The sequence below is a fragment of the Streptomyces populi genome (assembly GCF_002911015.1).
Classification (GTDB): domain Bacteria; phylum Actinomycetota; class Actinomycetes; order Streptomycetales; family Streptomycetaceae; genus Streptomyces; species Streptomyces populi.
Genome location: NZ_KZ626887.1, coordinates 1 through 57,247 on the forward strand (window position 1 = coordinate 1; position 57,247 = coordinate 57,247).

The 57,247-nt window shown below is 71.9% G+C and carries 48 protein-coding genes, 1 tRNA gene and 1 pseudogene (1 of these 50 cut by a window edge); 19 read left to right on the plus strand and 31 right to left on the minus strand.

Annotated features, from left to right (window positions below; all coding sequences use genetic code 11):
* The coding region (gene afsR, locus CW362_RS23550; protein ID WP_103551515.1) for an SARP-family global regulator AfsR at positions 1-2,838 on the minus strand (2,838 nt) is incomplete at its 3' end.
* A 245-nt stretch (positions 2,839-3,083) separates the two neighbouring features.
* Here afsR and CW362_RS23555 point away from each other — a divergent pair.
* The 6 genes from CW362_RS23555 to CW362_RS23580 all read left to right on the plus strand — a co-directional run bounded on the left by CW362_RS23555 (position 3,084) and on the right by CW362_RS23580 (position 10,654).
* Entirely contained in the window at positions 3,084-4,343 is a 1,260-nt protein-coding gene (locus CW362_RS23555; RefSeq protein ID WP_103551516.1) for an amidohydrolase family protein, read from the plus strand.
* A gap of 159 nt (positions 4,344-4,502) precedes the next feature.
* Positions 4,503-5,444 (plus strand): TIGR03619 family F420-dependent LLM class oxidoreductase, encoded by a 942-nt coding sequence (locus CW362_RS23560; protein WP_240657987.1) that lies wholly within the window; start codon positions 4,503-4,505, stop codon positions 5,442-5,444.
* Between the two features lie 11 nt (positions 5,445-5,455).
* A complete protein-coding gene (locus tag CW362_RS23565; protein ID WP_103551517.1) occupies positions 5,456-6,232 on the plus strand; it encodes an SDR family NAD(P)-dependent oxidoreductase in 777 nt (258 codons plus the stop codon).
* A 98-nt stretch (positions 6,233-6,330) separates the two neighbouring features.
* Positions 6,331-7,449: an LLM class flavin-dependent oxidoreductase gene (locus CW362_RS23570; RefSeq protein ID WP_103551518.1), complete on the plus strand. Its 1,119-nt coding sequence runs from the start codon at positions 6,331-6,333 to the stop codon at positions 7,447-7,449.
* Between the two features lie 14 nt (positions 7,450-7,463).
* On the plus strand, positions 7,464-9,194 hold the full coding sequence (locus CW362_RS23575; RefSeq protein ID WP_103551519.1) for an N-acyl-D-amino-acid deacylase family protein: 1,731 nt from the start codon (positions 7,464-7,466) through the stop codon (positions 9,192-9,194).
* 47 nt (positions 9,195-9,241) lie between these two features.
* Positions 9,242-10,654: an aldehyde dehydrogenase family protein gene (locus tag CW362_RS23580; RefSeq protein ID WP_103551555.1), complete on the plus strand. Its 1,413-nt coding sequence runs from the start codon at positions 9,242-9,244 to the stop codon at positions 10,652-10,654.
* Between the two features lie 60 nt (positions 10,655-10,714).
* On the opposite strand, the gene CW362_RS44700 is transcribed toward CW362_RS23580, so the two are convergent.
* Complete coding sequence (locus CW362_RS44700; protein WP_167455635.1) at positions 10,715-11,569, minus strand: DUF4232 domain-containing protein; 855 nt, start codon at positions 11,567-11,569, stop codon at positions 10,715-10,717.
* Between the two features lie 284 nt (positions 11,570-11,853).
* Positions 11,854-12,249, minus strand: a complete 396-nt coding sequence (locus CW362_RS23595; protein WP_103551520.1) for a nitroreductase/quinone reductase family protein — start codon at positions 12,247-12,249, stop codon at positions 11,854-11,856.
* Positions 12,250-12,341: 92 nt separating this feature from the next.
* Here CW362_RS23595 and CW362_RS23600 point away from each other — a divergent pair, with 92 nt between their 5' ends.
* On the plus strand, positions 12,342-13,163 hold the full coding sequence (locus tag CW362_RS23600; RefSeq protein ID WP_103551557.1) for an endonuclease/exonuclease/phosphatase family protein: 822 nt from the start codon (positions 12,342-12,344) through the stop codon (positions 13,161-13,163).
* Positions 13,164-13,176: 13 nt separating this feature from the next.
* Here CW362_RS23600 and CW362_RS23605 read toward each other — a convergent pair whose 3' ends face one another.
* Positions 13,177-14,703 carry a CehA/McbA family metallohydrolase gene (locus CW362_RS23605; RefSeq protein WP_103551521.1) on the minus strand — a complete coding sequence of 509 codons (1,527 nt, stop codon included), beginning with the start codon at positions 14,701-14,703 and terminating at the stop codon, positions 13,177-13,179.
* 193 nt (positions 14,704-14,896) lie between these two features.
* Here CW362_RS23605 and CW362_RS23610 point away from each other — a divergent pair, with 193 nt between their 5' ends.
* Positions 14,897-17,491: a bifunctional FO biosynthesis protein CofGH gene (locus tag CW362_RS23610; RefSeq protein WP_103551522.1), complete on the plus strand. Its 2,595-nt coding sequence runs from the start codon at positions 14,897-14,899 to the stop codon at positions 17,489-17,491.
* 137 nt (positions 17,492-17,628) lie between these two features.
* Positions 17,629-19,719, plus strand: a complete 2,091-nt coding sequence (locus CW362_RS23615; protein ID WP_103551558.1) for a LamG domain-containing protein — start codon at positions 17,629-17,631, stop codon at positions 19,717-19,719.
* On the opposite strand, the gene CW362_RS23620 is transcribed toward CW362_RS23615, so the two are convergent.
* Together CW362_RS23620 and CW362_RS23625 are read right to left on the minus strand one after the other, a co-directional pair.
* A complete protein-coding gene (locus CW362_RS23620; protein WP_103551523.1) occupies positions 19,709-19,948 on the minus strand; it encodes a DUF397 domain-containing protein in 240 nt (79 codons plus the stop codon). The two genes, CW362_RS23615 and CW362_RS23620, sit on opposite strands and share 11 nt — an antisense overlap.
* Positions 19,945-20,763 (minus strand): helix-turn-helix domain-containing protein, encoded by an 819-nt coding sequence (locus CW362_RS23625; protein ID WP_103551524.1) that lies wholly within the window; start codon positions 20,761-20,763, stop codon positions 19,945-19,947. The genes CW362_RS23620 and CW362_RS23625 overlap by 4 nt, the downstream gene beginning before the upstream one ends.
* A 340-nt stretch (positions 20,764-21,103) precedes the next feature.
* On the opposite strand from CW362_RS23625, the gene CW362_RS23630 reads away from it, so the two are divergent.
* A complete protein-coding gene (locus tag CW362_RS23630; RefSeq protein ID WP_103551559.1) occupies positions 21,104-22,219 on the plus strand; it encodes an ADP-ribosylglycohydrolase family protein in 1,116 nt (371 codons plus the stop codon).
* 37 nt (positions 22,220-22,256) lie between these two features.
* On the opposite strand, the gene CW362_RS23635 is transcribed toward CW362_RS23630, so the two are convergent.
* Together CW362_RS23635 and CW362_RS23640 are read right to left on the minus strand one after the other, a co-directional pair.
* Positions 22,257-23,846 (minus strand): sodium:solute symporter family protein, encoded by a 1,590-nt coding sequence (locus tag CW362_RS23635; protein ID WP_103551525.1) that lies wholly within the window; start codon positions 23,844-23,846, stop codon positions 22,257-22,259.
* A gap of 335 nt (positions 23,847-24,181) precedes the next feature.
* Entirely contained in the window at positions 24,182-24,967 is a 786-nt protein-coding gene (locus CW362_RS23640) for an SDR family oxidoreductase (protein WP_103551526.1), read from the minus strand.
* A gap of 158 nt (positions 24,968-25,125) precedes the next feature.
* Here CW362_RS23640 and CW362_RS23645 point away from each other — a divergent pair, with 158 nt between their 5' ends.
* Positions 25,126-25,965: a hypothetical protein gene (locus CW362_RS23645; protein WP_103551527.1), complete on the plus strand. Its 840-nt coding sequence runs from the start codon at positions 25,126-25,128 to the stop codon at positions 25,963-25,965.
* 86 nt (positions 25,966-26,051) lie between these two features.
* On the opposite strand, the gene CW362_RS23650 is transcribed toward CW362_RS23645, so the two are convergent.
* The 4 genes from CW362_RS23650 to CW362_RS44705 form a co-directional block, all read right to left on the minus strand.
* Positions 26,052-26,261 (minus strand): DUF397 domain-containing protein, encoded by a 210-nt coding sequence (locus CW362_RS23650; protein WP_103551528.1) that lies wholly within the window; start codon positions 26,259-26,261, stop codon positions 26,052-26,054.
* A gap of 284 nt (positions 26,262-26,545) precedes the next feature.
* Entirely contained in the window at positions 26,546-27,403 is an 858-nt protein-coding gene (locus tag CW362_RS23655; protein ID WP_103551529.1) for a helix-turn-helix domain-containing protein, read from the minus strand.
* Between the two features lie 461 nt (positions 27,404-27,864).
* Positions 27,865-28,620 (minus strand): GOLPH3/VPS74 family protein, encoded by a 756-nt coding sequence (locus CW362_RS23660; RefSeq protein ID WP_103551530.1) that lies wholly within the window; start codon positions 28,618-28,620, stop codon positions 27,865-27,867.
* Positions 28,621-28,745: 125 nt separating this feature from the next.
* Positions 28,746-29,036, minus strand: coding sequence for a hypothetical protein (locus CW362_RS44705; RefSeq protein WP_240657988.1), 291 nt, complete (start codon positions 29,034-29,036; stop codon positions 28,746-28,748).
* Positions 29,037-29,043: 7 nt separating this feature from the next.
* Between CW362_RS44705 and CW362_RS23665 the strand changes: the two genes are divergently transcribed.
* Together CW362_RS23665 and CW362_RS23670 are read left to right on the plus strand one after the other, a co-directional pair.
* Positions 29,044-31,548, plus strand: a complete 2,505-nt coding sequence (locus CW362_RS23665; protein ID WP_240657989.1) for a D-alanyl-D-alanine carboxypeptidase — start codon at positions 29,044-29,046, stop codon at positions 31,546-31,548.
* 203 nt (positions 31,549-31,751) lie between these two features.
* Positions 31,752-33,647, plus strand: a complete 1,896-nt coding sequence (locus CW362_RS23670; RefSeq protein ID WP_103551531.1) for a hypothetical protein — start codon at positions 31,752-31,754, stop codon at positions 33,645-33,647.
* A 55-nt stretch (positions 33,648-33,702) separates the two neighbouring features.
* Here CW362_RS23670 and CW362_RS23675 read toward each other — a convergent pair whose 3' ends face one another.
* From CW362_RS23675 to CW362_RS23690, 4 genes are all read right to left on the minus strand, one after another.
* A complete protein-coding gene (locus tag CW362_RS23675; protein ID WP_162684190.1) occupies positions 33,703-34,671 on the minus strand; it encodes an alpha/beta fold hydrolase in 969 nt (322 codons plus the stop codon).
* Between the two features lie 281 nt (positions 34,672-34,952).
* A complete protein-coding gene (locus tag CW362_RS23680) occupies positions 34,953-35,819 on the minus strand; it encodes a MerR family transcriptional regulator (RefSeq protein WP_103551533.1) in 867 nt (288 codons plus the stop codon).
* A gap of 70 nt (positions 35,820-35,889) precedes the next feature.
* Positions 35,890-36,396 carry a glutathione peroxidase gene (locus CW362_RS23685; RefSeq protein ID WP_103551534.1) on the minus strand — a complete coding sequence of 169 codons (507 nt, stop codon included), beginning with the start codon at positions 36,394-36,396 and terminating at the stop codon, positions 35,890-35,892.
* 9 nt (positions 36,397-36,405) lie between these two features.
* Positions 36,406-37,404, minus strand: a complete 999-nt coding sequence (locus tag CW362_RS23690) for an ArsR/SmtB family transcription factor (RefSeq protein WP_103551535.1) — start codon at positions 37,402-37,404, stop codon at positions 36,406-36,408.
* An 80-nt stretch (positions 37,405-37,484) separates the two neighbouring features.
* Between CW362_RS23690 and CW362_RS23695 the strand changes: the two genes are divergently transcribed.
* Both CW362_RS23695 and CW362_RS23700 read left to right on the plus strand, forming a co-directional pair.
* The gene (locus tag CW362_RS23695; protein ID WP_103551536.1) at positions 37,485-38,717 is read left to right on the plus strand and encodes an MFS transporter; all 1,233 of its coding nucleotides are present in this window, start codon (positions 37,485-37,487) and stop codon (positions 38,715-38,717) included.
* Positions 38,718-38,861: 144 nt separating this feature from the next.
* Positions 38,862-39,737 (plus strand): calcium-binding protein, encoded by an 876-nt coding sequence (locus CW362_RS23700; RefSeq protein WP_103551537.1) that lies wholly within the window; start codon positions 38,862-38,864, stop codon positions 39,735-39,737.
* A gap of 200 nt (positions 39,738-39,937) precedes the next feature.
* On the opposite strand, the gene CW362_RS43425 is transcribed toward CW362_RS23700, so the two are convergent.
* Positions 39,938-40,129, minus strand: a complete 192-nt coding sequence (locus CW362_RS43425; protein ID WP_162684189.1) for a hypothetical protein — start codon at positions 40,127-40,129, stop codon at positions 39,938-39,940.
* Positions 40,130-40,381: 252 nt separating this feature from the next.
* Between CW362_RS43425 and CW362_RS23710 the strand changes: the two genes are divergently transcribed.
* Positions 40,382-40,735: a hypothetical protein gene (locus CW362_RS23710; protein WP_240657991.1), complete on the plus strand. Its 354-nt coding sequence runs from the start codon at positions 40,382-40,384 to the stop codon at positions 40,733-40,735.
* 180 nt (positions 40,736-40,915) lie between these two features.
* Here CW362_RS23710 and CW362_RS23715 read toward each other — a convergent pair whose 3' ends face one another.
* From CW362_RS23715 to CW362_RS23735, 4 genes are all read right to left on the minus strand, one after another.
* Positions 40,916-42,991, minus strand: a complete 2,076-nt coding sequence (locus CW362_RS23715) for a hypothetical protein (protein ID WP_162684191.1) — start codon at positions 42,989-42,991, stop codon at positions 40,916-40,918.
* A 440-nt stretch (positions 42,992-43,431) separates the two neighbouring features.
* Positions 43,432-43,665, minus strand: coding sequence for a hypothetical protein (locus tag CW362_RS23720; RefSeq protein WP_206301035.1), 234 nt, complete (start codon positions 43,663-43,665; stop codon positions 43,432-43,434).
* Between the two features lie 639 nt (positions 43,666-44,304).
* Positions 44,305-44,691, minus strand: coding sequence for a nuclear transport factor 2 family protein (locus CW362_RS23725; RefSeq protein WP_103551539.1), 387 nt, complete (start codon positions 44,689-44,691; stop codon positions 44,305-44,307).
* 723 nt (positions 44,692-45,414) lie between these two features.
* Positions 45,415-46,614, minus strand: coding sequence for a PP2C family protein-serine/threonine phosphatase (locus CW362_RS23735; RefSeq protein WP_103551541.1), 1,200 nt, complete (start codon positions 46,612-46,614; stop codon positions 45,415-45,417).
* Between the two features lie 160 nt (positions 46,615-46,774).
* Here CW362_RS23735 and CW362_RS23740 point away from each other — a divergent pair, with 160 nt between their 5' ends.
* Entirely contained in the window at positions 46,775-48,043 is a 1,269-nt protein-coding gene (locus CW362_RS23740) for an ATP-binding protein (protein WP_103551542.1), read from the plus strand.
* A gap of 14 nt (positions 48,044-48,057) precedes the next feature.
* On the opposite strand, the gene CW362_RS23745 is transcribed toward CW362_RS23740, so the two are convergent.
* The 5 genes from CW362_RS23745 to CW362_RS23765 all read right to left on the minus strand — a co-directional run bounded on the left by CW362_RS23745 (position 48,058) and on the right by CW362_RS23765 (position 50,291).
* Positions 48,058-48,342: a hypothetical protein gene (locus CW362_RS23745; protein ID WP_103551543.1), complete on the minus strand. Its 285-nt coding sequence runs from the start codon at positions 48,340-48,342 to the stop codon at positions 48,058-48,060.
* A 50-nt stretch (positions 48,343-48,392) separates the two neighbouring features.
* Entirely contained in the window at positions 48,393-48,659 is a 267-nt protein-coding gene (locus tag CW362_RS23750) for a hypothetical protein (RefSeq protein WP_206301036.1), read from the minus strand.
* Positions 48,660-48,754: 95 nt separating this feature from the next.
* Complete coding sequence (locus CW362_RS23755; protein WP_162684192.1) at positions 48,755-48,943, minus strand: hypothetical protein; 189 nt, start codon at positions 48,941-48,943, stop codon at positions 48,755-48,757.
* Between the two features lie 5 nt (positions 48,944-48,948).
* Complete coding sequence (locus tag CW362_RS23760; RefSeq protein WP_103551545.1) at positions 48,949-49,524, minus strand: DUF5994 family protein; 576 nt, start codon at positions 49,522-49,524, stop codon at positions 48,949-48,951.
* A gap of 560 nt (positions 49,525-50,084) precedes the next feature.
* On the minus strand, positions 50,085-50,291 hold the full coding sequence (locus CW362_RS23765; protein ID WP_103551546.1) for a hypothetical protein: 207 nt from the start codon (positions 50,289-50,291) through the stop codon (positions 50,085-50,087).
* Positions 50,292-50,915: 624 nt separating this feature from the next.
* Here CW362_RS23765 and CW362_RS45675 point away from each other — a divergent pair.
* On the plus strand, positions 50,916-51,491 hold the full coding sequence (locus CW362_RS45675; RefSeq protein ID WP_376452555.1) for a hypothetical protein: 576 nt from the start codon (positions 50,916-50,918) through the stop codon (positions 51,489-51,491).
* A pseudogene (locus CW362_RS23770) lies at positions 51,492-52,163 on the plus strand (tyrosine-type recombinase/integrase); the annotation flags it as partial.
* 71 nt (positions 52,164-52,234) lie between these two features.
* Here CW362_RS23770 and CW362_RS23775 read toward each other — a convergent pair.
* The 5 genes from CW362_RS23775 to CW362_RS23795 form a co-directional block, all read right to left on the minus strand.
* Positions 52,235-52,307, minus strand: a tRNA-Arg gene (locus CW362_RS23775).
* Positions 52,308-52,509: 202 nt separating this feature from the next.
* Positions 52,510-53,319, minus strand: coding sequence for an SDR family NAD(P)-dependent oxidoreductase (locus tag CW362_RS23780; RefSeq protein WP_103551547.1), 810 nt, complete (start codon positions 53,317-53,319; stop codon positions 52,510-52,512).
* Positions 53,320-53,357: 38 nt separating this feature from the next.
* Positions 53,358-54,017, minus strand: a complete 660-nt coding sequence (locus CW362_RS45330) for a ScbR family autoregulator-binding transcription factor (RefSeq protein WP_103551548.1) — start codon at positions 54,015-54,017, stop codon at positions 53,358-53,360.
* Positions 54,018-54,226: 209 nt separating this feature from the next.
* On the minus strand, positions 54,227-56,119 hold the full coding sequence (locus CW362_RS23790) for an IclR family transcriptional regulator domain-containing protein (RefSeq protein WP_103551549.1): 1,893 nt from the start codon (positions 56,117-56,119) through the stop codon (positions 54,227-54,229).
* 401 nt (positions 56,120-56,520) lie between these two features.
* Positions 56,521-57,247, minus strand: the 3' portion of a protein-coding gene (locus CW362_RS23795; protein WP_103551550.1) for a M6 family metalloprotease domain-containing protein. The gene runs 548 nt beyond the window's last position; only the last 727 of its 1,275 coding nucleotides appear in the window; its start codon lies beyond the right edge, outside the window; its stop codon occupies positions 56,521-56,523.

The window sequence follows — 57,247 nt, forward strand, 5'->3', positions numbered from 1 at the left end:
TCCGTGCAGCGCCTTGCCCAGCACGGTCAGCACGTTGCCCCGGCGCCATTCGCCGCCGATGCCCCGAAGCACCGTGAGGGCCATCTCGGCGTTGCTCGCGGCACGCGCCGACTTCCGTGCGTCCAGGTCGACTTCCGCCAGACGGCACAGGGCCATGCCCTCCCACAGGCGCTGACGGCTGTCGCGGAACACCCGGAGCGCCTCTTCGAGCTGGGCCGTGGCATCGGTGTGCTGGCCGCACTTGCCGAGGGCCATGCCGAGCGCGTACCGGCCGTTCGCCACGCGGAGGGAGTGGCCCAGGGTCTCGTAGATCTCCGTGCCCTGGCCGGCGAGGGCGACGGCGCTGTCGGCACGCCCCGTCGCGAGGTGCAGACGGGAGAGGTTGCAGAGCGGGCTCGCCGATCCCGCCAGGTCGCCACAGGCGCGGAACTCCTCGATGGCGCGGCTGAAGTAGCCCTCGGCGTCCACGTAGCGCTTCTGGTAGAAGGCGATGCTCCCCAGGATGTTCGCCGCCCAGCAGCACGGAAGCGGGTCCTCGGACCGCTCGGCGAGCTGGAGGGCCTGCTGCGCCTCCCGGTAGGCCTGGTCGAACACCCCGGAGAACAGGCGCGCGTTGCTCAGGACGACGCAGGCCCGGCCCTCCGCGTGGACGTCCGACTCCACCCGTGCGGCGTCACGCAGCGCGGTCGCGGCCGCCTCGTACTCCCGTGAGTTGGCTCCCGATTCGGCCAGGTCGACGGCGGCCCACAGAAGGTCGATCGCGCGGCGCAGTGTCGTGGTCCCCGCCGACTGGCGTACGCAGGCGAGCAGCGGTACGGCTTCGGAGTACAGCCAGTCCCAGGAGGCCTGCCGGTCCTCGAACACCAGCCCCGGATACGCCGTCGGCTCCAGGTGGTCCACCAGGCGGTCGCCGGGGCGCTCGATCGCGTACACCCCCGCCGCCGTCGCCAGATAGAAGTCCAGCAGCCGCGACATGGCCGCAGCCCGTTCGCTCGGGGGCTGTTCGTCGCGTTCGGCGCACGCACGCGCGTAGAGGCGTACGAGGTCGTGGTAGCGGTAGCGGCCGGGGGCCGCCGACTCCAGGAGGGAGGTGTCGACGAGGGACTCCAGGAGGTCCTCGGTGTCCTCGGCCGGGAGGTCGAGCACCGCCGCCGCGGCCGCGAGCGAGATGTCCGGGCCGTCGGCGAGGCCCAGCAGGCGGAAGGCGCGGGCCTGGGCCGGCTCCAGCTGGCCGTAGCCGAGTTCGAAGGTGGCCTTGACGGCCAGGTCGCCGGCCTGGAGCTCGTCCAGCCGGCGCCGCTCGTCGGCGAGCTTCGCCGCGAGCACCGACACCGTCCAGGTGCGGCGGGCGGCGAGCCGGGAGGCGGCGATACGGATGGCCAGCGGCAGGAAGCCGCAGGCCGCGACCACGTCGAGGGCGGCCTCCCGTTCGGAGGCGACCCGCTCCTGTCCCACGATCTTGGTGAAGAGCTGCAACGCCTCCTCGGGCGACATCACGTCGAGGTCGACGAGATGGGCGCCCGCCAGGTCCACCATCCGGATGCGCGAGGTCACCAGGGCGGCGCAGCCCTCGGTGCCGGGCAGCAGCGGCCGTACCTGGGCGGCGTCGCGGGCGTTGTCCAGCAGGACCAGGACGCGGCGGCCGTCGAGGACGGAGCGGTAGAGGGCCGAGCGTTCCTCCAGCGAGTCGGGGATCGCGGAGTCCGCCGTTCCGAGGGCCCGCAGGAAGGCGCCGAGGACGGTCTCCGGTTCGGCCGCCCGGGATCCGGCGCCCTGGAGGTCGACGTACAGCTGCCCGTCGGGGAAGGCCCCGCGGGCCTGGTGGGCCACGTGCACCGCGAGGGTGGTCTTGCCGACGCCCCCGATGCCCGCGAGCGCCGAGACGGCCATGACCCGGCCCTCCTCGGAGGAGGCCGCGGCGAGGACGTCGCTCAGTTCCTGCACGAAGGACGCCCGGCCGGTGAAGTCGGTGACGGTTGCCGGGAGCTGGGCGGGGCGGACGGGGGCGACGACGGGCTCCGCCTTCGGGGCGGAGGGCTCCGCGAGACCCGGGTCCGCCTGGAGGATGCGCTGCTGGAGTTCCTTCAGCCCCGCCCGCGGGTCCACCCCCAGCTCGTCGGCGAGCAGCCGCCGGGTGTCGGCGTACACGGCGAGGGCCTCCGCCTGGCGGCCGGAGCGGTACAGCGCCAGCATCAGCAGTTCCCGCAGGCGTTCGCGCAGCGGGTGCGCCGCGGTGAGCGCGGTGAGTTCGGAGACCGCCTCGGCGTGGAAGCCCTGCTCCAGGTCCATGTCCAGGCAGGACTCGAGGAGTTGCAGCCGCCATTCCTCCAGGCGGGCCCGCTGGGTCTCCGCGTAGGGGCCGGGGATGCTCGCGAGCGGTTCGCCGTCCCACAGGGCGAGGGCGTCCCGGAGCAGGTCGCGGGCGCGGGACAGGTCGCCCGCCGCGCGCGCCTTCTCGGCGTCGGCGGCGAGCTCCTGGGCGTTCACGTGGTCGAGCGCGCCCTCGCGCAGGGAGCGGATGGCGTAGCCGCCGGACTCGCTGACCAGCACCTCGGCGCCGAGCGTCTTGCGCAGGCGCGAGGCGTACGTGCGCAGGGCGGCCAGCGCCTGGGACGGGGGCTCGTCGCCCCACAGGGCGTCGATGAGCTCGGAGGCCGTGGCGGTGCGGCCGTCGCGGAGCAGCAGCGCGGCCAGCAGGGCGCGTTGCTGCGGGGACCCGGCCGGCAGCGGCTCGTCCCCGAGCCAGGCGCGCACCGGGCCGAGCACGCTGAAGCGCAACGCCGCGGGCTCCTCGGGGCCCGGATGCCACTGCTTCGGTACGCGCGGCACACCGTCCATCGCTTCCCCCTGCCGAACCGTCAGTACAACGAGGCCAGTTTGCCTTGTTCATGGCGGATGCGTCAGCCGTGGGAGACGGCGATCACAAGGTGCGGTCCGGGAGCCCACACGGTCCTCACACAGGCTCCTCACACTTCTCCGCCCATTCATCTGCGCGCCGCCGTCGGCCGCGCCCTCCGGCGGGCGTCCGGCGGTCCGCCGACAGGGAGCTGACGGGTCGTCAGATCAGCGCTACCGTGGCCGGTATGGAGACCACGGAAACCGCGCAGAGCCCCTCGGCGGACGATCGGTCCGCCTTCCCGAGGATCATCTCGGTGGACGACCACACGGTCGAGCCGCCCGGCGTCTGGCAGGACCGGCTGCCCGCCAGGTACCAGGACGCAGGGCCCCGCATCGTCCGCGCGCCCCTGAAGGAAATGACCTTCCTGGGCGGGAAGTTCGCCCCCGTGATGGGGGCGCCCGGCGATGACGGTCCCGTCGGGGACTGGTGGGTCTACGAGGACCTGCACCGGCCCCTCACCCGCCTCGACACGGCCGTGGGCTACGACCGTGACGAGATCAGACTCGAGGTCATCACGTACGAGCAGATGCGCCCCGGTTCGTACGACGTGCCGCAGCGGCTGGCCGACATGGACGTCAACCACGTCCAGTCCGCCCTCTGCTTCCCCACCTTCCCCCGCTTCTGCGGGCAGACGTTCGCCGAGGCGGCCGACCGCGAGCTGGGACTCCTCTCGGTGCGGGCCTACAACGACTGGATGGTGGAGGAGTGGTGCGGGCCGAAGGCCCGGGGGCGGCTGATACCGCTGACGCTGGTCCCGCTGTGGGACGCCCGGCTCGCGGCGGACGAGGTGCGGCGCAACGCCGCCCGGGGCGTGCGCGCGGTGGCCTTCTCCGAGATCCCGCCGCACCTCGGGCTCCCGTCCGTGCACACCGACGACTGGGACCCCTTCCTCGCCGCCTGCGACGAGACGGGCACCGTCATCGCCATGCACATCGGCTCCAGCAGCCGGATGCCGTCGACCTCGGCCGACGCGCCGCCCGCGGTCGGCTCCACGATCACCTTCGCCAACTGCTGCTTCTCGATGGTCGACTGGCTGATGAGCGGCAAGTTCGAGCGCTTCCCGAACCTGAAGGTGATGTACGCGGAGGGCCAGATCGGCTGGATCCCGTACATCCTGGAACGCGCGGACGTGGTGTGGGAGGAGAACCGCGCCTGGGGCGGCGTGGCCGACAAGGTCCACCGGCCGCCGTCCGAGCTGTTCGCCGACCACGTGTACGGCTGCTTCTTCGACGACGCGTTCGGGCTGCGGAACCTCGACGCGATCGGCGTCGGCAACGTCCTCTACGAGACCGACTACCCGCACTCCGACTCGACCTGGCCGAAGTCCCGGGAGGTCGGCGAGGCCCAGATGGGCCACCTGGACGCCGACGTGGTCGAGCGGATCGTGCGGCGCAACGCGATCGACCTGCTGGGGCTGACGGAGGACGGCCTCTGGGCGGGCTGAGGCCCCGCCCGCCCGTGCGCGCCCCGGCGCCCCGGCGCCCCGGAGGGCCGGAGGGCCGGGCGACCGGCACCCGACCGCCTCTTGCCTGACGGAGCGTCAGAGATGAGTATGGCGGCGCAGCCCGATAAATGACGGACCGTCAGATAAGAGGTGCGGGTCATGCGGATACTGCCCGAAGGGCGGCTGGCGTACGGGATGCAGCTCCCGGTCCAGTCGCAGAGCACCATCTACGCGGAGCCGTGGGAGGCGGACGCGGGTCCCGACGACCTCGCCGGGATCGCCCGCGCCGCCGACCGCGCCGGATTCGCCTACGTCGCGAGCTGCGACCACGTCGCGATCCCGCGCCGGCTCGCGGACGCCATGAGCACCGTCTGGTACGACCCCGTCGCCACGCTCGCCTTCCTCGCCGCCGTCACCGAGCGCGTCCTGCTGCTCAGCCACGTCGCGGTCGTCGGGCTGCGGCACCCGCTCGTCACCGCCAAGCAGTACGCGACCCTCGACCACCTCTCGGGCGGGCGGCTGGTCCTCGGGGTCGGCGCCGGTCACGTGCGGGAGGAGTTCGACGCGGTCGGGGCCGACTTCGAGCGCCGGGGAGAGGTCCTCGACGAGACGATCGACGCCCTGCGCGCCACCCTCGGGCCGGAGGAGTTCCCCGTCCACCACGGCAAACGGTACGACTTCGAGGGTCTCGGCCAGCGGCCCAGGCCCGCCCGGGAGCGGGTGCCCGTGTGGGTGGGCGGCTCCTCGCCCGCCGCCGTGCGCCGGGCCGCGCTGCGCGGCGACGGCTGGCTGCCGCAGGGTGATCCGCGCGACCGGCTGCCGGGGCAGATCGCCCGGATCACGGCCCTGCGCGCCGAGGCGGGCATCACGGAACCCCTGACGATCGGCGCCATCACCGAGCCGCTGTACGTCGGTGCCCCCGGCTGGGACGTCGGCCGGCGGACGCTGAGCGGGCCGCCCGAGGCCCTGGCCGCGTCGCTGCGGGAGTACGGCGCGATGGGCGTGCACCAGGTGCAGGTGCGGTTCCGCAGCCGCGGCCTCGATGAACTCCTCGATCAGATCAGCACGTTCGGCGCGGACGTCGCGCCCCACCTCACTTAGGGAGTCAGGGCATGGGCAAGCTGGACGGGCGGGTCGTCCTCATCACCGGCGCGGCGCGCGGGCAGGGCGAACAGGAGGCGCGGCTCTTCGCGGCGGAGGGCGCGCGCGTGGTCGTCGCGGACGTGCTCGACGACCAGGGGGAGGAGCTGGCCAAGGAGATCGGCGCGGCCTACGTCCATCTGGACGTGAGCCGGGAGGAGGACTGGGCGGCGGCCGTCGCCTCCGCGAAGGCCGCGTACGGGCGGATCGACGGGCTGGTCAACAACGCCGGCATCCTGCGCTTCAACGCGCTCGTCGACACCCCGCTGGCCGAGTTCCTACAGATCGTGCAGGTCAACCAGGTCGGGGTGTTCCTCGGGATCAAGACCCTCGCGCCCGAGATCGCCGAGGCCGGCGGCGGGACGATCGTGAACACGGCGTCCTTCACCGGGCTCACGGGGATGGCGTACGTCGGCGCGTACGCGGCGACCAAGCACGCCATCGTCGGTCTGACCCGGGTGGCGGCGCTGGAACTCGCGGAGAAGGGGATCCGGGTCAACGCGGTCTGCCCCGGCGCCGTCGACACGGCCATGAGCAACCCGGCACAGCTCTCCCCGGGCCAGGACGCCGAGGAGGCCTCGCGGGCGCTCGACGCGTTCTACGCCAAGCTCGTGCCGCTCGGCCGGATCGGCCGTCCCGAGGACGTGGCCCGCCTCGCCCTGTTCCTGACCGGCGAGGACTCCTCGTACATCACCGGGCAGCCCTTCGTGATCGACGGCGGCTGGCTCGCGGGCGTGAGCGTTCTCTGACGGTGTATCAGCTATTGACGGTCCATGCGCACGGTGGAACAGTCGGCTCAAACAATCTGACGGTATGTCAGATATCTGGATGGGGACGGTGAACCTCCTTGGAATTCGGGCTCTTTGTACAGGGATACGTGGGCAAGCGGGCCGAGACCGACCCGCTCGCGGAGCACAAGGCGCTGATGGAGGAGACCGAGTACGTCATCCAGGCTGACAGGTCCGGCTTCAAGTACGCCTGGGCGTCCGAGCACCACTTCCTGGAGGAGTACTCGCACCTGTCGGCCAACGACGTCTACCTCGGCTACCTCGCGCACGCCACCGACCGCATCCACCTCGGCTCCGGCATCTTCAACCCGCTCGCCCAGGTCAACCACCCGGTCAAGGTCGCCGAGAAGGTCGCCATGCTCGACCACCTCACCGGCAACCGCTTCGAGTTCGGCTCCGGACGCGGCGCCGGCTCGCACGAGATCCTCGGCTTCCTCCCCGGCATCACCGACATGAACCACACCAAGGAGATCTGGGAGGAGACCATCGCCGAGTTCCCGAAGATGTGGCTCCAGGACGAGTACGTGGGCTTCCAGGGCAAGCACTGGTCGCTGCCGCCGCGCAAGATCCTGCCCAAGCCGTACGGGAAGTCGCACCCGGCGATGTGGTACGCCGCCGGATCGCCGCCCTCGTACGCCATGGCCGCCCGCAAGGGACTCGGCGTGCTCGGCTTCAGCGTGCAGAAGGTCGCCGACATGGAATGGGTCCTGGAGCAGTACAAGACCGCCGTCGTGGACGCCGAGCCCATCGGCGACTTCGTCAACGACAACGTGATGGTGACGACCACCGCGATCTGCGCGCCCACCCACGACGAGGCCATCTCGATCGCGGTCGGCGGCGGGCTGCACTACCTGCCCTCCCTCGTCTTCCGCTACCACGACACCTTCCCGCGCCCCGAGGGCTTCCCCGTCTGGCCCGAGACCCTCCCCGAGTACAACGCGGAGTTCGTCGAGCTGCTCATCGAGGAGGAGTTGCTGATCTGCGGCGACCCGGACGAGGTGCTCACCCAGTGCAAGCGCTGGGAGCAGGCCGGGGCCGACCAGCTCAGCTTCGGGCTGCCCGTCGGCGTCCCCAAGGAGGAGACCCTCCAGACGATCCGGCTCATCGGCGAGCACGTGATCCCGAAGATCGACACGGACCCGGTGCACCGCACCACCCGCTTCCGCCAAGCCGTCTAGGGGGTACTCCCGCGATGCTCGACCACGTGATCAGGGGCGCGACCGTCGTGGACGGGACGGGAGCGCCCGGGTACACCGCGGACGTGGGGATCCGGGACGGCCGCGTCGCCGTGACCGGCACGGTCACCGAGCCGTCCCGGACGAGCGAGGACGCGCACGGACTCGTCCTCGCCCCCGGCTTCGTGGACCCGCACACCCACTACGACGCCCAGCTCTTCTGGGACCCGTACGCGACCCCGTCCCTCAACCACGGCGTCACCACGGTCGCGGGCGGCAACTGCGGGTTCACCCTCGCCCCGCTGAACCCCGACCGGCCCGGGGACGCCGACTACACGCGCCGCATGATGTCCAAGGTCGAGGGCATGTCCCTGGTCGCCCTGGAAGAGGGCGCGCCCTGGAACTGGCACGGCTTCGGGGAGTACCTGGACGCCCTGGAGGGCCGGATCGCGGTCAACGCCGGCTTCATGGTGGGCCACTGCGCGCTGCGCCGGTACGTCATGGGCCCCGACGCGGTGGGCGGGCAGCCGACGCCGGAGCAGCTCGACGCCATGCTGCGGCTGTTCCACGAGGCCATGGACGCCGGTGCCTGGGGCTTCTCCACCACCCAGTCCTCCACCCACTCCGACGGGGACGGCCGGCCGGTCGCCTCCCGGCACGCCGGACCCGCCGAACTCCTCGCCCTGGCCCGCGCCGTGGGGGAGCACGAGGGCACCCAGATCGAGGCGATCACCGCCGGCTGCCTGGACCGGTTCAGCGACGCCGAGATCGATCTGTTCGTGGAGATGAGCGCGGCCGCGGGCCGCCCGCTCAACTGGAACGTCCTGACGATCGACTCCGCCGTCCCCGAGCGCGTCCCGCGCCAGCTCGAGGCGAGCGAACGCGCCCGCAAGGCCGGCGGCCGGGTCGTCGCGCTCACCATGCCGATCCTCACCCCGATGAACATGTCGCTCGGAACCTTCTGCGCGCTGAACCTGATCCCCGGCTGGGGACCGGTCCTCGCGCTGCCCGTCCCCGAGCGCATCGCGAAACTCCGCGACCCCGCGGTCCGCGCCGAGATGCTCAGGCACGCGCGGAGCGAGGAGGCGGGCGTCTTCCGGCGCCTCGCCGACTTCGGCCGGTACGTCATCGGCGACACCTACAGCGACGCGAACGAGGGCCTGACCGGGCGCGTGGTGCGCGACATCGCCGCCGAACGCGGCCAGGAGCCCTTCGCCTGCCTGGTGGAGATCTGCGCCGCCGACGGGCTGCGTACGGTGCTGTGGCCCATGCCCACCGACAACGACCCGGACTCCTGGGCCCTGCGCGCCGAGACCTGGCGGCACGAGGACGTCCTGCTCGGCGGCTCCGACGCGGGCGCCCACCTGGACCGCATGTGCGGGGCCCCGTACACCACCCGGTTCCTCGGCGACTGTCTGCGCGGACGCGGGCTCACCTCCCTGGAAGCGGCCGTGAAGATGCTCACGGACGATCCCGCGCGGCTGTTCGGCCTGCGCGACCGCGGACGGATCGAGGCGGGATTCCATGCGGACCTGGTGCTCTTCGACCCGGAACGGATCGACGCCGGAAAGGCCACGCTGGTGCACGACCTGCCGGGAGACAGTCCGCGGCTGGACTCCCGGGCGATCGGGGTGAACGCCGTGTGGGTCAACGGGACCGAGGTGATCCGCGACGACGTGGTGACGGGCGCGGTGCCGGGCCGGGTCCTGCGGTCGGGCCGCGACACCCGCACGGTGAGCACCCGGTGACCGCCCCGGAGAGCACCGGGCAGCGCCTGTTCGTCGGCGGGGCGTGGATGGCGCCCGACCACGGGTTCTACGAGGTGCGGAACCCGGCGACCGAGCAGGTGGTCGGGCTCGCCCCCGAGGCCTCCCGGGCCCAGGTGCACGCGGCCGCGGCGGCGGCCCGCGAGGCCTTCGGCCCCTGGTCGCGCACCCCCGCCGAGGAACGGGCCGCCGTCCTCGCCCGCGCGGCCGACGTCGTCCGGCGCAACCTCGTGCCGTACGCCGGCCTCGCGCAGGCGGAGAGCGGCGCCACCACCGGGACGGCGCGCGGGATGCAGGTCGGGGTCGGGATGGCCCGCTTCCGGCGCTACGCCCGGCCCGAGCCCGTCGAGACGGCGCTGCCGCCGCAGATCAACGAGGCGGGACCGTTCGGCCCGGCCGCCGTGATGGGCGCGCTGGCCGTACGCCGGCCCGTCGGCGTGGTCACCTGCATCACCTCGTACAACAACCCGTGGGCCAACCCGGCCGGCAAGATCGCCCCCGCGCTCGCGATGGGCAACACCGTGGTGGTCAAACCCGCCCCGCAGGACCCGCTCTCCGTCTACCGGATGGCCGAGGCCCTGGAGGCCGCGGGCGTGCCGCCGGGCGTGGTGAACGTGGTCGGCGGCTCGACACCGGAGTCCGGTGAGGCCGCGGTCGACTCGCCCGACGTCGACATGGTCAGCTTCACCGGCTCGACGGCGGTCGGGCAGCGGATCGCCGAGGTGTGCGGGCGCGGGATGAAGCGCCAGCTGATGGAACTGGGCGGCAAGGGCGCGGCGATCGTCTTCGACGACGCGGACCTGGCCTCGGCCGTGTCGGGCATCGGCACGACCTTCTCCTTCTACAGCGGACAGATCTGCACCGCGCCGACACGGGTGCTGGTGCAGCGGGGCGTCCACGACGAGTTGGTGCGACAACTCGCCGCCTACGCAGGCCACTTGAAGGTGGGGGATCCGCGGGAGCCGGGCACGGTGGTCGGCCCGGTCATCTCCGCGGCCCACCGCGACCGCGTCGAGTCCTACGTCGAACTCGGCCGCAAGGAGGGCGCGCGGATCGTGACGGGCGGCGAACGCCCGCCCCTCCCCACCGGGTTCTACGTCGCCCCCACCCTCCTCGCCGACTGCACGCCGGACATGAGGGTCGTCAGGGAGGAGATCTTCGGCCCGGTCGTCGTCGTGCTGCCCTTCGACGACGAGGAGGAGGCGATCGCCCTCGCCGACGACTCCGACTACGGCCTGATCGACTACGTCTGGTCCGGGGACGTGGCCCGCGCCTTCCGCGTGGCCCGCCGGCTGCGCGCGGGCGGCGTCGGCGTCAACACCGTCGGCCGCAACATGGAGGCCCCCTTCGGCGGCTTCAAGAAGAGCGGCGTGGGCCGCGACGTGGGCTCCTACGCCCTGCACGCGTACAGCGAGACGCAGGCGATCGTGTGGCCGGGGTGAGAGCCGCGGTGCGGGACGGACGCGGCCGGGGCCAGGGGCTCCGGCCGCGTCCTCGGTCCGTCACTTCGACATGATGAAGCGCAGGGCGAAGCCGGAGGCGGTGGTCCAGTAGGTGACGCGCTGATCGTTGTCCGCGTACAGCGCGTCGGCGGGCATGGGGACGTCGATCGGCTTGCCCACGGTGCTGTCGGCCTTGCTGCCCTGGAGGGTGAGGGTGATGCTCCTCGCCTCGTGCTCGCCCGTGTTGCCGCTGCTCACGAGCAGAGCGGCGTACGCCTCCCGGCCCGGGTCGAGGGTGACGGGCTCACCCGGGGTCCCGTTGCTGTCCTTGATCACCGGGGTCGTGAACTGGGCGTCGGCACCCAGCTTCACGATGGGGTAGCCGTAGAGGTTGCACTTCTTGTCGCTCGCGTTCTGGACGGTGAGGGCGAGGTGCCGGAGGTCCCGCTCCTTCACGGCGGACACCGCGAGCTCCTTCTGGGTGCAGGCGGCGATCGCCCCCGTGCCGCCGCCGCTGCCGCCGGCGCTCGCCTTGCCACCACTGCCGCCGGTGCCCGTGCCGCCCGTCTTGCCGGTGCCACCGGTGCCGCTGGTGCCCCCGCCGGCCGTCTTGCCGGTGCCGCCGGTGCCGCCGCCCGTCTTGCCCGTGCTGCTCGTGCCGCCGGTGCCGCCCGCGCTGCTCGTACCACCCGTGCCGCCCGCGTCGCTCGTGCCGCCCGCGTCGCCCGAAGTCCCGCCCGGCTTCGCCGAAGCCGTTCCGCTCGGCCGTGCCGAGGACTTGGAGCCGCCCGAACCCTCGGCGGCGCCCGGGTCGCACGCCGTGGTCGTGAGCAGCGCCGCGGCCGCCACGGCCCCGAGGGCGTAGGACTTCCAGTTGCCGGGGTTCTTGCGGTTCCTGCGGGCAGGCGTGTTCATGGTGTCCCGTTTCCTTTTCGGTCAGTACGGAGATCGCACTCGCCGACGGTCCCGGGTGCACGAGGACACGGGTGTCCCCTGTGGACGGGTGGGCCGGGGTGCTGTGCCGCCGCCGAGTGGACGACCCGCTCGGCCGGTGCGACACCCACAGCATGGGATTCCTCGTGGGACCGGGACAACAGCCGCCCGCCGACTCGGGACGGTGAAACCATCCCACCCCCGGTGACCTGCGGAGAACGCGCACACCTGGGATGCCCGCCTGGGACGCGAGGACCCCGGCGGCCTCACCCCCGCAGGTCCACCCGCACCGTCAGCAGCCCCGTCCCGATCAGCCGTACCGCCGCGCTGTTGCCCCGGGGCAGGGTGCGCAGCCGGGCCACCGGGTCGTCGTCCGGGAGGAGGTGCGCCGTGCCCTCGTGCCAGCGGCCGCGGAGCCGCACCCGCACCCTCGGGTCCGCCTGGATGTTGCGTACGTACTGCGACCGCTCCCCGAACTCCGAGACCAGCCAGAAGGCGTCACCGACGCGGCGGCCGCCGAGCGGGGTGCGCCGGGGCAGGCCGGAGACGCGGCCGGTGGTCTCCAGGAGCGTCTGGAACGGTATCCGGCGCGCGAGCGGGTTGACGACGTGCCGCTGGAAGGCTGTCGTGGCGCGGAACCTGAGGTCGGCGGGACGGGTCATGGTCCGTGGGTCTCCTGTCCGGACTGGTGTGTGGTGCAAGGAAGTTGCTTCAATGGTCCCCGATGTCGCGCGACGGGAGCAGGTGGCTGCGGATGCGGGTCGTGACCTGGAACCTCTGGTGGCGGTTCGGGCCCTGGGAGGAGCGGCAGAAAGCCATTCTGGCCGTGCTGCGCGAACTGCGGCCCGACGTGGTCGGGTTGCAGGAGGTGTGGGAGTGCGGCGGCCAGAACCTCGCCGGATGGCTCGCGGACGAGCTGGGGATGCACTGGACCTGGGCCGCCTCCGACGCCTCGGACCGCTGGCAGCGGCGGATCGGGGACCCCACGGTCGACGTCGGCAACGCCGTGCTGAGCCGCTGGCCGGTGGTGGCGCAGGAGGTGCTGCGGCTGCCCGCCCCCGAGGAGCTGTACGACGGACGGCTCGCCCTGCACGCCCGTCTGGCCACGCCCGCCCACGAGGTGCCCTTCTTCACCACCCACCTCACCTCGGCGATCCACGCCTCGGGCGTGCGCCGCGAACAGGTCACCGCGCTCGCGGAGTTCGTCGCCGCGCACCGGGGCGGCACCGACTTCCCCCCGGTCGTCACGGGCGACTTCAACGCCTGGCCGGACTCCGACGAGATCCGCCTGTTCGGGGGGTATAAGACGTCCCCCGCGGTTCCCGGACAGGTCTTCCTCGACGCCTGGGAGTACGCCGACCCGACGGCGCCCCGGGCCACCTGGGACCCGGAGAACGCCCACGTCGGCCCGTACAGCCCCGCCGCACGCATCGACTACGTCCACGTCGGCCCGCCCGGCCCCGGCGGCCTCGGACACGTCCGGTCCGTACGGCGGGCCGGCGACGCCCCGGTCGGCGGCGTCTGGCCCTCGGACCACGCGGCCGTCGTGGCCGACCTGTCCCTCCCCCCGGCCTGATCCGCCGGGGACCCTAAGGCGTTTTCGCGGCCCCCAGGAAGATCGGATTCGTGAACGCCGCCAGGGCGCCCGGTACCGGGCCCGCCGCCGTCTCGTGGCGCAGTTCCGCGCGGACGTACGCCGCGTAGGACGCCGTCGTACGCCATTCCACCGTGCCGGAGCCCGCGACCGGCAGCGGGTCGCTCGTGAACAGCGTGCCCTGGTCGGTGACGAGGCGGACCGTGCAGCGCGGGGCGCCGGTGACCTCCAGGCGGACGGTGACCGGGGTGTCCGGCGCGACCCTCAACCGCTCCCCGATGCCCGCGTGTTCGCCCTTGGCGCCGGACGCGGAGAAGGCGAGGGAGACCAGCTTCGACTCGGCGACGTAGGAGCGGCCCGCGCGGATGCCCTCCTGGACCGCCTCACGGGTCAGGTCGTCGGCGAGGACGACCGTCTGCGGGGAGCCGACCCGGTCGGGGTCGCGGTGCGCGTCGCTGTTGCCCATCGCCGGGAGCCAGTCGTGGCCCCCGCGCACGGAGGCGACCAGCATGCTGTCCCAGTCGGCGAGGGCGACCTCGTCGTCGGGGGTGTACGGGCCGTTCCACACCTCGACCGCGTCCGCCTCGCCGAAGCCGAACTTCCAGCCGCAGCCGACGCAGGTGGCGTGCGGGTGGGCGGGCACCACGAGACCGCCGGCGCCCCGGATCCGGCGCGCGAACCGGCCGAACCGGTTGTCGCGGGCCCGGTAGCGCCAGTCGACGAAGGTTCCCGGCTCCGTGCCGAGCGCCAGCACGTGCCCGTTGCGCGTGGTGACCTCCTCGCCCAGCATGACCAGCAGGTCGTCGCCCGCCTGGTCCGCCCAGTGCGGATGCGCGGCGTGCGTGTTGTGGTCCGAGGAGTTGATGAAGTCCAGGCCCGCCTCCCGTGCCAGCGCCGCGATCTCGGCGGGGGTGCGGCGGCCGTCGGAGTACCAGGAGTGCAGGTGGCAGTCGCCGCGGTACCAGGCACGGCCGCGGCCCCTGGCCCGCGAGGGCGGGTACACCGGCTCCGGTGCCGGGGCGGGCTTCCCGTACGTCAGGGTGACCGTGACCTCGTACGCCAGTCCCTGCGGGGCCACCGTGTACGGGCCGAGCACGATGTGCCAGATGCCGGGGCGGACCGGCCCGGGGACGTAACCGGGGGTCGCGTCGTCCGAGCGGATGAAGAACTCCGTGCGCGCGCCGCCCGACCAGCCACGGAAACCCCGGCCGCCCAGCTCCGTGCCGTGCTCGTCGAAGATGCCGATGTCCAGCGCGTTGCCCGCGGTGCCGGCCGGGACCGACGGCCTCTCGTAGGTGTAGGAGACCTTGATCTCCGCGACCCCGGCCGGTACCTCGACCGGGAGGTACACGAAGTCGGGGGAGCCGGTGGGGAGGGTGCCGCGCACCGTCCGTGTCTCCTGGTCGTCCGCCGCTCCCGCGTGCGCACCGCTGGCGAAGGTCACGCCTCCCAACGTAAGCGCGGCGGCCGCTCCCGTCACGAACAGGGCGCGTCTGCCGATGCCGTGGTCGTCCTCGCACATACTGCTGCTCCCAGGGGCCGGGTGTGACAGTGACATGAGTGATGCGAAGTGCCACGGACCACTGTGGGGGCAGCCTGTGAACGCGGGGGCAAGTCAGGGGAATCGACGGTTTGCCGGGAGGCCGACAGATGCCGTGCGGCTCGAATCGGGCACGTCCGGCGATACCTGATCACCTCGACCGTATGCTCGAAGGATGACGACCTCCGCTACGGGCGCGACTCCCGGATCCGGGCCGACGGCGAACTCCATGCGGCGAGCGCTGAAGCGCGCACGGGACGGTGTCGCGCTCGACGTGAGCGAGGCCGCGGTGCTGCTCCAGGCCCGCGGCACGGACCTGGACGACCTGGCCGCCTCCGCCGCGCGGGTGCGTGACGCGGGCCTGGAGGCGGCCGGCCGCCCCGGTGTCATCACGTACTCCAAGAGCGTCTTCGTCCCGCTGACCCGGCTGTGCCGGGACAAGTGCCACTACTGCACGTTCGTCACCGTCCCCGGCAAACTGCGCAGGGCCGGCCACGGGATGTTCATGTCCCCGGACGAGGTCCTCGACATCGCCCGCAAGGGCGCGGCCCTCGGCTGCAAGGAAGCCCTGATCACCCTCGGCGACAAGCCGGAGGACCGCTGGCCCGAGGCCCGCGAATGGCTGGACGCGCACGGCTACGACGACACGATCGCCTACGTACGGGCGATCTCCGTCCGCATCCTGGAGGAGACGGGCCTGCTGCCGCACCTGAACCCGGGTGTGATGTCGTGGACCGACTTCCAGCGGCTGAAGCCCGTCGCCCCGTCGATGGGCATGATGCTGGAGACCACCGCGACCCGGCTGTGGTCCGAGCCCGGCGGCCCCCACTTCGGCTCCCCGGACAAGGAGCCCGCCGTACGGCTGCGGGTCCTGGAGGACGCCGGCCGCTCCTCCGTCCCGTTCACCAGCGGGCTGCTGATCGGCATCGGCGAGACGTACGAGGAGCGCGCCGACTCCCTGTTCGCGCTGCGCCGGATCTCGCGGGCCCACCACGGCATCCAGGAACTGATCATCCAGAACTTCCGCGCCAAGCCGGACACCGCGATGCGCGGGATGCCGGACGCGGAGCTGGACGAGCTGATCGCCGCCGTCGCCGTCGCCCGGCACGTCATGGGCCCGGCCGCCTGTCTCCAGGCACCGCCCAACCTGGTCGCCGGCGAGTACGAGCGACTGATCGGCGCCGGGATCGACGACTGGGGCGGGGTCTCCCCGCTGACCATCGACCACGTCAACCCCGAGCGGCCCTGGCCGCAGATCGAGCTGCTGCGCGAGCGGTCGGCCGAGGCGGGCTTCGAGCTGCGCGAACGCCTCTGCGTCTACCCGGAGTTCGTGCGGCGCGGCGAGCCCTGGCTGGACCCGCGGCTGCTGCCGCACGTACGGGCGCTCGCGGACCCGGAGACCGGGCTCGCGCTGCCGGACGCGGTGGTCGAGGGCCGGCCCTGGCAGGAGCCCGAGGAGGCCTTCACGTCCTCGGGGCGCACCGACCTGCACAGCGCCATCGACACCGAGGGCCGCACCGGCGACCGCCGCGAGGACTTCGACACCGTGTACGGCGACTGGGGGGCCCTGCGGGAGGCGGCGGCCCCCGGGATGGTGCCGTCCCGCATCGACACGGACGTCCGGGCGGCCCTCGCGACCGCGGCCGACGACCCGACGGGGCTGACCGACGACGAGGCCCTCGCGCTGCTGCACGCCGACGGGCCCGCCCTCGACGCCCTGTGCCGGATCGCCGACGACGTGCGCAGGGCGGCGGTCGGCGACGACGTCACGTACATCGTCACCCGCAACATCAACTTCACCAACGTCTGCTACACCGGCTGCCGTTTCTGCGCCTTCGCCCAGCGCCGCACGGACGCCGACGCCTACACGCTCTCCCTGGAGCAGGTCGCGGACCGTGCCGCCCAGGCCTGGGACGTCGGCGCGGTCGAGGTGTGCATGCAGGGCGGCATCCACCCGGACCTGCCCGGCACGGCCTACTTCGACATCGCGAAGGCGGTGAAGGAACGGGTCCCGGGCATGCACGTCCACGCCTTCTCCCCGATGGAGGTGGTGAACGGCGCGACCCGCACCGGCCTGTCCATCCGCGAGTGGCTGACCGCGGCCAAGGAGGCGGGCCTGGACACCATTCCCGGCACCGCCGCGGAGATCCTGGACGACGAGGTGCGCTGGGTCCTGACGAAGGGCAAACTGCCCGCGGCGACCTGGATCGAGGTGGTCACCACGGCCCACGAGCTGGGCATCCGCTCCTCCTCCACCATGATGTACGGCCACGTCGACCAGCCCCGGCACTGGCTCGGCCACTTCCGCACGCTCTCCCGCATCCAGCAGGAGACCGGCGGCTTCACGGAGTTCGTGACCCTCCCCTTCATCCACACCAACGCCCCCGTCTACCTGGCCGGCATCGCCCGTCCCGGCCCGACGACCCGCGACAACCGCGCCGTCATGGCGATGGCCCGCCTCCTGCTGCACCCGCACATCCCCAACATCCAGACCAGCTGGGTCAAGCTGGGTGCCGAGGGGGCCGCCGAGATGCTCCGCTCCGGCGCCAACGACCTGGGCGGCACGCTGATGGAGGAGACCATCTCCCGTATGGCGGGCTCCCGTTACGGCTCCTACATGTCGGTCAAGGACCTGGTCGCGGTGGCCGAGGCCGCGGGCCGCCCCGCCCGGCCCCGCACCACGCTCTACGGCGAGGTCCCCCTGGAACGGCAGCGGGCTGCGGCGGCCTCGGACGGCCACCTGCCGGAACTGCTGCCGGTGCTCGACTGAGACCCGGGGAAATCCCTTTCCCCCCTGTCGGTGCCCCCTGCTAGGTTCATCCGGCTCGCATGATCAACGAGCCTCAAGTACCAATAGGGGAGGGCGACTTGAAGGGTTCCAGAAGGGCGGTCGTGCGTGGGCGGCTGGTGGTGGGGTGCTGCGCGGTGGCGCTGCTGACCACCGCCGCCGGCACCGCGTACGCCGTGGACAACCTGCCGCCGAAGCGGCCGCTGGTGCAGGACCTGACGTCGGAGGGCAAGGCGTGCGCGACCGGCGCCGACACCGCGTACGTCTCGCAGCGGCCCCGGCTCAGCGCGGTGCTGTACGACCAGCCCTCCGAGTTCAGCCCGGTGAAGGGCGATTTCGAAGCCTGGTGGACCGACTCGGCGGGGGTGGAGCAGCGCCGTTCCTACACCAGCCTCTCGAAGGCGTCGGGGTCGCGCCACGACTGGACCGTGCCGGACGACGTCCCGGCGAACACGGTCGTCAACTGGCACGTCCGCGCGAACGACACCAAGGCGACCTCCCCGTGGAGCGACGAGGACGGCGGCTCGGTCTGCTCGTTCGTGGTCGACGACACGAATCCCGCGAACGCCACGATCACCTCGCCCGAATACCCCACTCCGGACCAGGAGTTCTGGGTGGACGGCGTCGGCGTCTACGGGCACTTCACGATGGACTCGCCCTCGGACGACGTCGTGTCCTACGTGTACAGCTTCCTGGGAGGCCCCAGCGGAACCGCCCCGGCGGCCGAACCGGGCGACCCCGTGACCGTCCCCTACCTGCCGCTCACCTCGGGGCCCAAGTACGTGCAGGTCCGCGCGATCGACCGGGCCGGCCGCAGCAGCGGGCAGACGACCTACGACTTCAACGTGAAGTCCGGCCGCGCCCCCGTCGCCCGCTGGAAGCTGACCGACCCGGCGGGGTCCCGGTCGGCCGCCGCCGAGACGGGCACCGCCGCCCGCGCCGGCACCGGCGTGACCTTCGGCGGTCCCGCGCCCGCGGGCACCGGCGGCACCTCCTCCGTCGCGCTGGACGGCGGCGGCCACGGTTTCCTCACCCCGGACGTCCCCGCCACCGACATCCGCAAGTCCTTCGCCGTCAGCGCCTGGGTGCGGCCCGCGGAGACCGGCCGGAACATGACCGTCGCCAGCCAGGACACGGACGCCGGCGCGCCCGGCTTCTCGCTCGGTCTGCGCGCCGAGGACTCCGGCCCGGCCTGGTCGTTCGCGATCGGCGGCGCGCGGGTGTCCGGGGGCGCGCCCGAGACCGGCGAATGGGCCCACGTCCTGGGGCTGTACGACGCGGAGACCGGCAGGGCGCGGCTGTACGTCAACGGCCGTGAGACCGGGACCGCGGTGGACGCGACGCCCGCCGAGGCGGCCGGGGCGTTCCAGATCGGCCGCGCGCGCGGCGCCTCGGGCTACCGCGACCGCTGGCACGGTGACGTCGCCGACGTACAGGTCCACGACCGGGTCGTCGTACCGGGCGAGGTCTCCGAGCTCGCGTACCGCAAGCCGAAGCGGCTCGGCCACTGGTCGCTGGAGAGCGCGACGGACGGAGTGAGCCCCGAGGGGGCGGGCGGCTCGCCGCTGCGGCTCGGCGGGGGAGCGACGGTCTTCCGTGGCTCCGACGGCTCCTGCATCCCGGACCTCGACCCGGACTGCCCGCCGATGGCGCTGGTCGGCGAGGGGCATCTGCACCTGGACGGTGAGAGCGGGTACGCGGCCACCGACGGACCGGCCGTGGACACCGGGGACAGCTTCACCGTCGGTGCCGTCGTGCGGCTCGCCGACTCCGAGCCCGACCACCCCATGACCGTGCTCTCCCAGGCGGGTGAGCACACCGACGCCTTCAAGGTGCGCTACGTGCCGTCCTCGCAGACCTGGCAGCTCGTGATGCCGGAGAGGGACGAGGCCGGAGCCCCGGAGAAGGTGGTGTCCGAGGCCGAGTTCGCGGACGGCGGCGAGGGCCTCGGCCACCGCCTCGCGGTGGTCTACGACGACGCGGCCGACACGATCAAGCTCTACGTCGACGGCGAGGCCGGCGCCGCCACCACGGCCGGCTTCCCGAACGGCTGGCACAGCACCGGTGCCCTCCAGGTCGGCCGGGCCAAGGCCGGTGACGGCTGGACCGAGTACCTGCGCGGTGACGTGGACGAGGTGCAGGCCTACCAGGGAGTCCTGAGCGAGACCCAGATCGCCCAGCTGGGCTGGGGCGCCGACATCAACCCCTGATCCGCTGCTCCCGGCCCGCGAACCCGACGAACGTCGACCAGACGCCGTCCGGGAACGCGAGCCGGGCACCGTCCACGTCCTTGGAGTCACGGACGTGGACGGTGGCCCCGCCGGTCCCGTGGGCGGCTATGGCGACCTCGACGCACTCGGGGCCGTCGTTGCTGCTGTGACTGCTCTTGAACCAGGACAGCGCCGAGTCGGTCCCGGACGGCGGAGTGGTGGGGGTCATGTCTCCTCCAGCACTTTCTCGATGAAGGCCAGCGACTCCCGGGGTGGGAGCGCCTGCGCCCGGATCATTCCATAGCGCATCTCCAGGATCTGGACGTCCCGAGGATCACCGATCAGGCGACTGTGCAACTGCGCCTCCGAGTGCCCCAGGGTCTTGCCGTCCCGGAGCCGGAGCAGTTGGAGGGGTCCGCCCATACCCGCGTGATCCTCGCGATCGGTCGGCATCACCTGGATCGCGACATGCCTCAACCTGCCGACGTCCAGCAGGTGTTCGAGCTGCTGCCGGAGAACCAGTCTGCCCCCGATCGGCCGCCGCAGCGTCACCTCTTCCTGGACAAAGGTGAGCAGTGGCGCGGGCCGGCGCTCGAAGACGGACTGCCGCGCCATGCGGGCCGCGACCTGCCGGTCGATCTCGTCCTCGGAGTACGAGGGGGCGCGCATCGCGAACAGCGCTCGCGTGTACTCCGGGGTCTGGAGCAGGCCGTGCATGTTGTGGTTGGCGTACGCCCCGAGCTCGACCGACTCCTCCTCCAGCTTCGCCAGGTCCCGGACGTTCTTCGGGTACCGGGCCTCCTCCACGTCCTTCTTCATCGCGGAGATCTTCCCGGCCGCTCCCAGCACCTCGTCGGCCTTGTCCAGGAACTCGGGCTTCGGCACCCGGCGCCCCCGCTCGACCGACGAGACCATCTCCTCGCTGTAGCCGATGGCCGCCCCCAGCTCCGCCTGCCGCAGCCCGGCCGCCTCCCGCCAGGCCTTGATCTGCCGGCCGGCCGCCCTGAGCACCGCCGCGGTCTCGTCTTCGCCCGCCCCGTCCATGCCGCCCCTTTCACCGCTCGAGCCGGACGGCACCCGTACGCACCCGGACGGTCGCTCTCCGTGCCGACATCAAGCCCGTCCAAGGTAGACGGGAACGGGCCACGCTGAGTGACGCGAACGAGGAAATCACCCCTACCGCTGTCGCGTTACGACACTTCATGGTGCTGTTGTCCGGACCCGTCCGAGACATCTCCGCACACCGTCCGTACCTGACCGTTCGGGGTCGCTCGGACCACATCCCGCATATGGATCCGCAGCCTCAATCGACCGTTCTTGTTCGGCTACAGTGCCGACCTGTCGGGCGTACGTACGGACGGACAGTGTGCCGCGGGAGGTCTCGGTGGGGGCGACAGCCGGTGCCGTCTGGGGGCGCGGGGAGCAGCAGGACTTCCGCAGCCGGGTGCGCGGGACGCTGCTGGGCGTGGCCGCCGGCGACGCGCTGGGCGCGCCGGTCGACGGGCTCTCCCTGGAGGCGATCCGGGAGGCCCACGGCGCGGAGGGCCTCGTCGGTCCGGTCCCCGCGTACGGGCGGCGCGGCACCGTCACGCACCTCACCCAGCTCTCCCTGTTCGGCGTCGACGGGCTCATCCGCGCCCAGGTGCGCCGTGACACCGGTGCCTGGCACCCGCCGTCCGACGTGCACCGCGCCTACCGCCGCTGGTCGGCCACCCAGAGCGACTGGGGGCCCGACGAGCGCCGCAAGGACGACGGCTGGCTGGCCCGCGAGGAGTGGCTCTACGCCCGCCGCGACCCGGCCAGGGCCTGTCTGCTCGGCCTCGCCGACGGGATCATGGGGACGCTGGACGCGCCCAAGAACCCCGGCGAGCCGGGTCCCGAGGCCGCCGCCCGCTCGGCGCCCTTCGGGCTGCTCGTCGGCTGGGAGCCGCAGCTCGCGATGCAGCTCGCCGTCGAGTGCGCGGCGCAGACGCACGGCCACCCCTCGGCGTACCTGACGGCGGGCGCGTACGCCGTCGCCGTGCACGCGCTCGCCCGCGGCGAGAACCCCGACGCGGCCGTGCAGCAGACCCTCGCGCTGCTCTCGGTCCGTCCCGGGCACCAGCCGGTCGCCGCCGCGCTCCAGCACGCGCTGGGCGCCGTGCGGCAGGGGGCGCCCTCGCCCGCGCGGGTCGAGGAACTCGCCCGGAGCGGTGCCGCCGAGGGGCCGCTCGCCGCCGCGGTGTACTGCGTGCTCGTCGGCGAGGACGTCCGGCACGCCCTGTGCCTGTCGGTGAACCACGGCGGGCCCTCCGCCGTCACCGGCGCCCTCACGGGCGGTCTGCTGGGCGCCCTGCACGGCGAGACGGCCCTCCCGCCGGCCTGGCTGGCCGAACTGGAGGGCCGTCCCACGGTGCTGGTCCTCGCGGACGACTTCGCGATGGAGATGACCCAGGGGCCCGCGCTGCACGGGCCCGCCGGATCGTCCCCGGGCTGGCTCGCCCGCTACCCGCGCGCCTGAGCCGGGACGGACGCGGGCCCCAGTCCTTCACCGGGCCCTAGCTCTTCACCGGGCCCTGGTCCTTCACCGGCGTGCCCGCCACGCCGTCCGGGGCCCCCGCCGGTGCCGGGACCGCCGCGGCGGCCGAGCCGTCGTCGTCCGTGTTGATCAGTTCGATGACCGCGTCCCGTTCCGGGGTGTCCTCGGGCCTCAGGAAGCCGATGAGGACGTACAGGACGAGGGAGATGACCATCGGGAGGGCGACCTGGTACTCCAGCTTCACGTCCGTGCGCTGCGAGAAGTCCAGGTGGTAGTTGACGAGGAAGAAGGCGAGCAGTCCGCAGGCCCAGCTCGTGAGGGCCGCCGTCGGACCCGACCTGCGGAAGGGCCGGAGCAGACCGAGGATGAACGGGATCGCGATCGGCCCCATCAGACCCGCCACCCACTTGATGACGACGGTGATGATGTCCTTGAACGTGGGGGAGTTGACCTGGGTCGCCACCGCCATGGACAGGCCGAGGAAGGCGACGGTGGTCACGCGGCCCGCGATGAGCCCCGCGCGGCTGTCCCAGGCGCGCGCGGCCCGGGAGAGCACCGGCATCACGTCGCGGGTGAACACGGCGGAGATCGCGTTCGCGTCCGAGGAGCACATGGCCATCGTGTGCGAGAAGAACCCGACGACGACCAGGCCGAGGAGTCCGTGCGGCAGGAGCTGTTCGGTCATCAGGCCGTACGCGTCCGAGCCGTCCGGCTTCTGCGCGGTGACGAGGAGCGGCGAGAGCCACATCGGGATGAACAGGACGACCGGCCACACGAACCACAGTCCGGCGGACAGCAGGGCCGAGCGCGTGGCCTCCCTGGCGTTCCCGGTGGCCATGTAGCGCTGGGCCTGGTTCCACATGCCGCCGTTGTACTCGAACAGCTTGATGAACAGGTACGCGATGAAGAACACCGTCAGGTACGGGCCCGCGAACCCGTCCCCGTGGCCGTGCAGCTTCGGCGAGTCCAGGGCCTTGGAGAGCCCGCCCTGGTCGGAGATCTTGTTCAGCGCGATGACCAGCATCGCCAGACCGGCCAGCAACTGGATGACGAACTGGCCGAGTTCGGTCAGCGCGTCCGCCCACAGGCCGCCGATCGTGCAGTACACCGCGGTGATGCCGCCGGTGATGATGATGCCCTGGGTGAGCGTGACGCCGGTGAAGACGCTGAGCAGGGTGGCGATGGCCGCCCACTTCGCGCCGACGTCCACGATCTTCAGCAGGATGCCGGACCACGCCAGCGCCTGCTGCGTCGGCACGTTGTAGCGGTCCTTGAGGTATTCGAGGGGCGAGGCGACGTGCAGCCGTGAGCGCAACCGGTTGAGCCGGGGCGCGAAGGCCTTGGCGCCGATGGCGACGCCGATGGCGATCGGCAGCGCCCAGGTGACGTACGAGGTGATGCCGTAGGTGTACGCGATGCCGGCGTAGCCGGTGAACATCACCGCGCTGTAGCCCGACATGTGGTGCGAGATGCCGGACAGCCACCACGGCATCTTGCCGCCCGCGGTGAAGAAGTCGCTGACATCGTCCACACGTTTGTGGGACCAGACGCCGATCGCGGTCATCACGCCGAAGTACGCGACCAGGACGGCCCAGTCGAGACCGTTCATGTGCCCCCTCCAGGGGTCCGCCTTGTGAACCTGCAGATACCGGACGGCACTTCGCCAGTAGGCAGTCGGGCGGCCCCGTGCGGGAGCGGGGACTTCGGGGATTGAACCGCCGGTCCGACCGGCCGGTCAAGACCTCATGCGGTCACAGATATGAACACAGATCAGAAAGCAGAACGATTTTGCCTCCACTTTACCTGCGGGGCGGTTGTCGTGCTCGTGACGTGGGCCACACCATGGGCGGGCACTTCGCCAGACCCACAGCAGCAAGGAGAAGCCGACAGCCGTACGGGATGCGGGTCCCGTGCGCCTGGGAGAGGAGCCGTCGGCCGCGACGCCTACCGCATGATCTCGCCCGCGTTCACGAGCAGCGACTGCCCCGTGATCGCCCGCGCCCGGTCGGACGCGAGGAACACCGCGGCGTCCGCGACGTCCCCGTCCGTGGCCAGCTCGGGCAGGGCCATCCGCTCGGTGAGCCGCTTCAGGACGTCCGCCTCGGGCACCTGCTCGGTGTGGGCGGTGAACTGCACGTACGCCTCGACCGGAGGGCCCCACATCCAGCCGGGCAGCACGGTGTTGACCCGTATCCGGTGCGGGCCGAGCTCCCGCGCCAGGGAGTACATCGCGCTCGTCAGCGCTCCCTTCGAGGCCGCGTACGCCGCCTGGCGCACCTGGCTCGGGGCGGCGACCGACGACTGCGTGCCGATGACGACGACCGAACCGCCGCGCTCCTTCAGCGCGGGCAGGCAGGCGCGGGTCATCCGCAGCGTGCCGAGCAGGTTCACGTCGATGACCGACTGCCAGGTCGTGAAGTCGGCGTCCTCCAGGCCGCCGAAGTAGCTGTCCCAGGCGGCGACGTGGACCACGGCGTCGATCCGCCCGAAGCGCTCGGCCGCGAGCGCCGCGAGCGCCTCGCACTGCCCCTCGTCGGTGATGTCCGTCGCGCGGAACGCCGTGTGCGTGCCGTCCGGGTCCAGTTCGGCCGCCGCCTTGGCGAGGTTGGCCTCCGTGCGCGCCCCGAGCACGGCGTTGCCCCCGTCGCGCACCACGGCCGCCGCGACCTGGTGGCCGAGCCCGGCTCCGACACCCGACACCACCACGGTCCTGCCGTCGAGCAGTGACATGCGAGGCCTCCCCTCGTCGCGGCCCGGTCCGCCGGCGCGAGGGTCTCTCCCCCTCGCCCCGACACGACTCTGGCGCATTGTCTGACGGAGCGTCAGAGTATGGGCGTCCGGCGGAGGAAGGAAGTCCCGCGCACGTTCCACCGAGGAAGGGGTTCGTCATGTCGGAGGAGACCCGCAGCGAGACCTACGCGGAGCTGGCCGCCCTCGGCCCGTACGGCGTCCACCCGGGCCACGCCCTGATCACCCTGGTCGAACCGCACCCGGGGCACGAGTACGCCTACAACCGCTGGTACGAGGACGACCACTACTACGCGGGCGCGATGGCCATGCCCTGGATGTACGCCGGGCGCCGCTGGGTGGCCACCCGCGACCTCCAACTGCTGCGCTACCCCGAGAAGTCGGCGGTCGCCCAGCCGGTCACCGCGGGCTGCTACATCTCCACCTACTGGGTCACCGAGGGCCGCTACGACGACCACATGAAGTGGACCGTCGGCATCAACAAGCGGCTGAACCGCGACGGCCGCGTCTACCAGGACCGCACGCACGTCTTCACGGCCTTCCAGGACCACGAGGCCACCGTCTACCGCGACGGCGCCGCGGGCCCCCGCGACTTCCACGCCCTCGACCACCCCTACGCCGGTCTCGTGCTCGAGGTCGTCGACGCCGAATCCCCCGAGCAGCGAGCCGAGTTGCTGGAATGGCTGCGCTCCCGCCACCTCCCGCGGCGCCTGGCGGGCTCGCCCGCCGCCCTCGTCACCGTCTTCCGGCCGACCCCGCTCCCCGGCGACCGCATGACCTACGTGAAGCAGGTCGAGGGCGTGGACACCCGGTTGACCCTGCTGTGGTTCCTCCAGGCGGACCCGCGCGCCTGCTGGGAGGCGCACTTCACGGGCCTGGACGGGGCCGTGGCCGAATCAGGACTGGGAAGGGTGGAGCTGGTGGCCCCGTTCATCCCCACGGTGCCGGGAACGGACACGTACGTGGACCGGCTGCGCTGAGAACGAGCAGCCCTCTCGGCCAGGACGGCGGGCCGGACGAGAGGGCTCTGTCGGTGAAGCGTATGAAGTTGTCCCGGCCACAGGGGTCAGGCGAGGCCGGCCGCTCCACGGCTCACCTCGGTGACGAAGGCGTTCCAGGCGTCCGCGGGAAAGGCGAGGGTGGGGCCGGCGGGGACCTTGGAGTCCCGGACGGCCATCGCCGCGACGACCGGGGACTTGATCTCGACGCAGGCGCCGTTGCCGGTGGAGTAGGAAGACTTGGTCCAGGTGTCGGTGGCGCCCTGCTGAATTGCCATGATCGCTCCAGAAAGCTGTCGTTCGTCGATGAAGTGCCGCCATGGAGCGGCCGGCGCGCTGTCACCGGACTGCGGATCTGTCAGGGAACCCGCAGTCCGGATTGCGCCAACGTTGTTGCTCCATGGCGTGATCGACGCTACTCGCCAACATCGGCCGACGAAGCGACTATTCACTCGACTGGATGGCATATTCCATGGGGGTCTTCCGCGTCAGGGCGGCGACAGTGTAGGGTCCGGCCGCTCGTCGACGGGTGTGCCCTCGTGAGGCCGTCCCCGCGCACCGGTCAGCGCGCGTACTCCTTCGCGATGTCCGCGATGAACTGGCGCGACTGCTCCACGTTCAGGGCCTGGGCCCGCAGGTGCTCGTACATCACGCTGTACTTCTGGACGTCGTTCGCCTTCTCCAGGTACAGGTCGCTGGTCACGCCCTCGATGTAGACGACGCTGGAGTCGGCCGCGTCGGGGAACTCCAGGATCGCGTACTGGCCGTTGAGGCCGGGATGCGCGCCCATGTCGAAGGGGATCACCTGCACGGTGACGTGCGGCAGATGGGACTGCTCGACGAGGTACTCCAACTGCTCGCGCATCAGCGCGCGGTTGCCGACGGCCCGGCGCAGGGCGGACTCGTCGAGGACGGTCCACAGGCGCAGCGGGTTGTCGGGGGCGGAGATTCGTTCCTGCCGCTTCATCCGCACCTGGACGCGCTTGTCGATGTCGGCGGGCGCGGTCTCCGGCAGCGCCCCCGCGATCAGCGCCTCGGCGTACTGCCGGGTCTGTAGCAGACCCGGGACGACCTGCGGGTCGTACACGCGCAGGCTCGCGGCGTCGGTCTCGAGGCCGATGTAGACGCTGTACGGGATGTCGCCGAAGGAGTGCCACCAGCCCTGCTGGCGCGAGTCCTTGGCCATCTGCATGAGCGAGTCGACGATCCGGTGGTCCTCGACCTCGTAGACCCCGCACAGATCGCGGACGTCGCGCTGGCTGATGCTGCGTCTGCCGTTCTCCAGACGGCTGATCTTCGACTGCGAGACCAGCAGGCGTTCGGCGACCTCCTCGGCCGTCATGCCCTTGAGTTCGCGGAGCCGCCGAAGCTCCTGGCCCAGCCGGCGCCGCCGGACGGTGGGATTGACACTTGACGCCACGGGACGTGCACCTCCGGCTACGGGCCTGTACTTTGCGTATCTGCTGTTGAGCAGATTGCCACCAAGGTGCTTTCTACCGCTGGGAAACGGCGTATATGCGCCGGGTGGGCGCAAGTTCACAGATTCTGCGTGTATACACGGCCGGGCGCTGCCGCCTCGGGCCTCTTGAACTTCCCCGGGGAACCCGGGAGATCACCGTCGGCTCCGGGGCGTCGACCGGCCGCGGATGCGGCCGCGCGGGGCGGCGGGACCGTGTCGTCGTTCGGCCGTACGGTCCCCCCGCCCCGCGCGAGCCTGCGGCTCCCGAACCGGATCATGGGGACTGCGGTGCGGCGTTCGTGTCTTGCGGCTGTCTTGCGGCGGTGCTGGCGGTGCTGGCGGTGCGGTTGCCGGCGGCGCGGGTGCGATGTGCCGCGGGTGCTGTCGGCGGTGCGTGGTGCCGGTGGCCGTGGGTTCGTGGCTCAGTGCGCCACGACGCGCGCCATCGAACCGTGGCGCGGTTGCGTCGGAACGCCGCGCGCGGGCTCCGGTGCGGACCTGACTCCGGCGGTGGCCGGACGGCCTGCCGGTGCCGGGCCCCGGCGCGGCTGTGCGGCCACACCGCTCTGGACGTCCATCACGGCGTGCGCCACGAGACCGCCCATGGGGTCGTGCCTGATCAGGTCCCGCAGCCGGGAGCGGGACGATCGTCCCTCGTTGCCCGGGTACAGGTGCTTGCCGAGGCCGACCGCGTGGGCCAGTGCGGCGAGCGCCGCGGTCCGCGGGTCCGGCGGTACGCCGGTGCGGATCGCGTTGTCCAGCCGGGCTCGGATCTCCCGGCTGATGTCCGTGTCCGTCGCTTGGTAGCGAGTCGTCGGAAGAACCCCGCACATCTGGCCCGCCACGGCATGGACCATGCCGCACCTCTCCAGATGTGAGAGGTAGGTCTGACGGAGCCCCAGGCGGGGTCCGCCGATCCAGTTGACCGCGCGTACGGGTGCTCCGCGGCGGCGAAGGAGTTCCAACGCACAGTCGAGTGTCGGATCTCCGGTCGGCCGTGGCACCACCACGGCGATACGATCCCCGTCTGGGGCTATCCGTCCGGCCAGCGCCAGCTCCACTAGCTGTGCTCCGGCCAGACCGAGGTCGAGCGACTGCGGCTGTGCGGTGGTACCCGTGGCCGGGTCCAGCGCCAGCAGCAGAAGCTCCTCCGGAATTGTTCTGCGGCTCTTGCCCATCCATGCCTCCCCGCGTGGATGAATGACAGGGTGACCCCTCTCACATTGGTCTGTCGAGAGCACGTGACCGGAATATGAGGGAACCGGCAGGTATGTCGTTCTCGTCTACCACAAGGGTCGAGCCCTCACGCAGGACACTGGTACATGGTTCGGGCAGCGGTGTCCGGGCGGCGGTTCAAGGGTTTGACGGTTCGTTTTCGGCGCGCACTGGGCGCGCGCCGCATGGAGGAGGCATCGGTGGCGGGCGAGTCCCCCGACAGGTCGAAGCAGCACGAGTCGTCGGCGTCGTCGGCAGAAGCGACGCCGGCGACCCCGGCGTCGGTTCCGGGTCCGGCACGGTCGGGCGCGGCGGCGTCGACCCAGAGTTCGGCCTCGGCCGATCCCCGGATGGCGATGGCCCGCGAGAGGGCCGCCACGGTACGGGTGGATCAGGCGACGGCGGTGTTCTCCACGAAGGCGTTGTCGGGTGAGGCCTCCGGCAAGGCGGACGCCACCCGTACGGCGGAGCCGGAGCGTGTCTCCGAGTCCGCCGGCGACGACGGCGCGTCCGGGAGCAAGAACGCCGAGGGCGACACCCGGCTGCGCGCGGCGGTGGCCGCGTGGGTCGCCGGATCGGACGAGCCCGCTCCGGCGGACACGGACGAGGACGGCTCCGGCGCCGGCTCCGCGGACGGTGACGGGCCCGAGGACGACGCCGAGGCCACCGACGGTGACACCGAGGCGTCCGGCGCGGACACGGACGGCACGGAGGCCTCCGACGAGGCCGAGGACGGTGACGCGGCGGCCGGGGACGCGTCCGACGCGCCCGGTGCCGCCGACGTGACGTCCGGCACGGACTCCGACGCCGACTCCGACCGCGACATCGATATCGACGCCGACGCCGGCACGGACGAGGGCGCCGAGTCCGGCCGGGAGCCGGAGGCCGCCTCCGACGGGACTCCCGCGGACGACGAGGCCGAGGACGAGAGCGACGCCGAACCCGAGGACGCCGCCGACTCCTCCGGCGCCCCCTCGGACGCCCCGGCGGACGAGATCCCGGACACGGTCTCCGACGAGCCGTCCGACGCGGGGACCGACGACGCCCCGGACGCGGAGGCCGACGAGGACTCCCTCCCCGAGCCCCCCGTCGACCAGGCCACCGCCGTCTTCAGGACTCCCCGGCGCCCGTCCGTGGACCAGCCCACCACGATGCTCAAGCTGGGCGGCGCCACCCGGAAGCCGGCCGACGGGAAGCCCACGGCCGCCCCGGAGGAAGAGCCCGCGGACAAGCCCGCCGACAAGTCCGCCGACGAGTCCGGTGCCAAGTCCGCCGGTGCCCCCGTGCGCACCAGCAAGTTCGTCCCCCTGAACCGGCTCGACGACTTCCCCCCGGCGCGCCCGAAGCCCGAGCCCGCCGCGAAGCCCGACCCCGAGCCCGCCGCGAAGCCCGAGCCCGCCGAGAAGCCGGAACCCGCGGAGAAGCCCGAGCGGACCAAGAAGCCCCAGTGGGCCGCGAAGTCCGAGCTCGGGCGGACCGCGGCGCCCGCGGCCGAGCCCGCGTCCGCCCCCAAGCCGGTCGACAGACCCGCTGCGGCCACGGCCACCACGGCCATCCCGCAGGTGGGCCCCGAGCGCACCACCCAGCTCCCGCTTCCGCCGAAGCCCCCGCTGGACCTGCTCGCCGAGCTGACGAACACTCCGCCGCCCCCGCAGACCCCGGTCCGCACCCTCGTGCGGCGGGTCAAGATCTGGACCCCGCTGGTCCTGCTGCTCGTGGTGATCTTTGCAGTCGCGCAGGCCTTCCGTCCGCTGCCGACCCCGTCCCTCGTGCTCAGCGCCGACAGCACGTACACCTTCGACGGCGGCGCCCTCGACCTGCCCTGGCCCGGTCAGGGGCAGTCCGCGATCGAGGTGGACGGCGTGGGCGTCCTCGGGACCGACGGCAAGCAGGTCCCCGGCCCCACGGCGAGCGTCGCCAAGATCATGACGGCGTACGTGACCCTTCAGGAGCACCCGCTGAAGGGGAACGAGGAGGGCGAGAAGATCACCGTCGACCAGCAGGCCGAGGACGAGTCGAAGCTGCCGGACGAGTCGAAGGCGCCGATGACGAAGGGCCAGCAGTTCACCGAGCGCCAGATGCTCCAGATGCTGATGATCCCCTCGAGCAACAACGTGGCGCGGCTGCTGGGCCGCTGGGACTCCGACCCCAAGAGCTTCGTCGCCAAGATGAACGCCGCGGCCAAGGACCTCGGCATGACGAACACGACGTACACGGACCCGAGCGGTCTGGAGAAGACGACGGTCAGCACGGCCGTCGACCAGGTCAAGCTGGCCAAGGAGGCCATGAAGAACGACGTCTTCCGCAGCATCGTCGGGATGGCCAAGGCGGACATCCCGGGGCTGCCCGGCACGATCTACAACAACAACGACCTGCTGGTCCAGCAGGTCGGCGTGATCGGCCTGAAGACCGGTTCGTCGACGCCCGCCGGCGGCAACCTGGTGTGGGCCGCGACCAAGGTCGTGGACGGCAAGACGCAGACGATCTACGGCGCGGTGATGAACCAGGACGCCGGCACCGGCAAGGTCTGGGACAGCCTCCACCTGGCGATCACCAACAGCCAGAAGCTGATCGACAAGGTCCAGAAGAGCCTGACCACCGCCACCGTGGTGAAGAAGGGCCAGGTCGTCGGGTACGTGGACGACCAGCTCGGCGGCCGGACCCCGGTCGTCGCCACGAAGAACATGACCGCGATCGGCTGGCCCGGTCTGAAGACCCGGCTGAGCATGGCCGAGGGCACGTCGGCCGTGCCGCACAGCGGCAAGGCGGGCACGGTCGTGGGCGAGCTGAGGGTCGGTGACGGTTCCAGCGATGCCGTGCGGATCCCCGTCGCGCTCCAGTCGGACCTCGCCGAGCCCGGCTTCGGCGCGAAGGTGACCCGCGTCGGCTGAGCGGACCCGCACCCCGGTGACGTACGCGCGCACGCACCGGTGACGTACGGCGGGGAGCGGCACCCGCACCGCACTCCGCCGGACGGCGCCCCACTCGGGGACCGTCCGGCGGAGTGCGTGCTAGCGTCGCGCTAATCGGGGCTGCTCGCGAGCCGCGGGTCCCGGCCCAGAACGGACCGACGGGACAGCGGGAGAACCTTGCAGTGGCGACAGTGGAGCCGACACACGCCGACGACGCGGGCCAGGGAACGGGCCCGCGAATACCGCTGCCCTCGGGCGCCCGTGAGGCGGTCCGTGACGTAGGCGCGGACACGGCCCCGGGCGGTGAACCCGCCGCGGGGGAGCCCGGCGGGACCGGGCCGGCCGCACCGGGCTCCCCGGTCGGCACCGCGCTCCGCGGCCTCCTCCGCCGCTACCCCGTCCTCCTCTTCACCGCCTTCGCCGGCGTGCTCCACATCGTGTGGTTCTTCACGTTCGCGAACAGTGGGGGTGACCTGGCGGCGCAGGACGCGTGGGCGGAGTTCGTCGGCCGGCACCCGGACTCGGCGTACAACCTCGCCTGGTACGGCGGAATGCACCCCGTCTCCTACAGCGTGGTGTCGCCGTACCTGATGTCGGTGCTCGGCGTCCGCACGACGATGATGATCGCCGGGACGATCTCGGCCGGCCTGCTGACACTGATCCTCGTCCGCAGCCGGGCCGTCCGGAACCCGGTCGCCACGTCGCTCGCGGGTGTCTTCGCGCTGGTCTGCAACGCCATCTCGGGCCGGGTGACGTACGGCCTCGGCACGGCGTTCGCGCTCGGCGCGGTCGCCGTCGTCTTCTGCTGGCCCCACCGCTGGCGCTACAAGCGCTGGGCGAAGGCCCTGTGCGCGGCGCCGCTCGCCGCGCTCGCCACGGCCGCCTCACCGGTCGCCGGACTGTTCGTGGGCCTGCTGGCCGCGGCCATGTTCCTCCAGAAGCGCCGCCCGGGCGCCTACGCCCTCGGCATCGCCCCGACGGTCGTGGTCGGGCTCTCGGCCCTGCTGTTCCCCTTCTCGGGCACCCAGCCGATGACGTTCTTCTCGGTCATCCTGCCGTTCGCGTCCGCGGCCTCGATCTACTACGTGGTCCCCAAGGAGTGGACGACGGTGCGGATCACGGCGGCGGTGTACGGCCTCTCGGTGGTCCTCGTCTGGCTGATCAGCTCCCAGATCGGCTCGAACATCACGCGCCTGGCGATGCTGTTCGCCGGAGTGGCCCTGGTCGCCGCGCTGCCCTTCACCGTGCCGAAGTCGCGCAAGTGGTACGTCACCGTCGTCGCCCTCGTCGGATTCACCGTGTGGATCGGGATCAAGACGGGGGACGACATCGTGCACACGACCCCGGAGGCGTCCTGGGCGCGCGAGCTGGCCCCCCTCGTCCACCAGCTCCAGATGGCGGACGCCGAGAAGGGCCGCGTCGAGGTGGTCCCCGCCCGCTCGCACCGCGAGGCGTCCGCCCTCGCCCCCTACGTGAACCTCGCCCGCGGCTGGAACCGCCAGGCCGACATGAAGCGCAACCCGCTCTTCTACGACGACACGCTCAACTCCGCGAACTACCACGAATGGCTCCAGCGCTGGGCCATCCACTACGTCGTGCTGCCCAAGGGCGAGCCGGACGGCGACGGCGGCCAGCGCGAACGCGAACTCGTCCAGCGGGGCATGCCCTACCTCCGGCAGATCTGGGGCGACGCCAACTGGCAGCTCTTCACCGTCACCGACCCCACCCCGCTCGCCGAGCCGCACGCCGTCGTCGACCTGGCCGAGCAGGGCGAGATGACCATCGAGGTGAAGAAGGCGGGCCGCATCCTGATCCGCGTCCCGTACTCGCCGTGGCTGAGCATCGTCGACGAGGACGGCAAGAGCCTGGAGGCGCCCCGGGAGACGAAGGCGTCGAAGAACCGTACGGACGGTGCCCCGAAGACGTACGACAACCTCAACGGCTGTCTGACGCCGACGGAGGAGACGGCGGCGGGCGACACGTGGACGGAACTGCTCGCCCCGAGGCCCGGCACCTACCGGATCGCGGCGCCGTACCAGCTCCCCCGGGGAACACCGTGCCCGGAGGAGCTGCGCTAGGGCCTGTCTGACGATTCCCGTCGTCGCCCGGCGGACGGGAATCGTCAGAAAGGCCCTAGGCCCTCGGCGCCCGGGGGACCGGCGGACCCTGGAACCGCTCGAACGGTCCGCAGTACGGCAGGCCCGCGTCCTGCGGCCGGTGGTCGCGGAAGAAGCGGACGAGCAGGTCGCAGAGGTCCTGGGGCCGCTGGAGATGGGCCAGGTGGCCGCACTCCGTGATGGTGGTGAACCACGCGCCCGGCAGGTCCGCCGCCACCGAGCGGACCAGGTCGGGCGTGGTGAGCGTGTCGTGCTCGCCGGTGAACACGAGGTACGGGACCGCGGGGACGGGCGCCCGCCGGTACCACTCGTGGGCCAGCAGCCGCCGGTTCCGCTCGACCGTCACGCTGACGTCGCGCGGGCTCTGCGCGGCGAACTGCTGGTACATCAGCCGGGTCAGCGCGGCGTGCTTGCGCACGGTGCGGTCGCCGGGCGGCGGCACGAAGCACCGTACGAACTCCTCGGCGGTCTCCTCGACGCGCCCCTCCTCCAGGAGCCGCACCCATCCCTTGAGCGACTCGGCGAACCAGTCCGGGATGTGGTCCGACATCCCCTGCACGGCGACCCGGCGCAGCAGGTGCGGGTACCGCTGGGTGAGCCGGAGCCCGACCGCCGCGCCGTAGCACCCCGCGTACAGGTTCACCGGTCCGAGCCCGAGTTCGCGCAGCATGTGGCCCGCGCACTCGGCCAGGAAGTCGATCCCGTGCTCGACGGGCAGGAAGTCCGCGTCCCCGAACCCGGGCAGGTCCACCGTGACGACGGTCCCGAGCTCCCCGAGCCACCGCTCGTGCCGCACCCACGAGTACCGCGTCTGGTCCGAGCCGCCGAGCACGAGCAGCGGCTCCGTGACCGGGGATCCGAGCCGGGCGACCCGCGCGGTGTACGCGTAGCCCTCCCACGAGAGCCGGTACTCCGCCACTTCCGTGGATGCCCCGCCTCCCGGCACCGGGGCGAGGACGTCGGGCGAGGAAGCGACAGAAGGCACAGCGAACTCCCGAGAGGGGACGAGACCACCGAAACTCCCCACTCGTACACGGCTGCCGTGCGCGGTGCCCGCAATGTCACACGAAGGTGGGCGCTGCACCGCACCATGTGGGTGCCGTGACACGGCGGCGGGCGCGGAGCGACGGCCGCGCCGCGCGGCGCCGTCGCTCCGCGCCCGGTCACCTCGGCCGCGGTGCCACGGCACCGGGCGGGCCGCTCCACCGGCCGTGCGGCGGGCGAGGCCAGGTCACCGTCACGGGTCGTGCGGTGGGCTCGGTCACGTCACTTCACCGGGAACGCCACGTCGCACACCGGGTCCTCCGGCCCCGCCGCGTCCCAGTCGGCGAAGTAGATCTCCCGGCACGGGCCGTCGACGGACAGCCCCCGTTCGGCGGCCCAGCTCTCGACCGCCTCGAAGGCGGCGAGGATCTGCGGGTGGGCGACCTGGGCCTTGGTGATGCGGGCGAAGGCGATCCGCCGGGCGGGTTCGACCCGGACCCCGGCTCCGGTGACCCGGCCCTGCCGTTCCGCCCAGGCCCGTGCCGCGGCCTCGTCGGCGACCGGCACGCACGCCTCGGCCGGACCGTCGCTCTCCATGGTGACCTCGGCGTGGTACACGACGAACGGCGGTGCCGTGACGCCCCCCGCCTCCCGGGCGCCCTCCTCCAGCCGTCCCAGTGAGCCGGGGATCCACACCGGCAGCTCGGGCGCCAGGACGTGCCGCTTCTCGGTCAGCACGACCCGCTCGGGCACCTCGGCGGTCTCGACGGTGAACCTCTCGTACATCTCGGAACTCCTCCCGGAAAGACGTCCACGGAGGTAGCCGGCGAGCGCCCGCTGCGAGGCGAACCGCGCCTCGGCGCCGTCCCAGTACGCGGCGAGCAGCGCGGCGGCTTCCGGGCCGCGCGCCTCCACCACGTCCGCGATCCGCGCCAGCGGCATGTCGAGCTGGCGCAGCAGCGCGACGAGCCGGGCCCGTTCGATCTGCCCGGCCCGGTAGTAGCGGTAGCCGCTGGCCTCGTCGACGTACGCCGGGGCCAGCAGCCCCAGCCGGTCGTACAGCCGCAGCGCCTTCGCCGAGAGCCGCGCCCGCGAGGCGAACGCGCCGATGGTGAGCAGGTCCTCGTCCACCCCGTCATCCTCCGTCACCGGGCGCCTTCCGCCCGGTGACAGGGACGCTCCCCCTTGCCCCAGGGGCAAGGTCAACAGCGGGACGGGTTCAGCCGATGGCCTTCTCGACCGCGGAGACCAGCTCCGCCGCCTCCGGCTCGGTCTGCGGCGAGAAGCGGCCGACGACCGAGCCGTCGCGCCCGATCAGGAACTTCTCGAAGTTCCAGCGGATGTCGCCGGAGTGCCCCTCGGCGTCGGCGGTGTCCACCAGACGCTCGTACAGCCCGTGCCGGGCCTCACCGTTCACCTCGACCTTCTCGGTCATCGGGAAGGTCACGCCGTAGGTCGCGGAGCAGAACTCGGCGATCTCCTCGGAGCTTCCCGGCTCCTGGCCGAGGAACTGGTTGCAGGGCACGCCGAGGACGGTGAAGCCCTGGTCGGCGTAGCGCGCGTGCAGGCGCTCGAGACCGGCGTACTGCGGGGTCAGCCCGCACTTGGAGGCCACGTTCACGACGAGGACGGCCTTGCCCGCGTACTGGGACAGGTCGGCGGAGCCCCCCTGGAGGGCCCCGATCTCGATGTCGAGGACGGAGGTGCCGGTGTTGTCAGTAGTCATAAACGGATGCTAACTCCGGTAGACGGCGCTCCCGCCGGTCCCCTTGTCGCGCTGTGCTGTGACGAGCACCTCACCGGCGGCCGTCCGTGAGTACAGCACCGACCGTCCCGCCCGCCGCCGTTCCACGAGCCGCGCGTCCAGCAGCACCCGCAGGTGGCGGCCGACCGACCCCAGCCCCTGGCCGGTCACGGCGACCAGCTGACTGGTGGACAGGGGTGAGTCGAGGCGGACCAGGACACCGGCCCGGGCCGTACCGAGCAGCGCTCCGAGGCTCTCCGGCACCACCGTGGAGCCCACGTCGGTCAGCGCCCCCGCGCACGGGTAGACCAGCGCGTAGCGTTCGTACCCCTCCCAGGACACCCAGCCGGCCTTCGGCGTCACGGGGACGAGGACGAGCTGGGCGCCGGAGATCTCGCGCGGCGGGTACTCGTGGAGGTTGACCTGGAGCCGGTTGCCGCCGAGCCAGCGCGTCCCGGGCCGCAGCCCGTCGAGTGCCGCCGCCCAGCCGCCCTGGCCGAGACGCGCGGTCCGCGCCACCACGTCGGCCTCCAGGACGCGCCGCCGCCGTTCCCAGTCGGGTCGTACGGCCTCCTCCCACACGGCGGTGAGCAGCGCGGCGGCCCGCTCGGGCAGATCGTCGCGGTCCGCGAAGGCGGCGGGCAGCGGGCCGCCCACCGAGCGGACCAGATGGCCGCGGGCGTCGCGCGGCGAGGCGTTCCGCACCCGGGCGACCTCGGTCTCGAAGGTCTCGCCGCCGTACGGGGTCGGGGTGAGGAAGTCGGCGATCCACGCCTGCCCGAGTCCGCAGCGCACGAGCAGCGCGGTGAGGGGGTCGGCGGCCAGCCGGCCGCGGTACGCCGGCAGACGGGCGTCCAGCCAGGCGCGTTCACCGGGGTGCGCGGCGGTCCCCGAGTGCAGCAGTTTCAGGGAGGCGAACGTCTCGGCGAGCGGGGACAGCACGAAACGGCTCCCGGCGAGGGTGTCGGCGTTCACCTGCCACCAGCCCATGTCCGGCCCCTCCCGCCCCTGACGTTTCGCACCTGCGCGAAACAATATCGACCGCCCGGGCGCCCCCGCAGACTCCGCGGATGCGCAGCTACTCCGAGCTCTTCCGCACGCGGGAGTTCACCCCGCTCTTCCTGTCCTCCTGTTTCCGCATCGCCGCCTCGACGGTGAGCGGTCTGGCCCTCGGCACCCTCGTGTACCGGGCGACCGGCTCGCCGCTGCTCACCGGGCTGAGCATGTTCGGGCCCTCGCTCGCCCAGGTTGTCGGCGCGACCACCCTGCTCTCGGCCGCCGACCGGCTGCCGCCGCGCGCCGCGGTGGCGGGCGTCGCGCTCGTCTTCGGGCTCGGCACGGCGGTGATGGCGGTCCCCGGCCTCCCGGTCTGGACGGTCTTCGCCCTTCTCCTGCTGCTCGGCCTGGTCCAGTCCTTCGGCGGCGGGGTCCTGTGGGGCCTGCTGGCCGAGATCCTGGCCAAGGAGGGCTACCTGCTGGGGCGTTCGGTGTTCAACATGATGAGCGGGCTCGCCCAGATCACCGGCTACGCGACCGGTGGCGTCCTCGTGGTCCTGCTGTCCCCGCGCGTCACGCTCCTCCTGGCGGCCGGGCTGTACCTGGCGGCCGCCCTGACCGCCCGGCTCGGTCTGACGCCCCGGGCACCCCGCGCCTCGGGCCGCCCGTCCGTCGCCCGGACCTGGCGTGCGAACGCCCGCCTCTTCTCCTCGCCGGAGCGCCGCACCCTCTACCTCCTGCTCTGGGTGCCGAACGGTCTGGTCGTCGGCTGCGAATCGCTGTTCGTGTCGTACGCGCCGGGCCGGGCCGGCGCGCTGTTCGCCTGCGCGGCCCTCGGCATGTTCGCCGGGGACGTGACGACCGGACGCCTGCTGCCGCCCCGGATCCGTGCCCGCCTGGGCATCCCGTTCCTGCTGCTCCTCGCGACGCCGTACCTCTTCTTCGTGCTGCGTCCGGGAGCGGCCGTGGCGGCCGCCCTCGCCGCCCTCGCCTCGATCGGCTTCGGGGCGAGCCTGATCCAGCAGGAACGGCTGGTGGCCCTCGTCCCCGACGAGCTCAGCGGTCACGCCCTCGGGCTCCACACGGCGGGCATGCTGACGATGCAGGGCGCGAGCGCGGCACTGGCGGGTCTGATCGCCCAACTCGCCTCGCCCGCGGCCGCGATGACGGCGATGGCCGCCGCCTCGATCGTCGTGACGCTGAGCCTGGCCCCCTCGCTGCTCCGGCACCGCGCCGCGCCCCCGGAGGGTCAACGTCCGGAGCCGTCCGCGCCAAGGGGGCGACAATCGGAGGTGAACTCTCCCTGAACCGAGGGAAGTTGTACGACGGTGGTCACAACCGCCCATCCCTCAACGCTGTCGAACAGGATGCCTGGGCACATCGGAGCGCCCACGGCCCCGCACGACAGAGCCGCCGGCCGTCGGGCCGCGGAAACCCATCGAGGGGGAACCATGTTCAGTCGTCGTACCGCCGTCCTTCCGAAGGCGCTGGCACTCGCCGCGGTCACGGTCGCCGTGTCCGCGGCGGTCGCCGCCCCGACGGCGACCGCCGCGGACTCCAGGAGCGCCACGGCGGTCTCCACCGGCCAGATGCTGTACTACACGGCAGCCCCCGGCCAGGTGAACCACCTGAAGATCTCCTGGGCGCTCGGGGCGACCGACCCCGACTCCCAGCTCGCCGACTACGTCTACACGTTCGACGACACGGTGAAGATCTCCCTCGGCGCGGGCTGTGTCCGTCCCGCCTCGGGCGACACCACCCAGGCGGTCTGCACGGTCACCGAGCCCAACACCTCGGGCTCCGAGCTCACCTCCCTGATGGTCAACCTCGCTGACGGCAACGACACCGCGACGGTCGACCCCGACAACCACGGGTACTCCCGCATCTACGGCGGGACCGGCAACGACACCCTCACCGGCCACGGCCGTGACGTCCTCTACGGCCAGGACGGCAACGACCGCCTGTCCGGGGGCGGCGGCGTCTACGGCGAGGGTGCCTTCGGCGGCGCGGGCAACGACACCCTCACCTCCTGCGGCTACACCTGCCACGGCGGCACGGGCAACGACGTCCTGAGCGGCGGTGTCAGCGAGGCCGACGGCAGCTACGTCGACTATGACAACGGCCTGTTCGGCGACGACGGCAACGACACGATCCACGGCAACGCGGGCGCCGACAACATCCAGGGCGGCCGCGGCAACGACCGCCTCTACGGCGACTCCGGCAACGACAGGATCTACGGCAACAGCGGCAACGACCTTCTGCACGGAGGCTCCGGCACGGACACCCTCTCCGGTGGCCCGGGAAGCGACCGGGTCCACCAGAACTGAGAGGGACGGAGGAGGGCCGCCCCCCGGCTCGGGGGAGGTCTCCGTGACAGGAGGCCGCCCCCCGGACCGGACACCCGCCGACGGGCACGAGGCGATGATGGCCGGGAGCCGGGAGCCGGGAGCCGGGAGCCGGGAGCCGGGAGCCGGGAGCCGGGAGCCGGGAGCCGGGAGCCGAGGCGAGGCGAGGTCGGCGGGGGCCGTCAGCGGTACAGCCGCGGCCGTCTCCCGCGTACCCACAGAAACCCGACGACGCCCCCGACGACGGCCATGTACGCCGTCAGCGGTCCGTCGTTCAGCAGGAGCCCCGGCGAGGCGATGACGGCCACGATGAGCAGCCATCCGCAGCCGGCCACCACCAGATCGGCCGCGTCGGGCCGTCGCTCGTCCGTCATCCCGCCCGTTTCCCTTCCCCCGGACTCCGTTCGTCCCACCGCCCCAGTATCCGACGCCCACCCGCCGGGCGTCCCGCGGATGCGTCCACCGGCCGCGAAGGCGTCCGCGGCGAGCGTACGAGGTCCTCCGCGGGCGCCGGAGTGCCTCCGCACGCTCTGCCCGGTGCGGCCCGGCGGGTGGAACGATCCCGGTGCTCGGTACCGGCAGGGCAACGCCTTCGGCCGCCGTGGGGATGTGAGCGGCGCCGAGGGATGTCTGCTGGATCCGAGAACGGCGCCACCACTACGAACAGCAAGGGGCTGGACATGGCGATCGTGATGTCGATGCACTGGGCGGAAGCCACGCCGGAGCAGTACGACACGGTGCGGGACGCGGTCCGATGGGAGGAGATCCCGGCGGCCGGCGGTCAGATGCACGTGGCCTGGTTCGACGCCCAGGGGCTGCACGTCACCGACGTCTGGGAGTCCCAGCAGGCGTTCGAGACCTTCTTCGCCGAACGCCTCGCCCCCGCGATCCAGAAGGCCGGCATCACCGGCGCCCCCGACACCTCGTTCCACCCGCTGCACCGGCGCCACATCGCCCCGGACGTCAGCGGCGCCGCGTAGGGGCACGGACACGGACGCCGTTCCCCGGCCCCGCGGGGGGCGGGCGTCCGGCCGTGCTCCCGCCCCGCGCGGTCGTGCACGGCCTCCGGAAACGGAGCGTCCCACGGAGCGTCCGGCATCCGCACCGACCGGTGCGCATGCCGACTGCTCCGTGGGATGCCGTCGTGAAGGTCCTGGGGCTCAGCCCTTGACGCGCTCGCTCTCCAGCGCCGCCCCGGCGTCCCGCTGGCTCGGGATCGCGGAGAGCCCTCGCACCACCATGCCCGCCTGGCGGGCGTCGGCCGTCGCGCACAGGGCACGGGCGGCGTCGTCGAAGCGGACGACGGACGGCGGGTCGGAGGGGCCCAGCAGGTGCAGCTTGAGCTCGGTGCGGGCCTCGGCGTAGGGGTCCTTCTCGGGGTGACGCACGGACTCCAGCAGGGCCGGCACGCCGGAGGCGTCCGGGGTGAGGACGGCACCCGCCCGGACGGTGGGGAAGGTGTCGCGGAAGTCCTGCTCGGAAAGGCCGCTGGTGTTCGTGACGGCGTAGGGCTTCTCGCTCGCCAGATAGTCGGATATGACGCTGGAGACATCGCTGATCAGGACGTCGGCGGCGTTGAAGCAGGCGTAGACGTTCGGCCGCGACTCGACGATGATCCGGTGCTCCCACGCGGGGAACGAGGCCCAGTGCGCGGCCTCCCAGGCGGTGGTGGCGGCGGCCACCGCCGCGGCACGCCCGGGCTCCGGGACGGTCTGGAGCAGCATCCGCTCCACGTCGTCCGCGCCCGTCCGGAACGAGGTCGTGGTCAGTCGCTCGAGTTCGGCGGTCCGGAGGGCCAGTTCCGTCGCCGCGGAGGGCGCCGGACGCTCGTCGGGGTGTTCCGCGGTACGGAGGGCGTTCGCGGCGCGGATCATCTCCTGGATCCGGACGTTGGCGGCTCCGGCCCGGGGGACGACCGATCCGGTCAGCGGGTGCGGCTTGTACAGGAGGCGGACCTTCGGGTCGGCCAGGAGGGCGCGGACGATGTTCTCGCCGGCCTCGATGATCGAGGTGTTGCCCGGGTTGCCGTCCCAGCCCTCCCACGTGGGGGCGTAGAGGACCGTGGTGTACGGGCCCGCGGGCGCACCGGTGTGCGGCGCGATCGCGTCCAGCTGCGGACGTCCGACCTCCACGACGTCCTTGTCGTCGATGCCCACGTCCGCCAGGGCGTACCGCTGGCGCGCCGCGGGACCGGCCACCCACACCTCGTCGTACGCCTTCGCGTACGGGTTGCAGCTGGACAGCTTGTCGCTCTCGCCGTGGTTGACGAACGCGTGCTTGATGCTGGGGATGCGCAGCACCTGCGAGGTCTTGCCCGAGTTCGAGGGGTGGATCAGCATCTTCAGCGTGGACTGTTCCAGCCTCATCAGGTCGGCGACCTTCGGCAGGCACACGATCGGGATGTCGGTGGACGCGATCTGCTTCACCATGAAGCGCTCACGCAGCACGATCAGCGGACGGCCTTCCAGCTTGGCCAGCGGCTCCAGCCACATGTTCGCCTGGTAGACCGAGCTGGTGCCGCCGGAGAAGTACATGCCCACCGTGGGCTGGTACTCCGCGAGCCACTCCTCGAACCACTCCAGCGCCTGATCGCCCGTCCTCGGCCGGCGTCCCGGCAGCAGCCGCAGCACCAGCATGCCGACGGTCACCACCGCGAAGGCGGCGGACAGGGCGATTCCCGCGGCGGCGCACCAGGCCGAGCCGCCCGTCGCGGTGGCCAGCAGGCCGGCCGTCGAGGGCAGGGAGAACAGGAGGAGCCGCTGCCCGGAGCGCTGCATCACCAGCGCCGGGAGAGCGGGGCTCAGCCGCAGCGGTGAGGCGTCGATGTTCCGGGTCACCACGGGCATGGTGCGGCTGCGGCGCACGAGGATCGCGAACGCCTGGCACGCGAAGTGCAGGCCGTAGAACAGCAGCAGACCGCAGATGATCACCAGGTACTTCGTCTCGTAGTCCTGGTCCTCGATCCGGATCAGGCCGGTCACCAGCAGCAGGTCCCGGACGACCTGGCGCGCGAACACCGTCGCGTGCAGCTTTCCGAGGGTGGCGGCCGTGCTCTGCTGCCACCGGTGCAGCGAGTAGTCGGCCGTCAGCCCGACGGCGGCGCAGGCCACGAGCAGGGGGACGCTCGGGAGGAGGGCTCCCACCGCCTGACCGGCGAACGACACGGCGAGCACCGTGGGCAGGAGGAGGCGTACCGCTGCGGTGCGCAACCGGGCGGGCACGGATGAGGTTGACACTTCGCGGGCTCCAGGCGACTCAACATCCCCGCGCACGAGCTCACTGACCAGCGGGATCAAAATGACCGTGGGCCGGAAGCCGATGCGTACGGACGTTCTCTACTTCGAGAAGGTGGTCGGACTTTACCTGCTGGATGACTGGTATTCGCTATGAAGTCGTCTGAGATTTATCTGTGAGGTTGGTCGGGCCGGTCCGTGCCGCACTGTCTTCGGCCCTGGGAGGGGCTGGACTTGGCACCGTCGCGGGGGTGCCCCTGTGACGAGGATCTCCAGGCCGGGGCCGCCGCGCGGCCCGGGCGCACGACGTCCGGCGCGGAGCGAAGGCCCCGCTCACGACGACCGGAGTCGCCCTTCCCTCCCGTGCGGACCGACTGCCGGTGCCCCGGACCGGGATCGTTCCGGGACATCGGGCCGGGTCGCTTCCGCGGTCGGGTCCGCCGTCAGAGGTGATTCAGGACGTTGCCGTTGACGCAGTGATTGAGGACACCGCCCACCGACGCGCCGCCCACGGGGACGACGGCCAGCTCCTGGAAGCAGACGGCGGCGGCGGTGAAGTTCCAGTTGTTGGCGGCGTTGACCCCGCTGCCGAAGTTGTTGTCGTTGTCGGCGTGGGCGGGGGCGGCGAGGGCCACGCTCGCGAGGGCGAGTGCGGCGACAGTGATGATCTTGTTCATGGCCTGGAAACAATCCGGGTGATCCGGCGATACGGCCGTTCACTCGCATGCCAGTACGGTGTCCGGGACGCGGAGGGCCCCGCCGCCGCGGGTCCGCCGCCTCGACGGTGTCCACTCGCGCGGGCCGCGCGGGTCAGGGCCTTGGCCGTGGAGCCCCCGCCGCCGCGAAGGCGGTAGCCCCCTTGGAGCGCCAGGCCGGCCGAGAACACGAGCGGGAGCAGGGCCTGCGGCGCCTCAGTCGTATACGGGAGCCCGTCACGCCCGAGGGAACTGGATCGCGCTACGTCATGACGACGGACGTGGTCGGGTCGGGCCCCGATGCCGCCCAGGCGTTTCGGCTTGATGCCTCTGCGACCTCCGACAACTGAGGTTGGGGGCGGCTTGATGGCCGAGTCGAACGGGCGGGGTGCCGTCGATCGGCCAAGGGAGATCCTCGCGTTGAACCCAGGCATCGAGGTCTGACCTCATCCTTGTCAGGCCGATGGCGGGGTGCTGTCGACAGCGCCGACCAGCTCGGTGCTTGGGGTGAGCGTCCGCCAAGGCTCGGCGCAGACCGCCGTTGTTCGCGCTCGGTGGTGTCAGTCGCTGATGCCGGCCCACCGCGAAGGCCTTCACCTGCCGCGCTGCGGCTGTGCGCGGCTACTCGACGCCGGGCGGTACACGCGTGGCCTGGTGGTAGTACATCCGCCATCCCGCGACGTCGGCCCCCTTGCGCCAGATCGAGCTGTGCCTGGTCCTTCGGTCGCCGAGCATGGTTTCGAACGTCAGGTGCACGATCCCCGGTGCGAGCCGCACTCCGAAGATCTCCGAAGGTTCGTAGCGGGGAGCGTCGGTCGAGCTGCCGGGATGATCTGCCAGTTCGGCGAGCATGACGCCGTACGTCAGCTGTCGGCCCGACCCTCCGACCTCGACGAATTCCGGATCAAGAAGCTGCTCTGCCCGTTCCCGGGAGGCGCGCACTCGCGGGTCCATGAGCTTCAACTCGCCCGCTATGGCCTGGCTGACGTCGTCTGCTGCGCTGTCCATGAACGTATCCTCACCCGGCCCACCAGCCCCGCTGCAACCAATTTCGCTGCTGCGCAAACCCCTCTTGCTCAACCCACCACAGTCCCCGGCTCCCGTCCCGTTTGTCCACGTGCGGGCGCGCGTCGACGCAGCGCGGGCGGGAGCGGGCCGAAGGCAGGAGCGGCGCCCGCAGCGGAGCCGGGAGCGCGCCCGGCGGAGCGGAGCGCAGCCGGGGCTTGAATCCACGTATCGCCATCGCGATGCGGTACACCTCGGACGAGGTCATGCTCCTCGCCGTCCACCCCGGTGGGGGCCTGCCGCCGGAGATCAAGGCCCGGACACGAGGCCAGTCGGGCTCGTGGCACGGGTGTGGCACGGGCGAGATCACGGCAAAGGGCCAGTTCGAGAGGATCAAGCCTCTGAACCGGCCCTTCATACTGTGCCCCCGGCAGGATTCGAACCTGCGACACCCGCTTTAGGAGTTCGATCACTCATCCGTGCGGCTGGCTCGGACTCGTGCTCGCCGGGAGGCCCGTGGTCCAGCTTCAGTCGCCGTGATCCGTTGTCGTCCTGCCCGTCGTCCTCCCGGAAGCACACCGGACGGATCTCGAAGCTGCTGTGCTAGCCGAGCGTCAGGAAGCCACAGCAGGGACAGGAGTGCGGACCGTCCTCGGCCTTCCCCTGGATGTTGAGGAACGGAGTGTTCATCACGGCATCCTGCCCGGCATCGCCGTCGGCCTTCCGTCACCCACGCCATTCGAACAGGACGAGCGTCGCGTCGTCCGAGGTGGTTTCGCGGCGTGCCCGCATGAGGGTGTGGGACAGGTCCCGGGCCACCGTGCGGATTCCGTGGTCAGCCTGCTCCAGCTGGTTCACCCAGCCGATCAGCTGCTCCTCGCCGAACTGTTCCTGCCCGCTTTCATGCTCTTCGATCAGGCCGTCGGTGAAGCAGAGGACGCGGTCGCCCGGCTCCAGCGCCACCGTACTGACCTGTGGCTGGTCCCCTCCGAAGCCGACGGGGAGGGTCGTTGGGCTGTCCAGACGGCGCACGACGCGGTGCGCGCGGATCAGCATCGGAGCGGGATGCCCCGCGTTGACCCACTGGAGGCGCCCTGTGTCCGTGTCCAGGCGCATCATCTGGGCGGTCACGAAGTGGTCCGGGTCGAACTGCTCGGCGACGGCCCGGTCCATGAAGAGGTAGATCTCGGACAGTTCGATGCTGATCCGGCGGGCGTGGCGGTACGCGCCGATGGCCACCGTGGCCATCGTGGCCGCGTCCAGGCCGTGCCCCATGGCATCGACCATGGCGAGGTGCAGGGTCTCGCCGTTCAGGGCGTAGTCGAAGCTGTCCCCCGCCACGGCGTAGGCGGGCTCCAGGACTCCGGCGACCGCGACGTGCGGCATCACCATCGACAGCGGGGGCAGCAGGGACCACTGGATCTCCGCGGCGACGCTCATCGGTTCTCTGCGGCGGGTCCGGAAGAAGAGGTCGGTGTAGCCGTTCTTGGTCTGCAGCAGCTCGGCCGCCAGGCCCGCGATCCTGCGCAGGAGGCGGCGGGTGTCGTCGTCGATCTCGTCCAGGGTGACCGAGAGGACCCCCATCTGGTCGCCGCCGTCCAGCAGGGGCAGGTGGACCCGTATGCCGTCGGGCGCTTGGACTTCGACGGTGCGTGACTCCAGGAAACACCGGCCGGCTTCGGATCGGTCGATGGGCTGCGGATCACCGGCGGCCCCTCCGGCACCGGGCAGGGGGACCAGCTGCCGCTGTCCGTAGTCCTGGAGCAGGAACTGCGGTACGCGGCCACCCATCCGGGCCACTGTCTCGGTGACGAGCGGGCCGACCAGATGGGGTGGCAGTTCGTGCGCCCGGTCCAGGAGCAGCCCGAGCAGCGCCTCCCCGAAGCTCTCCGAGCGGTCCGGGTCCCCGCGCCCTCCGACGGTCATCCTGTTGCCTCCAACCGGGCGGCGGGTCGGCGTCCGGGCTGTACGGGCGACGTGGCCTCCAGGATGCTCCCCGGCGACCGGGCACGCCACACGGCTCCCGTGCGCGCCCCGGCTCACATCGGCCGATGATGGGAGTACGGCCGAGCACACGGAGCTGACCATGACGGGTTGGCGTGTCAGGGACTACACCCCGGACGATCTCGAAGCGGTGATCCGGGTCGACGCGGAGAGCGGCACGACGGAAGAGTCACCGCTCTTTCCGCTCTCGGACGCTGTGGCGGCCCTCCAGGCCCTCCACCCGGCGGTGGTGGCCACGGCTGAGGAGGTGGTGGTCGGCGCTGCCGTGAGCAGGGTGGAGGGTGAGCGGGCGTGGATCCTGCGCATCTGCATGGCACCCGCCTGGCGGCACCAGGGGCTGGGCAGCGACCTGATCACGGCTCTGGAGCACCGGCTGTTCGCCGGCGGCGTCCGAACGGCGCACGCGGTCCTGCCCGACGACGAGACCGGTGCCACCGCCCTGCACAACTGCGGCTTCGGCGCCCGTCCGGGCCTGGTCTTCTTCGAGAAGCGCGGGCGGGTGACCCCGCAGGCGGTCAGCATGCTCGCGTCGCTGGGAGCGGAGCTGCCGCCCGGAGGGCTGTGGCAGAGGGTCGCGGGCATGCAGCGGGAGAAGGAGATCATCGAGCGGCGCCTGGTTTTGCCGCTGGCCCATCCCGAAATGGCCGCCCAGCACGGAGTGGAGCTGCCGCGGGCGGTGATGTTGTTCGGGCCGCCCGGGACGGGGAAGAGCACGTTCGCGCACGCGATCGCCAGCCGTCTGGGATGGCCGTTCCTCGAACTGTTCCCCGCCCGGCTGGCCGCCGAGTACGGGCTGGCGAGCGGGCTGAACCGGCGCTTCGACGAGATCGCCCGCCTCGACCACGTCTTGGTCTTCATCGACGAGGTCGAGGAGATCGCGGGGACCCGGAGCGGCGCGGACACGACCGCGGTCGGCGTCGTCAACGAACTGCTCAAGGCGATCGTCCGGTTCCGCAGCCAGGACGGGCGGCTGCTCGTCTGCGCCACGAACGACGTGACCACCCTCGACCCCGCGTTCCTGCGGCACGGCCGTTTCGACTACGTGCTGCCGATCGGCCCGCCCGACGACCGCGCGAGGACGGCGCTGTGGGAGAGCTACCTGACCCGAGCGGGCGCGGAGGCCGACAGCACGGCGCTGGCGTCCGCCAGCGAGGGTTTCACCCCTGCCGACATCGCCCATGTGGCGCGCACCGTCTCCCAAGTCCAGTTCGAGCGCACCTTCGACACCGGAACCCGGGCCCGCCCCACCACCGAGGACTACCTGGGCACCATCGGCGAGACCAGACCCACGGTCAGCGCGGCCATGGCCCGGGAGTTCGCCCACCAGACCGAGGAGTTCGCCCGCATCTAGGGGTGTCTTTCGGATCAGGCCGGGCCCGTGGCCGTCCCTTCCTCCTCGGCCTCCATGCGCCGGATTCCCTCATGGGTGAGGGTGACCATGGCGGGAGTGTTGCCGGGTTCCCAGTCGACGGTGATCAGCCCTTCGCCCGCCAGGTAGGTGCAGGCGGCGGCCAGGTCCTGTTCCGGTATGTGGAGGTCTCGCCGCAGCTGTGCTCCGGTGATGCCGAGGAGGCGGTTGCCTTCGACGGCTTCGTACAGGACCCGGAGCACCTGATCGCGGTAGGTCTTGCGTTCGCGCAGTGTGGCCATGACCGCGTCCTTTCATGTGCGGGAGTGGGCTCCGGGGCCCGTTGGGCCTCTCAGATCTCGTCGGAGTGGGTGCCTGCGCCGACAGGGGGCCGGCTGGTGGCCAGCCAGGAGCGGGCGGGACCGGCTGGTGTTGCCGTGTCCACGGTGAGGTGGAGGCGGGTGCCGCCGTCGAGGCCGGGATAGCTGCGCTGTTCCGTGCCCGCGAAACAGTGGCGAAGCGCCTCTGCGACTGCTCGGGCGGCTTCGGGCGTGTGCGCGATGATCCGTACCTCGGCGTGCCCGAGTGACGGCAGTGTCTGGGTCTCGATGTACTTCACGTGAGCGTGGGTCCCTTCGGGGTGGGCGCGAGGCCGACAGGCCGGGGCGCCGCGGCGCCCCGGCTGCTGCCCCCGGTCGGAGGAAGGTCTGTTCCTCACCGGTCGGCATCCGTGTGGTGGGCTCGACGACCGGTGTCGTCCGGTAGGCCGGGGGGCCTCGGCAGGGGGTCGCTGAAACGGTAGGCCGTGATCCGAGCGTCGTGCTGAGCGTTGAGCAGGTGGATCCAGCGCATTCCGACGCCGATCATGAGGATGATCACCGCGATAAGGACGAGGGTCTCCACGGAACTCACCTCCAACCGTTTCCGGGCCGAGGGAAGGCACTGCGTCCCAGCGGCTCCCCGAAGGGGGACATGCAGGCTCCGCCCTCGTCCTCCCAGGTGGCTTCCCGGCGTCGCGCGTCGCGGATGCCGCGCCCGATGACGGTTTCGTCGGCCATCAGGACTTCAGCGGTGAGGACGCTGCCGGGGATCGCCGCAGCGGCCATCAGGCGGGCCGCGGCTGCGGGTGCGGTCTCGGGCGGGATGACGAGGAGGTCCCAGCGGCCGACGGTGCAGGAGAGCAAGATCAGCTTGTCGGGGTCTTGCTCGGTGAACCAGCTCACGTGCAGCGTGCGTCCGTCCAGGGCGACCGTGCGCGGTACGACGGGCCAGCGGGTGGGATTCACGGTGACGTGGGTGACGCGGCCCCAGGGTTCTTCCAGGGCGGCGGCGAGCGGTGGGAGCTCGGCCTCGAGGTCGCGGGAGTGGGGCCACCAGGCCCCGTCCAGCTGGCCGGCGAGCGTGGTCTTCGGGGTGAGGGACAGGCGAGCCGGGGCTTCTGCGGCGAGGTCGCGGGGCGCGGTCCGGTCGAGGGTGGTGGTCATGGATGTGGACCTGCCCCCGGGCTGCCCGTCGGCAGCCCGGTTTTTAGGCGATCGCCGGAAATGACACCCGCGTGAAAGCCGGTGTGCGAAGTACTCCCGGTGCTTTCACTGTACGCCTGTTCGGCTTGGTTCGGCTCTTCTGACCAGGTATTTTCCGGCGGGCGGTGGTGTGGTCGGCGGGAGTACCGCGAAAGGACCACCGGTCCGCGGACGTCGTCCGAACGGCATCGGCGCCGACCTGCGACGCAGTGCGGCCGCAGCCCTTGGAGGGTGAACCCGCATGGCGGACTCCGGGCCCCGCACGACCCCACTGCTCCTGCCGGATGCGATCCATCATGCGATCCGGCCCGGCGCGACCGTGGTGCGGCTGAAGACCACGCGGTCCCGGGGACGGCGCCGCCGATGCGGAAGGCCGACCCCGAGTCCACAGCGGCCGAGCCGAGAGCACGGCGCCGTCGTGGCGGGCCGCCCGGTCTCGTCCGACCCCGGGCGGGATGCGACAGAGCAGCCCGGCTGGAGGTGCTGCTCACCGGCCGGGCTCCGGGCGTTCCGTGCCCTGGTCAGAGCCCCTCGTCGTGCAGGTCCTCTTCGCGCAGGAGCTCGTCCTCACCACGGCTCTCGGGCTCCTTCTGCCCGGGCTTCCGCCCCTGTTCCCGCGCCTGCCTTCCCGGCCGGGGCTGCGCGGGTTCCCCGGAGCGATGGTGTTCCTGCGCCTCGCGGCCCCGGCCCGTGCCCGGCTCCTGACGCTTGTCCTGCGTACCGTCCATGACGGCGCTCCTCTTGACGCGTGGCGGTAAGGATTCCTCTCCGATCACGCTGCCACGCACAGCCGAGGTCCGCATGACGGCGACTGCGAAGTGAGGCGCACGGATGACGTCCCGCCCGTCGCCTTCGCACAAGGAGGCGACCGAAGGCGGCCACTCGGAATTTTGAGTAGCGCCGAGGAACCAACTCGAAGCAAAACGAGAGCACTTGTGGCACACGAGCCCTGAGGGGTATGGGTAACGAACAAGCCCCAGGTCGTTGATCCAGGGCTTTGTCATGGAGCGGATGACGGGAATCGAACTCGCACTCTCAGCCTGGGAAGCTGAGAACATCTAGGGCTTGCTCAGAGGCTGACCTGCGGCTGAGCGGTGTCGGCGCCTGGTGCGAGGTCGGCTGGCTTCCTGGTGTTGCCCGCGGTTTCCCGCACGACCTGGCACGAGTCTGGCACGACCGCTTCGTCCGGGAGCTACGCGGTCGGGTGCCACCAGAAGCTGAAGTCACCTGGGAATGCCGGGTATTCGCGCTATTGGAATCCCCTACGCTGCCGATGATCATGTGCGGGTACGTCTGAGGAGGCTTTCATGGGCGATACGGAAACGGGCGGGGGGAGCGTCGTTTCGGACGAGATGAACGAGACTTCGGATCCGGAGGGTGTGGGTGACGCGGATCGGGAGGACTCCACAGGACGACGGAGACCGCCGAGCGCGGCGGTCGTGGTCGTCGGCCTCGCCTTCCTCGGTGTGGTGGCAGGAAGCCTGTTCTGGCTGTTCCAGGACGAGTTGTCCCACCCGTTCGGGGACGCCCGGGCCTGTGAGGGCAGCGACTCCGCGCTGACGGGGAAGATCCCGCTCGGAGGCGTGCCGATCCCCGCCGATGCCACCGACGTCCACTACATCACGCGGGATGGCTTCGCTGAGGTCTCCTTCCTGAGCGACCGGATGCCGGACTATCTGCACCGCGCAGGACTCGTCCCGGAGGGAGAGCCTCTGTTCGACGAGAACTACGGCAGCGCGTACGCGTGGGGTGAGGACGGTGACGAGATGCCCGACGGACTGTGCGGGCCGGCTCTCAAGGGACCTGTCTGGAGCTATCACGGCAGGGGTCCCGGCACAGGTGTCAGCATCCTGATCGAACGCACCCCCGCCGGAACCACCCTCCGCGCCCCGGCCCGTGTCATCGCCTCCTTCGACTTCGGCGAGTGACAGTACGAGGCTCACGTCCGGCTCTACCTCGTGCCGCTGCTCGGCCCGAAGCGGATCGAATCCTTCGGCGTCGCGGACGTCCGTCGCTTCCTCATTCGGATGGAGAAGGAGACCACCGCGGCAACGGCCAAGGAGTCTCACCGCGTGCTGCGCTCCGCTCCGTCCTCGGCCTGTCGCGAGGAGCTGATCGCGCGCAACGTCGCCAAGCTCGTCGAGCCGCCCCGCACGGACAACCGGGAGCTGAAGCCCTGGACTTCCTCGCGGCATCTCGTAGAGATCCGCTCTACGCGGCCTTCGTACTTGCCATCGCCATGGGGCTCCGGCGCGGCGAGATCATCGGTCTCCGGTGGTCGGATCTCGACCTGGACAACCGGGTCCTCTATGTCCGGCAGCAGACTCAGCGCCGTCGTGGCGTCCTCTACGACGACGATCCCAAGAGCCGTCGTCGCCGGGTCCGCCGGACTTCGTGTGATCCGACCGCATGACGCCCGGCACGGCACCGCCACCCTGTTCACGGCAGCCGGAGTGGCGCCCCGCGTCGTGATGGAGATCCTCGGGCACTCGCGGACCAGCATCACCATGGACATGTACACGCACGTCGTGCAGGACACCCGGCGCGAGGCCATGAGCCACATGGACCGGCTGCTCAGGAAGCGTCTCGGTCGTCAGTGACCGTGCTCGTTGATGTCAGAAGTGGATGCCAAAGGGCACCTACCAATCTTGGTAGGTGCCCTTTTCCCATGTGCCCCCGGCAGGATTCGAACCTGCGACACCCGCTTTAGGAGAGCGGTGCTCTATCCCCTGAGCTACGAAGGCGGGGATCCGTCGGAAAGCGCGTCTGGAACCCGGCGTGGATGCTGCTGGGCTTCAGGTCTGCTGCCGACAGGCTGTGGTGGGCAGGCCGGTGAGGCCTGGTCCACCGCCGACAGTGTAGCGGGTCGGGTGAGATCGGCGTCGGGGTTCGATCACCGGTTCCTGGGCCGCACCGACCGGGGTGCCTGGTGAACGCCATCGCGCCTCACCGGCCGCGCCGGGTGATCCGGAAGTCGAACCCGAGGGTCCCGGGGTCGAGGGCCGTCGCGCCGCCGTCGACGGTGAGGACCGAGCCGTTGACGTACGACGCGGCCGGGGACAGCAACCAGTCGATCACCTCGGCGACTTCACGCGGTTCACCCGGCCGCCCCATGGGCAGGAGCGCGGTCGCCGCGTCGTAGGCGGCGTCGACACCGCCGTCGAGGCCCGCTTCCTCCGCGAAACGCGTCATGCGCCGGTCGGCCATCTCGGTGCGTACCCAGCCGGGGCACACGACGTTGGCCCGCACGCCCTGGCGTCCGTAGTCGACGGCGACGGAGCGGCAGAGCTGGAGCAGGGCCGCCTTGGAGGTGGCGTACGGGGCGTTGCTGGTGCCGTTGCGCAGCGCGGACACCGAGGCGACGGCGACCACGGCCCCGCCCGTCTCCAGCAGGTGCGGGAGCGCCGCGCGCAGGAGCATCAGCGGGCCGGTGAGGTTGGTGCGCATCACCTCGTCCCAGTCCTCCAGCGACAGGTCGCCCACGGCTCCGCCGCGCCCGATGCCCGCGTTGAGGACCAGTCCGTCGAGTCGCCCGTGAGTGGCCAGGGCCGCCCGGACGAGAGCGTCGGCCGCCCCGGGGTCCCCCACGTCGGACGGACGGGCCAGTGCCCCGGTCTCGGCTTCGAGACGTCGCAGGGGCTCGTCGCGCCGGCCGGACACGACCACGTGGTGGCCGCCCTCGCTCAGCAGTCGGGCCGTCGCCTCCCCGATGCCCGAACCTCCGCCGGTCACGATGACGACTCGCTTTTTCTTCAATGCTGTTCAGCGCCCTTTCCGGGGTCACGGAGCACGACTCAGTCGGCCGGGAGGTCCGAGAGGGCCGGGCGGGTCAGGTGGAGCATGCGGGTCAGCCACAGGTCGCCGTTCTCCCGGGGGAAGCGGGGGCCGGGGGCGTGCCGCGGGGGAGGGGGCGGCGGGGGGCCGGAGGAGGCGGGGCCGACGGGGAGCCGGGGCAGGGACGTGATGCCGGTGATCATGGACAGCATCAGCACGGCGGCCGCGCGGACGTCGACGCCGGGGAGCAGCGAGCCGTCGCTCCGGGCCCGGTCCAGGACCCCGTGCAGGGCGTCGAGCCAGTTGAGGTGACAGTGGAGCGACGGATCGTCGGGGGTCCTGATCTCCCGGGCCAGGCGTGCTCCCGCCCGGACGGTCATGTCGGTCTCGAGGAGGCCCACGAGGGCGTGGGCCATGGCGGTGGCCGTCTCGAAGGCCGGGGTCTCGCGCCGCGTCAGCTTCACGAGTGCGGCGTCCGACGTGACGCAGGCCTCCGCCTGGACGGCGCGGGCGAGATCGGACTTGGCCGAGAAGTGGAAGAACAGGGCGCCCTTGGTGACCTGCGCGCGGTCACTGATCGCGGCCAGGGTGGCCCCTTCGTAGCCGGTCTGGTCGAACACGGTCGAGGCGGCCCGGATCAGGTTGCGCCTGGTTCGCTCGGACCTCTCCTGCCTCACCATGACGTGACCACCCGGACGCTCCTTGTCGTTCGGCTGCTGTTCGTCCTGCCGCGAGCGACGCTAAGAACCCGCTTTTGGATCTGTCAACGGGGCATGGATGTGTGGATCATCTTTACGCCACGGGGCAACTGCCCTGCGTATGAGGCTTGTTGAAGGCGCAAGGGAGAGGCGGGGCCGGGCGCGGGAGCCCTGTGCCCGCGGTGCCCGGATCAGCTCGGCCGCACCCGGCGGAAGCGGCCCGCGATGTGCAGGTCCGCCTCGATGCCGGTGGCCGTCGCGCGCAGTTCGGGCAGTACGTCGCCGACGCATGCCTCGGCGGTGCGGCGGCTGCTGTGCATGGCGACGTTCACCGCGGCCACGACCCGTCCGGCGCGGTCGCGCACCGGGACGGCGATGGACCGCAGCCCCTGCTCCAACTCACCCTCCACCAGGGCGTATCCGTCCTTCCGTACCCGTTCCAGGTCGGCCCTGGACCGTTCCGGGTCCAGGACGGGCTGCCGGGGGGCGTCCCCGGGCGCGCTGTCGGCCACCAGCTCCGCCGCACGGTCCTCCGGGAGATCGGCCAGGAGCACTCGGCCCAGGGAGGTGGCGTACGCGGGCAGCCGGGTGCCGACGGCGACGTCGACGCTCATGATGCTGCGGGTGGAGACGCGTCCGGTGTACTGGATCGCGGTGCCGGTCAGCACCGCGAGCGACACCGAGTCGCGCAGCCGCTGGGAGAGTTCGGTCATGTGGGGGGCCGCGATCGCGGGGAGTGAGACCCGTGACAGGGGCGGGAAGCCGAGCCCCAGGACGCGGGGGGTGAGCCGGAAGACGCGGTCGTGCGTGGTGACGTATCCGAGGTGGTCCAGCGTGATCAGGGCCCGCCGGGCGGTCGCGCGGGCGAGTCCGGTCGCCCGCGCGACCTCGGTGAGGGTCAGTTCGGCGCGGCCCTCGCCGAAGGCGGTGATCACGGTCAGGCCCCGTGCCAGCGACTCGACGAAGTCCCGGCCCAGCTCCTGCTTGGAGGCGCCGGTCCAGTCGGCGAGCCCGGAAGGCGCGACGGCCTTCCCCGTGGTTTCCGGGCCCCCGGTGCCCCCGGTGCCCTCCGCGCCTCCCGGCTCGGCCCGCGTGCCGTTCCGCGCGGGCTCCGCCTCCCGCTCCGGCGCCGGCTCCCGGTCCAGCGCCCGTTCCATCTCGGCCACGGCGGTCCGCAGCCGCGGCAGCAGCGCGTCCCGCAGTCCGGCGGCACTGTGCCGGCTCGTGTGGCTCACCACGTTCACCACGCAGGCGATCCGCCCCGCCTCCCGTACGGGCATCGAGACGGCGACGAGCCCCGGTTCGATCAACTGGTCGTCCGACGCCCAGCCCGCTTCGCCCGCTTCGGCCGCTCGCTGCTCGAAGTCGTCCCCGACGGTGGGGCGTTGGGCGGCAGGGAGCACGGCCGAGTCCGGTCCTCCCTCGTACGGCCTGCTCCGTGCCGGTACGGCCGGGAAGCCGCGGTCCTCCGGATCGGCAGCGCGGCGCTCCCGCCAGCGCCGCCACTCCTCCTCGTTCCACTCGGACGCGAACAGCGCTCCGGGAGCGGTGCGTTCGGCGGGGAGCAGGTCGCCGATGCTGAAGTGCAGGGACATCGCGCGGCGCCGGGTCGCCTGATGGATGAAACGGATGCCGTCCCGGTCGCAGACGGCGATGGACACCGACTCGTCGAGCTCGTCGGCGAGGGCGTCGGCGTGCGGGTCCAGGAGGCGGGGGAGCCGGAGGGCCGCGAGATAGGCGTTGCCGAGTTCCATCAGACGGGGGGCCAGGACGGCGTCCCGGCCGTCGAGGCGTACGTAGCCCATGCGCGCGAGGGTCGCGGTGATCCGGTCGACGGTGGACCGCGCGAGCCCGGTGGCCCGTTCGAGCCCGCTCAGACTGGCCGCCCCGTCCGCCTCGGTCAGCCTCCGCAGCACGGCGAGCCCGCGGATGAGCGGGGTGACCGCCTCCTCGGGTACACCGGCCCCGGCGGCCGTGCGGCCGGAGCCGGGCGCCGCGGACCCGCCACCCGTCCCCGCGGACGCGGGGTGCGACGGGGTGACGTGCGACGAGGCGGGGCTCGATGACGTGGGACGTGATGGCATGGGCTCTCCGATGGGGCTCCCGGAAGAGTCACCGCGCGGCGCGTTCCGGACGAGCCACCGTGTGGCGGACCTCGGAAGAACCACGGTAGTGCTTGCCCGGACAGAGCCGCGGTAGTGCTCGCCCGGACGCCGAAGCGGGTCGGCCGCTCCCCGGCCCGGACGCCGGTCCGCCGGACGTGCTCCTGCCGATCGGTCGCCCTGTCGTCCTGCCTGCCGGTCGTCCTGCCGGCCGGTCGCCTTCCCGGCCGTCCGCCAGGGCCCGTCCGTTCCGTCGGGGCCCACCCTCCTGTCCGCCGGAGCCGTCCGTTCCGTCGGGGTCCGCTCCCTGTCCGCCGGAGCCCGTCCGTCCGGTCGCCCGCCCGCCCGGTCGCCCGCCCGCCCGGTCGTCCGGTCGTCGGTGGTCAGCGACGGGTCACGTACACCCGGTACCTCCCCGCGGCGTCCGCCGACGCGACCTGGACGGTGATCTTCTCCTTGGCGGCCTTGAAGGTCTCACCCAGGGAGAAGGGCGCGTCGGAGAGTTCCGCCTGGACGTTGGGGGAGCGGGTGCACCCGCCGCTGTCGCGGCGGGAGTCGTACACCGTGACGGGCCCGTTCCCGGTGTCCACGCCCGTGTCGACCTTGTAGACGAGGATGCCGGGACGGCAGACGGCGGAGTCGTTGCCCGCGCGGGTGCGCAGTTCGAGGACGTATCCGCTCCGTGTGCCGACGGGTATGACGACGAGCTTGGCGCCGCCCCGCAGGGCCAGCGGGGTCAGCGTGTACTCGCTGGTGCCGCGTGCCGTCGCGCAGCTGACCTGGGAGGCGTCGAGCCAGCCGAGCTTCCACTTGTGCCAGCCGAGCAGGTCGTTGTCGGCCCCCCAGTCCTCGCTCATGATGTCCCAGTGCCCGACCGCGCCGCCGCCGTCCTGGGTGTAGAGGTCGGGCAGGCCGAAGGTGTGGCCGTTCTCGTGCGGCAGGACGCGGTAGCCGGTGTCGGCGTAGGAGCCCGAGCCGTCGTCCTGGCGGCTGTAGACGAAGGACGCGTTGGCGACCGGGACGCCGTCGGCCACCGGCGCCTCGGTGTTGCCGGCGAAGGTCACGGACAGCACGGTGTCCAGCGCGGAGGGCCCGGCGTTCGGTGTGACC

Excerpts from the sequence above, each read along its gene's own strand:
- CW362_RS23555 (WP_103551516.1), top strand. The coding sequence starts at position 3,084 with ATGGAGACCACGGAAACCGCGCAGAGCCCCTCGGCGGACGATCGGTCC.
- CW362_RS23560 (WP_240657987.1), top strand. The coding sequence starts at position 4,503 with ATGCGGATACTGCCCGAAGGGCGGCTGGCGTACGGGATGCAGCTCCCG.
- CW362_RS23565 (WP_103551517.1), top strand. The coding sequence starts at position 5,456 with ATGGGCAAGCTGGACGGGCGGGTCGTCCTCATCACCGGCGCGGCGCGC.
- CW362_RS23575 (WP_103551519.1), top strand. The coding sequence starts at position 7,464 with ATGCTCGACCACGTGATCAGGGGCGCGACCGTCGTGGACGGGACGGGA.
- CW362_RS23580 (WP_103551555.1), top strand. The coding sequence starts at position 9,242 with ATGGCGCCCGACCACGGGTTCTACGAGGTGCGGAACCCGGCGACCGAG.
- CW362_RS44700 (WP_167455635.1), bottom strand. The coding sequence starts at position 11,569 with ATGAACACGCCTGCCCGCAGGAACCGCAAGAACCCCGGCAACTGGAAG.
- CW362_RS23595 (WP_103551520.1), bottom strand. The coding sequence starts at position 12,249 with ATGACCCGTCCCGCCGACCTCAGGTTCCGCGCCACGACAGCCTTCCAG.
- CW362_RS23600 (WP_103551557.1), top strand. The coding sequence starts at position 12,342 with ATGCGGGTCGTGACCTGGAACCTCTGGTGGCGGTTCGGGCCCTGGGAG.
- CW362_RS23605 (WP_103551521.1), bottom strand. The coding sequence starts at position 14,703 with ATGTGCGAGGACGACCACGGCATCGGCAGACGCGCCCTGTTCGTGACG.
- CW362_RS23610 (WP_103551522.1), top strand. The coding sequence starts at position 14,897 with ATGACGACCTCCGCTACGGGCGCGACTCCCGGATCCGGGCCGACGGCG.
- CW362_RS23620 (WP_103551523.1), bottom strand. The coding sequence starts at position 19,948 with ATGACCCCCACCACTCCGCCGTCCGGGACCGACTCGGCGCTGTCCTGG.
- CW362_RS23625 (WP_103551524.1), bottom strand. The coding sequence starts at position 20,763 with ATGGACGGGGCGGGCGAAGACGAGACCGCGGCGGTGCTCAGGGCGGCC.
- CW362_RS23635 (WP_103551525.1), bottom strand. The coding sequence starts at position 23,846 with ATGAACGGTCTCGACTGGGCCGTCCTGGTCGCGTACTTCGGCGTGATG.
- CW362_RS23640 (WP_103551526.1), bottom strand. The coding sequence starts at position 24,967 with ATGTCACTGCTCGACGGCAGGACCGTGGTGGTGTCGGGTGTCGGAGCC.
- CW362_RS23645 (WP_103551527.1), top strand. The coding sequence starts at position 25,126 with ATGTCGGAGGAGACCCGCAGCGAGACCTACGCGGAGCTGGCCGCCCTC.
- CW362_RS23650 (WP_103551528.1), bottom strand. The coding sequence starts at position 26,261 with ATGGCAATTCAGCAGGGCGCCACCGACACCTGGACCAAGTCTTCCTAC.
- CW362_RS23660 (WP_103551530.1), bottom strand. The coding sequence starts at position 28,620 with ATGGGCAAGAGCCGCAGAACAATTCCGGAGGAGCTTCTGCTGCTGGCG.
- CW362_RS23685 (WP_103551534.1), bottom strand. The coding sequence starts at position 36,396 with ATGACTACTGACAACACCGGCACCTCCGTCCTCGACATCGAGATCGGG.
- CW362_RS23690 (WP_103551535.1), bottom strand. The coding sequence starts at position 37,404 with ATGGGCTGGTGGCAGGTGAACGCCGACACCCTCGCCGGGAGCCGTTTC.
- CW362_RS23695 (WP_103551536.1), top strand. The coding sequence starts at position 37,485 with ATGCGCAGCTACTCCGAGCTCTTCCGCACGCGGGAGTTCACCCCGCTC.
- CW362_RS23700 (WP_103551537.1), top strand. The coding sequence starts at position 38,862 with ATGTTCAGTCGTCGTACCGCCGTCCTTCCGAAGGCGCTGGCACTCGCC.
- CW362_RS43425 (WP_162684189.1), bottom strand. The coding sequence starts at position 40,129 with ATGACGGACGAGCGACGGCCCGACGCGGCCGATCTGGTGGTGGCCGGC.
- CW362_RS23710 (WP_240657991.1), top strand. The coding sequence starts at position 40,382 with ATGTCTGCTGGATCCGAGAACGGCGCCACCACTACGAACAGCAAGGGG.
- CW362_RS23720 (WP_206301035.1), bottom strand. The coding sequence starts at position 43,665 with ATGAACAAGATCATCACTGTCGCCGCACTCGCCCTCGCGAGCGTGGCC.
- CW362_RS23725 (WP_103551539.1), bottom strand. The coding sequence starts at position 44,691 with ATGGACAGCGCAGCAGACGACGTCAGCCAGGCCATAGCGGGCGAGTTG.
- CW362_RS23735 (WP_103551541.1), bottom strand. The coding sequence starts at position 46,614 with ATGACCGTCGGAGGGCGCGGGGACCCGGACCGCTCGGAGAGCTTCGGG.
- CW362_RS23740 (WP_103551542.1), top strand. The coding sequence starts at position 46,775 with ATGACGGGTTGGCGTGTCAGGGACTACACCCCGGACGATCTCGAAGCG.
- CW362_RS23745 (WP_103551543.1), bottom strand. The coding sequence starts at position 48,342 with ATGGCCACACTGCGCGAACGCAAGACCTACCGCGATCAGGTGCTCCGG.
- CW362_RS23760 (WP_103551545.1), bottom strand. The coding sequence starts at position 49,524 with ATGACCACCACCCTCGACCGGACCGCGCCCCGCGACCTCGCCGCAGAA.
- CW362_RS23765 (WP_103551546.1), bottom strand. The coding sequence starts at position 50,291 with ATGGACGGTACGCAGGACAAGCGTCAGGAGCCGGGCACGGGCCGGGGC.
- CW362_RS45675 (WP_376452555.1), top strand. The coding sequence starts at position 50,916 with ATGAACGAGACTTCGGATCCGGAGGGTGTGGGTGACGCGGATCGGGAG.
- CW362_RS45330 (WP_103551548.1), bottom strand. The coding sequence starts at position 54,017 with ATGGTGAGGCAGGAGAGGTCCGAGCGAACCAGGCGCAACCTGATCCGG.
- CW362_RS23790 (WP_103551549.1), bottom strand. The coding sequence starts at position 56,119 with ATGCCATCACGTCCCACGTCATCGAGCCCCGCCTCGTCGCACGTCACC.